The sequence below is a fragment of the Pullulanibacillus camelliae genome (assembly GCF_014642655.1).
Classification (GTDB): domain Bacteria; phylum Bacillota; class Bacilli; order Bacillales; family Sporolactobacillaceae; genus Pullulanibacillus; species Pullulanibacillus camelliae.
Map to the genome: position 1 here is coordinate 1 of NZ_BMIR01000016.1, position 57671 is coordinate 57671.

Here is a 57671-nt window from a genome sequence, read left to right on the forward strand (position 1 = left end):
TCTTTCATCACATCACCTACTTGATGAAGAATCGTCAACGTCGTTTTCCCTTATCGTATCAACGGTTTGCGACCATTGTAAAGATGTTTTGTCACGGATTCAGGTAATTCATGGCTAAGCAAAATTTACCTTTGCCAATTTATTGCCCGCAAAATTTTAGGGATGCAATGGGATGAAGCAGGAAAAGAAGCAGATGCTGCTCATGTTGGATGGTTAACCCATCCAGAACTCTCCGTCTGGAGCTGGAGTGATCAAATTATCTCTGGCGAAATTGCAGGAAGTAAGTATTATCCGCGTGGTGTGACAAGCATTCTTTGGTTAGAAGAATAAAGGATTTCTCTGGTTATCTAGGAGGCTAACTTTGTGTTGGTCTCTTATTTTCATTCAAAGGGAGCGGTACCTATTATTTTGAGTGAGGAGGGAGTAAAAGCATGCAATGTCGATTCAAGACGGGAGAGCAATAAGGCGGGATGAAAAACACATACAATCCTGTGTCCGGTACTATTTTTCGAAACACTTTATAAATTGGATTATATTCATTTCAAAAACAACGGGAACAGTGGTATGATACTATCATAAATATATTATATATAATAGGACTATTTGTTTAATTATAAAGGAGCTTAGACAGAGTGAAAAAAATAGCCTTTTCCCAAAAACTATCTTATAAAACAAAACAGGAATATGTGTACCATATATTAAGAGAAGCGATCATGGATGGAAGTTTGGCACCTGGCGAGAAGCTAACCATCAGCGATATTGCCAAACAGCTTGAGGTGAGTGCCATTCCAGTCAGAGAGGCCCTTCAGCTTTTGGTTTCAGAAGATCTCGTAAGCTACAATGCTCACATGGGAGCGATTGTTGCACCGATCACGAAGGAATCCGTTGAAGAGACCTTTGCTATTAAAGAAGGACTTGAGAGTATCGCGGCGCGTTATGCAACGAAAAATATGTCATCCCAGCATATCAAACGTCTGCAAGACATTTTAACAGAGATGGATGATTTATTAGAAAGTCAAAATTTTGATCAATGGGGACAGTTAAATGCTGAGTTTCACGGTATGATTGTCGATATTGCCACCATGCCTACTTTAAAGACGATGCATTCAAAAATTGTGGATAAATGGGATCGCATACACCATTACTTTTTTAATGAAATGCTTAATCATCGCCATGTACAGTCACAGGAGGAGCATTATCAGATCTTAACTGCTTTTAAAGCTGGGAAAAGTGATGAGGCGGAGCACCTGACTAAGACACACAATCAACATGCTCTTAAAGATTATATGGCAAATCTAGAGAGGGAATCATGAAAAAAGGAGCGTATTCCGTTAAAAAATTTATTATTGAATTAAAAACCACTCTCTTATCATTGGGAATAGAATGAGGAGTGGTTTTGTTTTCACTAAGGTTTTAGTTTTTAAAAGGAAGAAAAGTGTTCGAGCATTTTTGGATGTTTTTCTTTATAACGTCAAAAATGTATAGCTTTGTGGAAGAACTATAAATTCGGGCTTTGGCTTTCACCACCTGAGCCTTGGCGACGATCTTAGTGTGTGATTTGAAAAATCACATCAGGAGTACCGATATGGTGAAAAAAGATAAAAGAAAAGATCCTTTTAACAAAAGCCCTACGTAAAATAACAAAACGTCCATTCTTACAAGGCTTACCTGGGAAGAAGCCATTTTTTTGCTAGCCTGTCGTAAATAAAGATCAAGTTATACTCGGTGTACAAGAGATGGGGAATCTAGGTGTCACACGTATTCCATAAATCTTGTTTTGATTAATTTAAGGGTCTCTTCACAAGGCTCTTTCCATAATGCTTCATTAAGAATTTCCACTTCAATTGGTCCTGTATAACCTGTCAACTGTACGGCCTGTCGAATTTTTTTGATCTCGATTATGCCGTCACCCATCATGCCACGTGAAGTAAGTGGATTCGTTACTTTGATCCAATCATTGACATGAAAACCTAAGATATGACCTTCTGAACGTTTGATCTCATTGTAGAGCTGTGGGTCCCACCAAACATGATAGACATCAATAATCACGCCGACTTGTGAGGAAGCAAGGTGCTCGGTTAGGGTATTGGACTGACCAAGTGTTGAAATGACGGAACGATCACCTGCAAAGATGGGATGCAAAGGTTCAATGCCTAGCTTAACTCCTGCCTCTTGTGCATAAGGAATAAGGGCAGCAATCCCCTCCTCCACCATCTTTCGAGCCGCTTGAATATCACGATCGGGAGCTGGACCACAGACTAAGACCAGTGTATCGGTTCCAAGCTTGGCTGCTTCATCTATGGCACGGCGATTATCGTCAAGGCGTTGTTGTCTCTCCGTCGCTGTAGCGGCGGGAAACATTCCCCCTCGGCAAAGGCTAGACACCTTTAGACCGGCTTCCTTTATGATTTGTGCACTTTTTATAAGCCCTGTAGCCTGAATTTTGTGTCTCCATGGGGCAATCCAAGTAATGCCAGTTTTAACACAAGCCTCGACAACCTCCTCAAGCGTCTGTTCGTTCGTGGTTATTTGATTAAAGCTTAAATAGGATAAGTCCATTTTATATCACCCCGGAAATGTCGAGTATTTTGTTCATTCGATCAATAGCGCGATCAGGATCGCTAAAAAGCCCCGCTTGATCAGCTAAGACAAAAAGCTTTGAGAGATGGGGAAGTGAACGCATGCTTTCTAATCCACCGACCATTTTAAAGTGATCTTGATGCCCGTTAAGATAGGCAAGAAAAACAACCCCGGTTTTATAAAAACGGGTCGGGGTCTTGAAAATATGGCGACTGAGAGGAACGGTTGGTGCAAGAATTTCCTTATACTGTTGAACATTTTCTTCATCTAGGCTCTTAAGGGCGGCGGAGGCCAGTGGCGCGATGGCATCAAAAATGCCTAATAGCGCATGGCTATATCCGTGCTCATCACCAAGAATCAAGTCAGGATAATTAAAATCATCACCCGTATACATGCTGACATCAGCAGGCAGTGCACGGCGCATACGAACTTCCAGATTGGCATCAAGCAAAGAGAGCTTGATCCCCTTAATTTTACTGTGGTTCTCTTGAATAATTTGTAAACATAGTGTCATCGCTTCTTCGACGTCTGGACTTCCCCAATAGCCGGTTAATTTGGGGTCGAACATATCTCCTAACCAATGAAGAATCACTGGCTCTGAGACTTGAGAGAGGATGGTATTATAGACCTTGGCATAGTCCTCAGGATGCTGGGCAACCTTTACTAATGCCTGACTCGCCATTAGGATAATCTGTCCGCCAACACTTTCAATAAAGGCGCATTGTTCTAAATAAGCTGCAATGACATCCTGGATCGTGAGGGGAGTGGCAAGATCAAGTTGATCAGTCCCGGCGCCACAGGCAATTTCACCATTCACAGCTTTGGCTTCGGCGACGGAACGCCGGATCAGCTCCTGGGTAGCTAACCAATTGAGTCCCATGCCCCGCTGGGCGGTGTCCATCGCTTCGGCTACTGAAAAACCAAGTGACCATAGATAATGCCGGTAGGCCAGTGTTGCTTCCCAATCAAGTCGGGCTTCATTGATTATATCAATATCAGCAAGTGGATCTGTAACAACATGAGCTGCGGCATAGGCGGAACGGACATGTGCTGGCTGTTGTAAAGGAGCAGGCAAGCTTTTTTTTGTTGGCGTATAGTGGATGCGCTCCCCATTAGGGTGTGGCAATACGATGGAACTAGACATTGTCAAAGCTCCCTTCACCTTTTTCCTCCAATACTAATTCAGGAATATCCAACCAGCGTCGCTGCTTCCAAGAAGCCAGGCCAAGCTCAGCAAATTGTACGCCTTTGGCTCCTTCCAGAAGATCAAAGCGATAGGGCGTCTCACATACCACATGATTAAGGAACATCTCCCATTGCAGCTTAAATGCGTTGTCTTCAAGGCCATTCATTGGCACTGCTATCCATTGTTCCCGATAGGGGTTGCTATCGGGAATATCTGGATTCCATATCGCCTTTGGTGTGTTCACTCTATGCTGAATTTTACAATTTCTCAAGCCGGCGACAGCACTTCCTTCCGTTCCGTCGACCTGTAATTCAAACAGCTCATCGCGATTAACCCGGACATTCCAAGAAGAGTTAATATGGGCAATGATTCCACCCTCAATTTCAAACGTAGCGTAAGCCGCATCGTCTGCTGTCGTTTTATAAGGCTTACCATTTTCATCAAAGCGCGTGGGGATATGTGTAGCTCCAAGACATGAAAGGGATCGAACATTTCCAAAGAGATGGCTAAGAACATAGCGCCAGTGACAAAGCATATCAACAATGATGCCGCCACCATCCTCCTTACGATAATTCCAAGAAGGGCGCTGACTAGGCTGCCAATCGCCTTCAAATACCCAATAACCGAATTCACCACGCACTGATAAAATGTCACCAAAGAAACCGCTATCAATTAAGCGTTTAAGTTTTAATAAGCCAGGCAAAAATAATTTATCTTGAACAACGCCATTCTTTACACCTTTAAAATTTGCAAGACGGGCGAGTTCCAATGCTTCTTCAGATGTCACGGCTGTTGGTTTCTCACAATAAATATGTTTTCCGGCCTCTATCGCTTTTTTGACATCAGCTGCACGTCGTAAGGTGGTTTGAGAATCAAAATAGATTTCATTGTAGGGATCGGCCAGGCATTCTGCTAAATTTGTACTCCAGCGATCAATGCCGAATCGTTGAGCAAGGCTGCGTAGTTTTGCTTCATTTCTTCCGACTAATATCGGATCAGGCATTAGCTTTAGCCCATTTTTTAAAGTTAGCCCCCCTTGATTGCGAATGGCAACGATGGAGCGTTCCAAATGTTGGCGGCTCCCCATTCGGCCTGTAACGCCATTCATAATGATACCAATAGACTGCATAGAGAAGAACTCCTTCCTAGAAATGTTGAACACATCATATATTATATATTATTTTAATTTTATGTCAATATAAAGGTTTATTAAGGCTGGTGCGATAAGTAAAAAAGCAAATACATTCAAAAGAATTATTAGTGATAAATGCAAAAAATCAAAATGAAATAAAAGTAATCGTTTACAAATGGAATGTTTTAGTGTAGTATAAAACTGAATAAAATATATGATATATAATTTGATATTTTAAACTATTGTGCCGTGGTGGATTTGCAAGGTGGGTGATCTTTCTAAACCTTTTTAAATGGGAGGAGTAAAAAGTGAAAATGAAAAGACTGACAACACTAATTGTAAGCGCTTTATCTGTAGCTTTAATTCTTTCAGCCTGTGGATCCAAAGGAACGAGTAGCTCAAGTAATGGAGGAAATATCCAACTGATGTGGTGGGGGACACAAGATCGGACGAATATGACGACGAAGGTCATCAAGCAATTTGAAAAGGCCAACAAAGAGATTAAAGTGACACCACAATTTACTGGATGGGATGGCTATTGGTCAAAGCTTTCTACACAAACAGGTGGCGGAAATATTCCTGATGTCATTCAGATGGATAAGCAATATCTAAGAAATTATGTCAAACGTGGAACATTAATGGATTTAAGTAAAACCAATATTGACTTAAGTGTTTATGATAAAAGCAGTTTGAACACAGGCAAGGTGGATGGTAAATTATACGCTATTCCAACTGGCGTTAATGCGTTAGCCCTTTTTTATGATCCATCCATGCTTAAAAAAGCTGGAGTTAGCATTGATCCCAATAAGCCAATGAGTTGGGATGAGTATGCAAGCCTGGCAGAAACCATAACTAAAAAATTGCCTAATACTTATGGAACACAAAACTTTGCAGGGTCCATTGATGATCTAGAATTATATGCACGTTCTAAAGGAGAGGAATTCTTTAGCGAAGATGCAAAATCCCTTAAAATAAGCAAAAGCACATTAACAGATTGGTTCAATTATTGGCTGAAGCTTCAAGATGAAGGGGCGACACCGCCGGCGGAATACACTGCCTCACTTACGGATGGTGATATTGAGAAGAGCCCAATTGTAAAGAAAGATGCCCCCTTTGGCATGTTTTGGAGCAATCAGTTTGGCACGATGGAGCAGCTTGCCAACCGAAAGTTAAAGCTTGCATTACCTCCTGGGGGAAATGAAAATAAGCCTTATTTCTTAAAGCCTAGTATGTATTGGTCAATTGCCAAAAAGACCAAAAGTAAAAAGGCGAGTGAGAAGCTGGTGAGTTATTTATTGAACAGTAAGGATGCTGTTAAAGTCATGGGGACGGATAGAGGGGTTTCCATCAATAGCTCTGTGAGAGAAGCACAACAAAATAATGCAAATGATACAGATAAAGAGGTTATCTCTTACGTCAATAATGTCACAAAGCTTGCGGGCAGTGCATTGCCTGTTGATCCTACATCTGCCAATAACATCATTGATTTATTAACGACTACCGCTCAAGAGGTGTTATTTAAAAAGGTCACACCAGAAAAAGCGACAGATCAATTTTTCACAAAAGCAACAAGCTTATTAAAGAAAGGATAAAGGCTAGAGTGCAAAAAGGCATCAAAGAGTGAGTAAAGGAGTTGAGATGATGAGGGCAATGCGGCAAAGCCTGGCAGCTTATGGCTTCTTATTCCCGTGGCTGATTGGATTACTTGTTTTAACATTGGGATCGTTTATGTTCTCAATCTATTTGGCATTTACTAATTACGATTTGATTTCATCACCAACATGGGCAGGGGTTAGTAATTTTAAAAGTCTTTTTTCAGACCATCTTTTTTATACATCATTAAAAGTCACCCTTCTCTATGTGGTGGTGTCGGTCCCGCTAAGGCTCATCTTTTCATTACTTGTGGCGGCGCTTTTGAATCAAGAGATAGCAGGAATCGGAATTTATCGTGTGATCTTTTATATTCCTTCACTGATAGGAACGAGTGTCGGGGTAGCGATCATGTGGCAAAACATTTTCAGTCGGAATGGTTTATTTAATTTAATCTTGCAAAGCATTGGTATGGCTCATCCCCCGGCTTGGGTGTCTGACCCCCAGTATGCCATTTATGTACTGGTATTACTGAGCATTTGGCAGTTCGGATCAGAGATGATTATATTTTTAGCAGGATTAAAGCAAATTCCCGATTCATTATATGAGGCGGCGGCGATTGATGGGGCCAATCGTTTGAATCAATTTTTTCACGTGACGCTTCCGATGCTGACACCGATGATTTTCTTTAATCTTGTCATGGGAACCATTAATGCTTTTATGGTCTTTACACAGGGCTTTGTCATCACCCATGGTGGGCCGATTAATTCTACAATGTTCTATGTTCTCTATCTTTACAAACAAGGCTTTGAATATTTCCATATGGGCTATGCCGCTGCAATGTCTATTGTTCTCTTGGTTATTGTCGGTGTTTTTGCAGGCTTCCTATTTCTTACGTCGAAATTTTGGGTGCACTATGAAGGAGAGGAAGGTGGTAAATAATGAAGAGGCGGCCAAAGCCTATCAAATTATTAGTGATTCATGTCATCATGATTATCCTCAGTATTATTATCATTTATCCTATTTTGTGGATGTTGTTTGCATCCTTTAAACCAATGACAGAAATATTTTCCTCAGCCAGTCTCTTACCTAAGCATTGGACCCTTGAGCATTATACGGCCGGATGGCAGGGGGTGGGGGGATACACCTTTACCACTTTCTTTAGAAATTCATTAATCCTATCTGTTCTTGTTGTGATCGGCAGCTTATTTATTTCTACCCTCACTGGCTTTGCCTTTGCGCGATTGAAATTTAAACTGAGAAGTCTCTTATTTATGTTTATGTTAATGACAATGATGCTGCCCATGCAGATTACGTTGATTCCTCAATACATCATTTTTCATAAACTTGGCTGGGTGAATACCTTTTTACCACTTGTTGTTCCGAGCTTTGTTGGGGTAAGTATTACGCCCTTCTTTATTTTCTTAATGGTGCAATTTGTTAGGGGTCTACCAAAGGAATTAGATGAAGCTGCGACCATTGATGGGTGTAATACCCTTCAGCTCTTTTTGCGCATTATCTTACCATTATCAAAACCAGCTTTGATCACGGTTTCTATTTTCGCTTTCTATTGGACATGGGATGACTTTTTTAGTCAACTGATCTATTTAAATAATCCTGATAAATTTACCGTATCAACGGGATTGAATATGTTCCTTGATAATTCAGGGAATAGTCAATGGGGCGATTTATTTGCCATGTCCATTTTATCTATCTTACCCGTAATTATTCTCTTCCTCTTTTTACAAAAACACTTTGTCAAAGGCATCGCAACGACAGGAATGAAAGGATAATTGGTTGAAAGTGTTCAGAGGATAAGCCTTGGAATTACAGGGCTATTCCTACAGCTTTAGTGAAAAGGAGTGGTTAGATGTTCGCAATAGCAGACTTTAAGCAGCCCCCAACAGCATATCGACCTGTCCCTTTTTGGTTTTGGAATGGTGAAATGAAGACAGAAGAAATCGCCCATCAAATCGACGAAATGGCGAGTCAAGGTGTTGGCGGTTTCTTTATCTGCGCGCGCCAAGGGTTGAAAATCCTATATCTATCGAATGATTGGTTTGAAAAGGTACGTTTTGCTGTTGAAACAGCGAAAGAAAAGGGTCTTGATGTCTGGCTTTATGATGAATATCCCTATCCAAGCGGAATGGCAGGTGGAGAGGTGATTTTAGAGCATCCCGATGCCAAGCAACGCATTCTTGTCCACAAATCTTTTGTTACACAAAGTGAAGAGACAGTAGCCTATCCTTTGCCATGGGGAAGGGTGTTATTTGCTCAAGCCGTCCAGTTAGAAGAAGATGAAGAGGAAGAGAGAGTGTGGGACAATGCGATTGATATCAAAAGTTGGATCGGCAATGAACAAGTTCAGCCTGTTTATCAGAAAGCAGGCTTAACAGATTATAATAATAAAAGATTTTTTTCATATGATACGATGAAAAGGTTGGTCGGAAAGGCACCAAAAGGGACCTGGGAATTTCACATTGTTTTAGAAAGGGAAATTGAGGATTTCAAATATTATGGGACCTTTGTTGATCCTGGTCATGAAGAAGCAACAAAGACATTTATTCAGCTCACTCATGAGCGTTACGCGGAAGCGATTGGTGAGTATTTTGGCACCACGGTGAAAGGGATCTTTACTGATGAGATCGGTTTTTTAGGCCGTATGCCTTGGTCGCCACAGCTAGTTAAGGGAAAATCTGTGTCGGCGCTTAATGCATATTTTCACGCTCTTATTGATGCTCATTATAAGGACGCCCATAAAACAAGGTATGACTATTTTCAAACGTTACACCGGTTATTGCGTGAGGCTTATCATAAGCAAATTCACGATTGGTGTGAGCAGCACGGGCTTCAGTATGTGGCAGAGGTGCCTTCCATGCGGATGACGACGCAATTGTATAGTGATATTCCTGGTGGCGACAGTGCGCATGAAAAGCTGGGTAAGCCTTTGGATGACGTATTAACTAAAATATTGTCAAATTATCGAAGTAACCCTAAAATGGTGAGCTCACTGGCATCGCAGCTTGGACGGAAACGAGCATTAATTGAGTGCTTCCACAGTATTGGTTGGTCAATGACTTTACAAGATGCCAAGTGGATGATTGATCGATTAAGTGTCTTAGGTATAAACATGTTCAACCTTCATGCCTTTTTCTATACGATAAATGGGTTAACACAGCACGATGCGCCTCCCTCACAATTTTTACAAAATCCTTATTGGTGTTATTTTCATAAGTTTAGTGCTTATAGCGGTCGGTTAAGCTATGCCTTAAGTCAAGGCAAGCCAGCTCGTCCAATCGCTCTGCTTGACCCTGTGACATCATTATGGACACATCTGGGCAACCCGCTTCAGGGATTTACCTATGGTGGTGCTGATGACAAGGGAGAAGAAGCGCAGGCACTTGATGAACTGAAGCAGGTCTGGGTCCATCTCTCTAAAACATTTCTTTACCATCAGCGAGACTTTGAACATCTTGATCCCGAATTATTAATGATGGCTGAATTAAAGGGACAGGGCCTCCAGGTGGGTTTCTCGCAATTTCGTGTGCTCGTTTTACCCCCTATCACTAATATTGAACGAAAGGCCTGGGAAAAGATTAAGACCTTTATTAAAGCAGGTGGGATTGTAATTTCAATTGGCCGGCTTCCAACAACACTTATTGATGAAGGGGCAGCAGGGCTTTGTGAAGAGCTGACAGACATCTTTGGTCTGAATGAAAGGCAGATTGAAGAGGTTACTAAGGGATGGCAAACCTCTATAGATCGAGAGTGGGTGAAAGGCCGTCAGCACGCTTATTTCGTTCCAATGGCTAAGGGGGATATAAAGGAAGCGAGCCAGCGCTGTATTGCTTTACTTGACCAGCTCACGCCACCCTTCTATAAGCTTTTGTCTGAACAAGAGCATCAGAGTCTCTTAACTTGTCAAAGAATGCTTTCGGAAGAACAAGCATTAATTTTTGTAACAAATCAAGAAGGGCAGCCGATCGAAGTAAAGCTTTGGGTTCGTAGTGCCAAACCAATAAGGTTTACGGAGTGGGAGTTAGAAACGGGTGAATGTTGCCATCATGAATCTATTAGATCTGGGGATGGATGGGAAATGTCCCTGACCTTTTCACCCTACCAATCCCACCTTATTCAAGTGGATCAGGTGGAGGGAGTGGCTAATATTAGCAGTGGAGAGAAACACTCTTGCTATGTCATTGAAATAGATCCAGATCAACCTTTTGAGGTCAAAGCCGAGCAGGATAATGTAGTACGCTTGGATCGTTTTGAAATGAAGCTAAAAAAACCTGTGTCAGCATCCTGGCATGATGTAGAGGTCAAGCCTTTTATCAACCAATGCATGGAGCATTTTAACGGAGAGGAACTGCCCGTTAATTACCACCAGACCTTTGGCACTCCAGTGAGCATCGGACTAGATTATCCTATTGATAGTATATATAGGAGGACATTTAACGTTAAAGACAGGCCTGATTATTGTCACCTGCTCATGGATGATGGAGCACTGCTAGGTGAGTACACGATTAAAATCAATGGGCGTTCACTCAAGCGGGAGAACTTTACACCGGCGTTGATTTATGATCATGCCAATCGCTTATGTGATATTACGCCGTTACTTGTGAAGGGCTTGAACACCATTGAAATAGAGATGAGGATCAGTAAAGATTGGGAAGGTCTTCTTGATGCCTTATATTTGTTAGGGCCTTTCTCGGTGTCACTTAATACGGAGGGGCAAATCGAATTGGCTCGATCCATGACGTCCCTTCCACTCTCTAAGACTTTTAATAAGGGATACCCTTATTATGCTGGGACATTGCATTATTACAAAAAAATTATAGTGAAGGATCTACCTGTAGAACCGTATGTTGCGTTTAAATTAAAGGATGGAGCCCCTCCAGAGTATGCTTGTGCAGAACTCTTTATCAATGGACAGTCGTTAGGCGTTAGACCATGGATGCCATTTACATGGCAGGCGGATAGTGAGGCTTTAAGAAAAGGAACGAACACAATAGAAATCCGTTTAACCCATACCTTGTCTAGAATGCTAGAGGGGCGATACTTCGATGAGGCGACACATACGTTAAAAGCTGTTTTATAGGAGAAACCAAGTGGTCTTTTGCAGGGGAGGATGATGCTCAGGTGCCTCGTATCATCCTCTGCATGCCATAAGTAGTGCTAGGTCTGCACTTGCATCGCTTGTCCATATCATGATGTATGAGCATCAAGAGTGAAAAAGAGGATTATCCTTAAATAACAACGTTGTTATATAGTGGAGGTACAGGATTCATTGCTTAAAGATAGGAGAGGAGATTACAAATGAAGAGAAAAAGGTATGTACGAGTTGGAACGGGAGGGAGAGCAGCATTTTACTATAGTGCACTCGTGACGGCGTTTAAAGAAACAGCCGACTTAGTAGCGTTCTGTGACATTAACAAGCAACGCTTAAACTATGCAAATAAGTTATTAGAAAATAAATATCAAATGAATGGGTGAGGCCACCCGCTTGACAAGGTGGTCTCTTATGCCAGATCATCCGCTAGATTTTTTGATTAAACGGCAGCCAAGAATGATCTACAGCGATTGTTTTCCCTCTACGACTCCAAACCAGCCCACTTTCACTGGGGAGAATGCCTTGGCTATAGCATTCCATAAGCCCCTCACTCAAGCCTGTGACCCAAGTTAGTTTTGTGTCGCTATCAAATCTTTTAATCTGTTCTGGAAAGGCGATGGCTTCAGGGACGGATTGATGCATGGCATGGATAGCAAGCATATGGCTCGCTGCTGCTTCTGGCCCACATAAGACCTGATTAGAATGGGTGCGTACTGCCTCAATACAGGTCCATAGCTTACGAGGTCTTTCCTGTTCTGGATCTGCATAATACTTCTTGCTGCCATCATTAAAATGAGCAATGACCTGTCTTTCCTCTTCATCCATTGAATACGTCAGTGTTGCATTTTCGAATTCGAATACAAAATGGGGTCCCTGATAAGTCTCTACAGCATGAGAGGCATAAAAAAGAATTTCAATGTCATTCTCTGTTATGATGCGTGTCGCACAAGTATCAAAAGTTTCGATAGGATTCGCGCGATAGAGCTCTGCAGTAACGGTTTTTAAGGCAATACTTGTATGCATTTCTTTTCCTAAAATATAAAACATGTGATGCAGGAAATGTGCGGTGGCATTATTGGCAACGCTATCAAAGATAGGCTGACCATTGGAGCTGTAAGTCTTTCCTGCCCACGAGGAGCGCGTGTAATAGTCCCTGGTTCTTGGCCAAAGGGCTATCGTTTTCAAACGCAGAGGCTTGCCAAACACGCCATTGATCACATCGGCTTTCAATCGTTGTACAGCTGGAGTAAACGACCAGTTAAAGCCAATGGCAAGAAATGTGTTGGTCTCATTGCGCGCACCAATCATTTCTTTTGCTTCGGAAAGAGAAGCACACATCGGTTTTTCACAAAGAACATGACTGCCCTGACGCATGGCGAAGCAGCTATGCTGGGCATGTAGGTGAATAGGTGTTGAAATGATGGTAAGGTCTGCATACGCCTGTTCGAAAAAATCCTCTATTGTGGAATAAATGGGAATCCCTTGATCAACGATCCGTGAGTAATAATCTGAACGCTCTGGATGGATATCAACAACGCCAACAAGGATTGCCTGATGCGCAGCTCCTTCTTTAAACAAGAGGTCCAAATAAGTATTTCCATATCCACCGATCCCCACTAATAAAATAGTAACGGGTGTTTCAAAGACCATCCCTCCATATTAAACAGATATATAAGTATATTATATATCATATACTATTTAAATTTTATGAGAATATCAAGTGTTATCACAATCAAACCTTTAAAAAGGGACTTTTCCGAAACGCCAAGTTGTTGCAGTTCGAGCAAAGGTTGCCTTAGGAAGAAGGCCACACTTCCTAAGCGAGCCAATAATAGAAATAGATAAGTTGAAATTTTATATATTATATATTATCATAAAATTTGCAATTAATTCGTTTGTTCAGTATAAAATTTTAAGACGATGATTGGAGGAAAATAATGGTTAAAGGGTTATATATCATGGATCCAGAGGCGTTCGAAAGGGTATATCCATTGCATATTCAACGGCAAATTGAAAAGTATGTAGATATATCAGCAGAGCTCATGACTAAAGAAACGATTAAGGATCATATGGAGGTATTAAAAGATGTTGATGTCATCCTTTCAAGTTGGGGGGCACCACGATTGGATCAAACATTTTTGGCACATGCCCCACAATTAAAGGCCTTTTTCTATGCTGCTGGCTCTGTAAAGTATTTTGTCACAGATGCCGTATGGGAGAGGGGAGTGGTTATTTCTAGCGCTTATGCGGCCAATGCTATTCCTGTATCTGAATTCACCTTATCACAAATTCTATTTTCTTTAAAAAATGGCTGGCGCTATGTCATGAATATGAAGCGCACAGGTCAATATGTGAAAAAAGATTCAAATGCGATTCCAGGAGTCTATGATAAAACAGTAGGCATTATTTCTCTCGGAATGATCGGGAGAAGAGTTTGTGAATTGCTAAAGCCTTTTGACGTGAACGTGATTGCTTATGACCCCTTTATTTCCCAGGAAGTAGCCGCGGAGTTAAATGTACGGCTTTGTTCACTAGAGGAGATTTTTAGAGAATCAGATGTCGTGTCTTTACATACACCGTGGCTTGAAGAAACGGAAGGCATGATAAAAGACGCTCTTTTTGAAAGCATGAAGCCCAATGCCGTCTTTATTAATACAGCAAGGGGCGCCATTGTAAACGAAAAAGAGATGGTCAGCGTTTTACAACACCGGCAAGATGTGTTAGCAATTTTAGATGTCACGTATCCGGAGCCACCGGATATTCATTCCCCACTTTTAACCATGGAGAATGTCATTTTAACCCCTCATATTGCTGGTAGCGAAGGGGATGAGTGCCATCGATTAGCGGGCTACATGACTGAAGAACTCTTGCGCTACTTAAAAGGGGTCCCCTTAAAATGGCAGATTACACAAGAAAATATGAAGCATCTAGCCTAAGGGATTAGACGCACAATTAAATAATATTGTATTAAAGGAGGATTTTAATTTATAATGTAAGCGATTTCATTTTTGGGTATTAAGGAGGGATAAATGTCTATATAGTCTATATGAGGGGCGTGTAGTCAGGGGAGGTAGCCTGCTGATCAAGCGTATAAAGGCTGATTTGGAGGAGGATATGGTGGTTAAGAAGAAAAGTGTGTTCGTCACATTGAGTCTTTCATTTGTTCTTATTTTAATTGTCCCCTTATTTTCCGAAGGCTTTCAATATTGGAAAATGGAATCCATATTGGAGGAGAATAATAATCGTTCAAATATTGCTTTGTTGAATCAAATTGACAATGTGCTAGACGGTCAACTGTATAAGGCACATCAATTAGCCTATGACATTGGATTTAATCCCAATTTAAGTTTACTCCTTAGCTATAAAAGGCCACCTAATTTACAAAATAACTATGATTATATCAATTTCCTGCAGGATTTGAAAAATTACCATAACTTTGATCAAAGTATTGATTTTTACTATATCTACCTGCCGAGGCAGGATGTCGTTTTAACCTCTACCATAAAAACAACATCCGAATCTTTTTTTCATTACTTATATCCAGATGCTAAAACAGGTTATCGGACCTGGAAAAATAAGATTACTGGCTATAAAAAGGGGGAAGCGTTTCTTCCTTCAGAGAAGATCGTCAAGGCATCGCATTTATACAAAAAAGGCTTTACTTATATTCAACCGCTGCCATTTGGGAGCCCATCGCCCAAAGGTTACCTTGTCGAAATATTAGGGGGAGAACAGATTGGTGACATGATTAATAACATGGAATGGGCAAATCACAGTGATACCTTTGTATTAAATAAGGACAGGCTTCCAGTTATAAAAAATACCTTTCAAGGCACTCAGCCCTCTAACAAACTCTTTCAGGAACTTAAAGGCAATAGCGGTGTCACTGAGAAAACGATTAATGGCAAAAAGATGATGGTTTCCTTTGTAAAATCTTCAGATAGTGGTTGGTATGTGGTTTCTATTGTGTCAAAATCCTTCTTTCTACACAAGGCGAATGGGGTTAAAACAATGATTCTGGTCTCCATTATTGTCTGTCTCCTCATTGGTTGTGCCTTATCCTATTGGTTGGCTTATCGCCATTATCGCCCCTTAAGAGAATTGGTAGGCGCAATAGCTAAGAAGAAACAACAAGCCTGGGCAAAAGGGAATGAATTTCAGTTTTTAAAAGAAGCACTAACAGCAACTTGGAACAAGGAAGAACGGCTGGAGGAAGTCATTCATAAGCATATTCCAGAAATTCGAGGAAATTATTTTTCACGGCTATTAAGAGGTGTGGTGGACCTGACCGATTATTCTAATGACGCTTTACGATTTATGAATGTCAGCTTTTTATCCGATATCTTTGCTGTGTTAATCATTGATATTGATAAGGAGGATCCCATTGAGGTAGAGGAGTCAGAAAGGCAATGGGCGGCTGCGCGTCTTACCCTATCAAGTGTTGCTCGAGAAATGGCGCGACATCAGCAGCACGAAGGCTATTCAGTAGAGATGGATCAGAATCGCATTGCAGTGTTAGTGAATTTTAAAAGACACTCTCGCACGTCCCAAACGGATGAGTTAAGGAAGATGACGTTTGAGCTGAAAAAATTTCTCCAAAAAGAATTACAGCTTTACATTTCAGTAGGGGTTGGCAACATCCATCATGGCATGAATGAGATTAGACAGTCCTACCGAGAAGCACTGATGGCACTTGACTATCGAATGATTAAAGGATTAAATCATATCACCTTTTATAGTGAGATGGAGACTGCAGACCAATACTATTACTACCCTATTGAAATTGAAAATCAATTTATTAATGTTGTGAAGACAGGGGATTTTGAAGTGGCTGATCGTTTGCTGGATGAAGTGTTTCATTCAAACTTCGACTCCCGACATATTTCATTGGAGCTGGGCCAATGTCTCTTCTTTAATATCATGAGCACCTTTGTGAAAATATTGAATGATTTGAATGTCGATTATAAACAAGTCTTTCAGGATAAGCCTGAGCCCGTAAAAGTACTTGCGCATTGTTCCTCGATTAATGCTATGTATGAGAAGATAAAGGATTACTATCGTTTATTGTGTTATTACATTGCTGAGAACCAGAAGACTCGCAGCCAAACCTTGTTCGAGGAGATCATTGGTTATATACAGGAGCATTACAATGATCACTTTATCAGTCTAACAACCATAGCTGACCAATTTGATATTACCCCCCAATACTTATCCTCCTTTTTTAAAAAAAATCAAGGCGATCCTTTGAAGGTCTATATTGCCAGATTACGTTTGAAGCGCGCGAAGCAGTTGCTTAAAGATGACGATCTGACGTTGTCTAGGATAGCCGAAGAAGTGGGATTCACAAATGACATTGCTTTAATCAGGCTATTTAAAAAATACGAAGGTGTCACACCAGGAAAATATCGTATTAACATGGAAGCCTAAAAGCCTTCCATGTTTTTGGGTGAAGCCGGAACAAAACCCTTCAATCAAATGTGGCACCTGCTATACATTAGTGGATACCATTTTTTATTTAAAATAGTATAAGCCTTCTATGGAATGCGCACTTTCCCCGGTCATGGCTCCCAATTCTTAGCTAGCTATGAGCCTCGTTAGATTTCAAAAGAAATGGTAATGAATCCTCTAAATAATAGAGTCTTTTATCATTCATCTTAAATGATGATAGTGTTGTTTAAAAAATGATAGTGATGAATGCTGTAAAAATTATAATGGATCTTTAGAAATGGTAATGTTATTTTCCTATCCCTCCCGCTATTATTAAATCAAGGAGCTCCTTTAACAAATCAATAGTTAGAACGGGGGAAGAGACTTGATAAAAAGGAAGAAACAAAAGCTGGGACTATTAGTTTTAGTATTGAGCCTTTTTATTTTGACAGCGCTTACCGGATGTGATTCATCAAAAAAGTCATCGAGCTCCAGCTCTGGTGATCAAGGGGCAATCAGTTATTATGTACAGTTAAATGGGAACGCGGGAGCCATCATGAAGAATTACTCGAATATTGGCGCATATAAACAAATCGAAAAGGAAACCGGTGTAAAGGTTGACTTTCAGCACCCACCAACCGATTCCGATGATATGAATCAACAATTCAATTTAATGATGGCTTCTGGAGATTTACCCGATGTCATTGAGTGGTATTGGAATACGGTGCCAGGCGGTGCAGAGAAATATTTAAAAAGTGGACAGATTATCAAACTCAATGACTACATCAAAAAATATGCACCGAATTTAAGCAAGGTTTTGAAGGAACATCCAGAATGGAAGAAGGAGATTTCAACAGATAGCGGTGATATTTATGGTTTCCCGTTCTTGCGTGGTGACCCCAAGCTGTTGACCTTCTTTGGCCCGATGATTAGGAAGGACTGGCTGGATAAACTGGGTCTTAAGGTTCCGACCACAATTGATGAATGGCACACTGTTTTGAAAGCGTTTAAAACAGAGGATCCCAATGGCAATGGAAAGGCAGACGAAATTCCTTTATTGCCTGATTTAAATTCCAATGCTTTTATAGGGGCTTTTGGTATCACCCCCGGTTTTTATCAGGAGAATGGTACCGTCAAATATGGCCCGATGGAACCGGAATTTAAGGACTATCTCGCCTTAATGCATCAATGGTATAAAGAAGGATTAATCGATCCCAACTATGTCGCAACCGATACAAAATTAAGAGATGCGAATGTGACAGGAAATAAACTAGGTGCTTTTATCAGCTATGCGGGAAGTGGTATTGGCTATTACACAGGATTAATGAAGGATAAAGATCCTAAATTCAAATTAGCTGGAACACCCTATCCCACACTTAAAAAAGGTGAGACTCCGATTGTCAGCCAAGAAGATAATGTCTATACAGGTGTAGCAGCAGTTATCACGAGTAGCAATAAACATATCAAAGATACGATTAAATTTCTGGATTATGCTTACGGTGACAAGGGGCATATGCTGATGAACTTTGGTATAGAAGGTAAAAGCTATGACATGGATAACGGCTATCCAAAGTATACAAAAGAAATTACAAATAATTCCAAAGGATTGCCAATGGCACAGGCACTTGCACAGTATACACGCTCTTCATGGAATGGTCCTTTTGTTCAAGATAAACGTTATATTGAGCAATATATGCAAGATCCTGAACAAAAGGATGCGGTGAATCAATGGATGAAAGGTAAGAACGCAATCTTAATGCCACCCGTTACCCCTACTCCAGATGAGAGTACAAAATTGGCTTCCATTTTAAATGATGTCAATACGTATAAAGATACGATGATTAATAAGTTCATCATGGGGAAAGAACCTTTATCTCACTTCGATAAGTATGTTAAAACAATGCAAGGAATGGGCATTGACAAGGCAGTCAAGATCGAGCAAGCAGCGTTAGATCGTTATAACAAGCGTTAAAATTCTCCATTTCTCAGGCGTGCCTAAGGATGCGCACCTGAGAAATGCCCATGAACTTATGTATGAAGGGAGTCGATAGAAGGCATGGCGTTCTTACAACCCAAAACGAAGGCAGAGCACATCCCCTTCTTGAAAAAGAAAGAGCCGTTCAGAACACGAGTAAAAAAGGACTTTAAGCGCAATAAATATATCTATCTCATGCTTGCTCCTGTCGTTGCTTATTTTGCTATTTTTCAATTTGGTCCAATTTATGGCGTGCAAATTGCCTTTAAGAATTTTACCCCTGCGGATGGGATTTGGGGGAGCCAATGGATCGGGTTCGATCAATTTACTGCATTTTTTAAAAGCTATTACTTTTGGCGGCTCATTCGCAATACACTACTTATTAGCCTTTATGAATTGATTTTTGTCTTTCCAGCCCCCATTTTACTCGCATTACTATTAAATGAAATTCGTAATATGAAATTTAAAAGAGTCACTCAGACGTTAACCTATCTGCCCCACTTCATTTCATTAGTCGTTGTCGTTGGTTTGCTTGTAGACTTTTTGTCTCCAAATGGGTTAGTGAATCAAATCCTGCATGCCTTTGGGGGAAAGCAAATTAATTTTCTTCAAGAGTCTGGCTGGTTCCGAACCATTTATATCAGCTCAGAAATTTGGCAGACGGTGGGATGGGGTTCCATTATTTATTTAGCCGCGATCACTAATGTTGATCCACAGTTATACGAAGCGGCAACCATTGATGGGGCAGGGCGTTTTCGTAAAATCATTAGTGTGACGATTCCGAGTATCATGCCCACGATCATCATTTTATTCATTCTGCAGCTAGGATCATTAATGTCGGTGGGATATCAGAAAATTATCTTAATGTATAATCCGTTAACTTATGATACGGCCGATGTATTATCCACTTATGTTTACAGAAAAGGGATTTTGGATGCGAGCTATAGCTACAGCGCTGCTATCGGTCTCTTTGATGCTGTCATTAACTTTACCATCTTAATCATTGCCAATAGGCTGGCAAGAAAGGCGGGTGAGACAAGCTTATGGTAAAGAAAAGGTCTATTCATCAGGGGCCAGCGGATATTACTTTCAATATAACGAATACAATCATCATGCTCACTTTGATTATTGTCACGATCTATCCCCTTATTTACGTAGCATTTGCATCAGTGAGTGATCCGGCTCCGCTATTACAGCATCGCGGTATTCTATGGAAGCCATTTGGGTGGACATGGGATGCTTATAAGAGGGTATTTGCCAATCCTATGATTGTTATCGGCTATGGCAACACGATTTTCTACGTCGTTGTAGGTACGGCGCTTAATATGATTCTAACAATACTGGGAGCGTATGCGCTATCAAGGCGCAAGGTCATGTGGAGTCGTCCGATCATGCTGGGAATTGTATTTACGATGTTCTTTAGTGGCGGACTTGTTCCACGGTATTTATTAGTTCATGATTTAGGGCTTTTAGATACACGCTGGTCACTCATTTTGCCTTCCGCGATCAGTGCTTTTAACTTAATTATCATGCGGACCTCTTTTCAAGGTATTCCCCTTAGTCTAGAAGAATCAGCACGCATTGATGGGGCCAATGATTTTACGATTTTATTTCGAATCGTCTTGCCTTTGTCCCTGCCAGTTATTGCAGTCATGACCCTGTTTTATGCTGTCTATCATTGGAATTCATATTTTGATGCGTTGATTTTTATACGTGATCGCGATCTTTATCCTTTGCAGCTCGTCTTAAGGGAAATATTAGTGCAAAATGATACAAATAATTTTACAAACGGTGCCCTAGGTGGCGACCAGTATCGCATTGGGGAGACGGTCAAGTATGCCATTATAATGGTAGCCACACTTCCTATTTTATTCCTCTATCCATTCCTTCAGAAATATTTCGTGAAGGGTGTTCTGATTGGCTCTGTTAAGGAGTAGGCGACCTGAGAACATCTGCTACTATATTTAAGGGCTGAAAAGTTTTAGAGGGGGAACTCCTCCTTTTTTTAAAGATCAGAAAGTATAAAATTTCTGGTCATGAGGACGGTGCGGATTTCCGTTCCAGGCAGCTCGCTTTCCGCGGGGGAGTGGTAAGCCTCCTCGCGCTGCGCGCTGCTAAGGTCTTACCGATCTCCCACTGCCCACAGGATTCTAGTCTCCGCATCATGAGTCAACGGCGCTCGAGGAACATACGATTTTAGAGTGTTCCGAATCTCGCGCCTTGCGCTCCCATCCACTTGACCAGGCAATGAAGCCTCTTTCATATTGGACGATGCTCTATACTAAGGACAAGGACCGGGCATGTTTTTCGCCCGGTTTTTCTTATACTATCAGAATTTATAACCTCGCTGACGCTCTCAAAGGAAGATAGCATAAGTGTCACTTTGGCTTTCGCCTTCTAAGGCTTGCGGGCAACCTAAGTGTGTGATTTGCAAAAATCACATCAGGAGTCTCAGCGAAGTGGTGCAAGCCAAGTTTTCTAAGATGAGGTCTGCTTTGAGTCACTATAATTTAAAATTTAGGTCATGATAAAGAGCTTTAGGAGTATTTATATATTATATATCATTTAAATATTCAATTTAATGATCAAGCAATGTTCAGTGCAAAAAAGGTGTTCACCATTTCTTAACTAACCATAGGGATGTGATGAATGCAATGAATATTTGAAAGCGCTTAATAAAATTGGTAAAAGGGGGCGATAGAGGTTAAGGGAACACCATTTTGATTGGAAGGAGATTGTTATGCGAAGCAAACCAAATAGAACAAAAGCGCAAAGTGAAATAGCGCTGGGCACTCTGAGGCCAAAAAGGTCGTCTTTGATTTGGTATGTTTTCCTGGCTCCAGCGTTTTTAGGGATCTTATGCTTCATGGTTTATCCCATTTTAGAGTCTCTGCGTCTTAGCCTATTTAACTCTTCAGGAACAGGGGGGACATGGGCAGGGCTTGCAAACTATAAAACCGTTTTGAGCTCTAGTGAGTTTTGGCATTCCGTTTACAATACTTTCTATATTGGTTTTTTTCAAATGATTATTACCATTCCTCTTGGCTTTATATTTGCATCAATGATCAATTCAGTAGCCTTTGCTAAAAATTTTTTCAAAGTCATCTTCTTTTTACCTAATGTGACTGCGATTGTAGCTGCAGCGATGATCTTTACCTTTGTGTTGCACCCAGATATGGGGATATTAAATTATTTTTTAGATAAAGTGGGTCTGCCGACGCCATTGTGGCTATCTAATCCGGGAACAGCGAAGTGGGCGATTATTCTGCTTGGGGTTTGGCATTGGATTGGGTTTGTCATCATCATTTGTTTGGCCAACCTGCAAGCGATTTCTCCAGAGCTTTATGAGGCTTCAACGATTGATGGAGCAAGCGGGTTACAGCAATGGCTTTTTATCACGATTCCCAATATGATGGGGACATTTGCCTTTTTACTCATCACGGGCTGGATTGGTGCCCTACAAAGGTTCAATGAGGTCTACGTTATTGGCGGTCCAACAGGGAGTCCGAATCGTTCCATTCAGACGGTTGTGGCTTACATCTATGAACATGGTTTCACAGGCTTTCAATTTGGTATCGCCTCGGCGGCAACGTATGTCCTCTTTGTCATTATCCTTATTTTTACGATGTTTAATTTGAAGCTGACGAAGATGAAATTATAGGCTTGAAAGGAGGATAAATATTGGCAGCTCTCACACAAAAGAAGGCCTTTTATATAAGCAATGCTATTAAATTTATTCTTTTATTAGTTTGTGGATTTCTTTTAATGGTGCCCTTTATTTGGATGATTAGTGTGGGGTTTAGCAGAACGGCGAATGTTCAAATGCCTTTTCCCCCTAAGCTGATACCAAAAGATCCATCCTGGTTCAATTTCAATATTGTCTTTGAAAATGGGCAAATCTTTAGAGCTTATATAAACTCAGGGATCATTACCGTGTGTTCAGTTATTTTGGGAGTTACCTCGTCGCTTTTAGGTGGCTATGCTTTTTCAAAAGGAAAATTTAAGGGTAAAAAGGTTATGTTCTTGATTGTGTTAGGGACATTAATGATACCCATGGAGCCGCGTTTGATACCGATGTATGAGATGTTTAATAAACTCGGCATGTTAAATACCTTCTGGCCGCTCTTTCTACCTGCATTAGTGAATGGCTTTGGCATCTTTTTATGTAAACAATATTTCGATCGCCTCCCAGATAGTTTAAGAGAATCTGCACAAATGGATGGAGCCAGTGAGCTTGGCATCTTTTTCAAAATATATTTCCCTTTAACAGGACCTATTGCAGCGACGTTAGTGATCTTAACATTTATATGGAGCTGGAATGATTTCGTTTGGCCACTGGTTGTGCTTAATGATCCTAATTTACAGACGATTCCACTGTATTTAGCGAGCTTTTCACAAGAAAACGGCACGAGCTTAGGCGGTCTAACAATGGCTCTGGCAACGGTGAGTGTCGTTCCAATCATTATTTTATATCTGTTTTTACAGCGCTTTATTATTCAGAGCATTGCTTTGAGTGGTTTAAAAGAGTAGTGAGAGTTTGGAAGATCACATGCTCTAATTATTTGTATCTGAAATTAAGGAGGAAACAGTGATGAAAACGAGCAGGAAGGCATTAGCGTCGAGCTTGGTCATGCTTCTTGTTGCTTTATATCTCTTAACAGGATGCAGCTCTTCCGAAGGGGCGACAAGTAAGAAGACTGGAAAATGGGCAGGACAGACGCTGACCGTTCAGATGATTGGCACCTTTAAAATGCAAGATTCGACCGACCCAATTACCGGCCAAAAAGTGAAAGGACTGAATACTTTAAAGGAGGAGTTTGAAAAGCAACATCCTGGAGCCACATTGAAAATCGTGACCATGCCATGGGATGGTTATATTCAAAAGACAAAGACGATGGTCACTGGTAACCAAGCAGATGTTTATCAAATGCCGGGTCTTGATAGCGGGTATGCGCGTGAGGGCGATTTGGAGCCTTTACAGCCTTTTATAGATAAAGATCACTTTGATTTGAATAAGTATGTTGATAATCAAGTCGAAGGGTGGGAAACGATTGGGCCGGATGGAAAGAAAAGGATTTATGGATTGCCAGTTTTCGGTGATACCCGATTTATTCTTTATGATAAGAAGGTGTTTAAGGATTGGGGAGTAAAGGACCTATCTGCTCATCCGACAATGAATGAAATTTTGGAAAAAGCCAAGCAAATGACAGGAAAAAATCCAAAGACAGGGAAACAAAACTACGGGGTATATTTTAGCGGAAAGTCCCCGGAATGGTTGATTGTCAATGCAGCTGAGGCGCAAAATGGCTCATGGGGAAGTGGGCAAAAATTTGATGAAATGAAGTTTAACTTTGATTCCCCTGAAATGCTGAAGGGCTTGAATTGGTTACTCGATTTATCAAAGTATGCTCCAAAAGGCATTACAAGTGACCAAGGTTCTGAAAAATGGCTAACAAAAGATAACAATATTGCGATCATGTTAAATCAAGGTCCGGGATCATTGATTAGTAAAATAAATTCACAAGGCTTGCAGAAGCGAATAGGCATTGCTCAGGAATTTAATAATGATGAAGGGAAGGGTGGTTTATTTGCCGGCAGCCCATTTGTTATGGCGAAGAACAGTAAGCATAAGGATCTAGCCTGGGAATGGATTAAGTTTTCTTCAACGGACTTTTTCCAAAAATATTTATGGGAAGAATATAATAGTATTCCTGTTATTAAGGATGCAAAAAAATGGAAGAGTATAAAGGATGAGAGTCAATTTATGAACCCGATCTTTGATGCACTGAGTACACCATGGACACCGCACTACCCTTGGGTAAATGGTGAACCACGTCTTGAGCTGGAATCACAGGTTCAGGGGGCTCTAACTGGAAAAATAAGTCCTAAAGCAGCCTTAGAGAATGTCGAACAAAAGAGCAATGAGTGGGCCAAACAACAGCTTAACAATCAATGATAGGCGGGGAGAAGGCTTCTCCCCTTTATTTGAACATGTGAAGGTAAAAGAGAGATGGGAAGAAGGCGTCATGAAAAAGGGTGATGAAATATGACTGACACTAGAGGTTTGCAAAATCATGAGTACCGTGATTATTGGGTAAAAAATATGCTTAAGATTGTATGTCCAGTGATTGAGACACTGGCTAACAGACAATTAAAGAAGCAAATGCCTGTTATGGGAAGGCGTGATCGCTCCGCTGTCGCTCACTTAGAGGCTTTTGCGCGTTCGTTAGCTGGTATGGCCCCTTGGCTTGAAAGTACATCAATGAATCATGAGGAAAACCAGACACGTGATCGACTGGCAGAATTGACCCGGGAGGCTATTGATGCGGCGACAGATCCACATTCCCCTGATTTTATGAATTTTTCTATGGGCTTTCAACCGATCGTGGATGCCGCCTTTTTTGCCCATGCATTGCTCCGAGCCCCAGAAGAGCTGTATGTCAAGCTTGAGATGAGGGTGAAACGCAATGTGATTGCTGCATTAAAAGCGACGCGTTCTAGAAAGCCTGGCTTTAATAATTGGCTTTTATTTTCTGCTATGATAGAAACCTTTTTATATTCTATAGGAGAAGACTGGGACCCCATGCGCGTGGATTTTGCTTTGAAGCAGCATGAGCAATGGTATAAGGGAGATGGAGTATATGGGGATGGACCAGAATTCCATATGGATTACTATAATAGCTTTGTGATTCACCCCATGCTTGTGGATATTATTGACACCATTGGAGAAGAATATGAGGATTGGGAACGACTGCAAGAGAGGATTATTTTGCGCGCAAAAAGATATGCGGTCATTCAAGAAAGAAGTATTTCTCCAGAGGGGACCTTCCCGGTCTTTGGAAGATCACTTGCCTATCGCTTTGGTGTCTTCCAACATTTATCTCAGATGGCGCTGCAACATAGGCTGGAGAAGAGCATTGAACCTGCCCAAGTGCGCTGTGCTTTAACCGCCGTTATCCGTCGGATGATTGATGCACCTGGTACCTTCGATGAAAATGGCTGGTTGCGCGTGGGTTTTTGCGGTGATCAGCCTGAAATTGGTGAATTCTATATTTCTACGGGAAGTCTTTATTTATGTTCAACGGTTTTCGTAGCATTGGGCTTACATGACAGTGATCCTTTTTGGCAAGGAGAAGCGGAATGGACCGCGAAAAAGGCTTGGTCTGGACAATCCTTTTTGATTGATCAGGCATTAGCAAAAGCTTAAGAAACAGCAGAGAATCAAAAAGCATAGCAGCTTGTTCAGAATGTCTTACAACTGTAAAATAGAGAGTATTAAGAATATATTGTAACATGAAATATAGACTGTTATGAAAACGCTATCTTTGGTAGATTTTAAGAAACAGTGATAGAGACTATGGGGTTTTACACTCTTAAACTCTGCTTTTATCTTAAAGGAGGTTGCTTATGAAACTAGGATGTTGTGCGAGCATTGACCAAGCTGAACGCGTTAAGGCGGCTGGATTTGATTTTTTAGAGGGGACTGTTGCTTCATTAATACCAGGGGAAAGCGACAAAAAATTTAAGGAAGAGGTGTTAAAACCTTATGAGGAGAGTCCCATAGCAATAGAAGCCTTTAATGGTTTCATTCCTAGTCATCTCCCTTTGGTCGGGGAGAGGGCAGATCGTGAGGCGATTCATGCTTATCTTGAGAAGGCACTGGAACGGATGCAACTTATTGGAGCAAGGATTGTGGTGTTTGGAAGTGGAGGAGCGCGGCATATTCCGCAAGATATAGAGCGGGCAAAAGGTGAACAGCAAATCCTAGAGTTTTTGGAGGCTGCAGGACAAAAGGCTAAGCGAGCAGGTATTACAGTGGTCATCGAGCCGCTGAATCGTAAGGAGTGCAACGTGATTAATAGCGTGTCAGAGGCTGTGAGGTTTGCTAGACAAGTGAATCATCCAGCCGTTCAAGTACTGGCCGATTTTTATCATATGGACGAGGAGGATGAACCACTCGATCATTTGCTGTCCGCAGCAAAATATTTGAAGCATATTCACGTTGCTGATACTGGAAGAGGCGCACCTGGGACAGGGCATTATCCTTATAAGCAGTTTTCAAGCTATGTCCGTGAGGCTGGATATTCGGGCGGGATTTCCATTGAATGTCTTTGGGATGATTTTGCTCATCAAGTCGAGAAAGCGAGACATTTTTTGGCTGAACAATTTAGTGATCAATAGGCAGTTGGAAGCAAATGTCTCTATTTGCTTTGGGAGGTAAAGAGGATGTCGATTAAACTTTGGGAAGAAGCAGTGCCCCAGCATTTAGGAGAACCCGATGTTATCCCATCACTGACCCCTTTTCTTTTAGAATCGGATTCTTTAACAAGCGCGATGGTCATTTGTCCTGGTGGGGGCTATGGCATGAGAGCCGACCATGAAGGGGAACCAATCGCCAAATGGTTGAATGCATGTGGGATTTCAGCATTTGTTTTAAATTATAGGGTGGCACCACATAAACACCCAGCTCCATTATTGGATGCTCAGAGAGCGTTGCGGTATGTACGCTATCATGCTGAGGAATGGGGGATCAAAAAGAATAAGGTAGGGATTCTCGGCTTTTCTGCAGGTGGTCATTTAGCGGCCACTGTAGGAACACATGTGGATGAAGGAGATGCCTATGCAGAGGATCCTCTTGAGAAGGAGAGTGCACGTCCTGATGTGATGGTACTCTGTTATCCAGTTATTACTTTGCAGTCACCATACAGACATGAAGGCTCCATGATCAACCTGTTGGGAGAGCAGCCAGATGAAGGACTTTTGACCTCACTTTCAAATGAGTTGCAAGTCAGTCAGAAAACGCCGCCGACCTTTTTGTGGCATACCGCAGATGATGACAGTGTTCCCGTTGAAAATAGTTTGCTATTTGCAAGGGCGCTGAGCCAGGCGCATGTCCCCTTTGACTTACACATCTTTGAGCAAGGTCCTCATGGAATGGGATTAGCCACTGAGGATGAACATGTGCGGCAGTGGCAGGAGCAATGTGCATCTTGGCTAAAAATACATCAGTTTTAAGGAAAGGAAGAGGGAACTATGGGATAGGGCCAATGTATCCCAGACATGGTGTACAGAAGGCCTGTCTACCGAACAAATCCAAGGGGTGAACTTCCGAATCAAGGTGTGAGCGCGACAAAAGGCCGAGGCAAGCGAACGAATGCCAGCTTTAACGGAACAAAAGGGCAGCCCCTTTTAACAAAAGTCCCGATCAAAATAACAAATAGCTCAGCAGCTTAAACACAATAATTACTTCTTTTTTCGACGTCGTGGATTTCCCAGCTTTTTCTTAGGTGCATTTTAATCAGCACAACATTGTGCAATATCTCTTAAGCTTACGACAATAATGGTTAAGTACCTTTTCTAGCGATCTGTTAAAATGACGATATTAACATCACTCACATCTAAATGAATCTAATCCATTGTGCATGGAGGTGAGGAACATGCAGGACGTATTTCAAGAAAAATGTAAGCGGATACGCGGGTGGCTGAGCGAAAGAAGGTATGATGGCCTTCTGCTAACCAGTCAGACGAGCTTTTCATGGATAACGGGTGGTAGAGGCTTTATTGGTATTGCTAGTGAAGCGGCTTGCGCAAAAGTGCTGATCACACAGGAGCATTGCGTGCTGCTTGTTAATAATATTGAAGCGAATCGTTTGAGGGAAGAAGAAATTCGCTATGACCACTTACAATTAAAAATCACCCCATGGTTTGAGCATGAAAGCGATGTCACCCTTTTGGCTCAGGAATTCATTAAATCAGGTGCTGTCATTGTCCACGAAGAGGAAGTAGCCAATGAACTTATGCAATTGAGATATCCACTTACAGAATGTGAAAGACAACTATATCACGAGCTAGGAATGGATGCTGCACAGGCGTTGGAGCTCGTTTGTCGTACGCTGCAAAGAGGGGAGAGGGAGTATCATGTTGCGGGACAATTGGCCAAGGCTTGTTATGAACGGGGGATTGAACCAACATTAACCCTCGTCGCTGCGGATGAACGTGCGATGCGCTATCGGCACCCTTTACCAACACATCAGTGTATTGATCGCTATGTTCTCATTGCTCTGGGGGCGCGGAGACATGGCTTAGTTGCCTCGCTTAGTCGCTTGGTTCACTTTGGGACGCCGCCTGAAGAACTGGTGAGAAAGCATCAAGCAGTTACAGCGGTCGACGGTTTGTTTATTCATCTCACGCGGCCAGGCCGAGCGGTAGGGGATATCTTTGAAAAAGCTGCATTGTGCTATGAAGAGCATGGGTTTAAGGATGAGTGGAACTCTCATCATCAAGGGGGAATGACAGGCTATGCTGGCAGGGAGTACCGTGCAACGCTAAAATCCCAGGAAGTCGTTGGTGAACATCAAGCCTTCGCTTGGAATCCCTCCATCTCTGGAGTCAAATCAGAGGATACGATTGTGATAGGTACAGAAGAGAATCACATTTTGACACGAACAGGAGATTTTCCTGAGGTGACAATACACATCGATGGCATGCATTACCCACGACCGGCTATTCTGCAGCGCAATGATCATCGCTACCATGCACTCAAACGTCCACTCATTAGTTTATAAAGGAGGCGGAAGACGAGATGTCTGTCCAATCAAAAGAATTGCTTACAGTAGTTGAAGAAATTGTCAATCACACCACCATTACCGATGTGCATACCCATTTGTTCGCTCCTGAATTTGGCGATCAGCTTTTATATGGTATTGATGAATTATTGACATACCATTATTTAATCGCAGAAACGATGCGGGTATCAGATATAGATTATGATACATATTGGAAGATGTCGAGACAGGAGCAAGCAGAAACCATTTGGGAAGCACTTTTTATTCATCACACACCTTATAGTGAAGCTTGTCGCGGTGTGATTACAGTTTTGCAGAAACTTGGAATGGATGTATCGACGAGAGATTTAGAGAGTTATCGGGAAGCGCTGGGACGCTATCCTCTTGAAGAATACATTGCATTGATTTTTGAAAAAGCCAATGTAAGCAGTGTTGTAATGACCAACGATCCCTTTGATGAACAGGAAAGAAAGGTTTGGCTCTCACAAACAACGAGGGATGAACGCTTTCATGCCGCTCTCAGAATTGATCCTCTGATTAATGACTATGACACGGTCTACAAAGACCTGCAAGCATGGGGGTATCAAGTGGATGCCGACCTTACCGAATCGACCATTCAAGAATTACGCCGCTTTGTATCAGAATGGATTGAGCGTATGCAGGCACTGTACGTTGCTGTCTCGCTCCCAGATACCTTTGTTTACCCGGAACACTCTGTGAGAAGTACCTTGATTGAAAAGGTAATCCTTCCTGTCTGTCGTGAGCATCAGCTGCCTTTTGCCTTGATGATTGGGGTTAAAAGATTGGTAAATGAAAGTCTTAGAAGTGCTGGTGACAGTGTAGGCAAGGCGGATATCCAGGCAGTTGAAGCGTTATGTAAGAGCTTTCCGACAAATAAATTTATGGTCACGATGTTATCGAGAGAAAATCAACATGAGCTCGCCGTGACTGCACGTAAATTTCGCAATTTAATGGTCTTCGGCTGCTGGTGGTTTCTTAACAACCCAACACTCATTGAAGAGATGACAGCAATGCGCTTTGAATTGTTAGGTACATCTGTGATTCCCCAGCATTCTGACGCTCGGATTCTTGATCAGCTTGTTTATAAATGGTCACACTCTCGAGAGGTGATTGCCAAAGTGTTGACGGAACAATATGAAAGGCTGATAGAAGCAGGATGGAATCTTACAGAGGAAGAAATCAGGCGTGATGTCGGTCAATTATTTAATGATAACTTCTGGGATTTCATCAATCTAAAATTATCCTAAATCATGGAAGGGAATAGTTGTGATGGTTACTTTAACAGCTTTTGCAGATGAAATCTCAGCGGATTTCGATTTACAGCTAGATACCCTTGAACAAGAGGGCATCAAACATATTGAATTTCGTGGGGCATGGGATAAAGGCGTCCTACAGCTTGATGATGAAGCATTGGATCACATTGAACAGAAAATGGCTGAACGCGGCTTCAAGATCTCTTCGATTGGCTCGCCAATAGGTAAAATCAAGATCACAGATGATTTTAAGGCGCACCTTTCAGACTTTGAAAGAGCGATTGCGGTTGCAAAAAAGTTTAAGGCGCCTTTTATTCGGATTTTTTCCTTTTTTATTCCTGAAGGAGAGCAGCCTGAGGCTTATCGAGATGAAGTGATGCAGCGGATGCAGGTACTGGTGACTCGGGCGGAAGAGGCAGGGATCACTTTATTACATGAGAATGAAAAGCATATCTATGGAGATACAGCGGAAAGGTGTTTGGAGCTACTCGAAACTTGTCATTCTTCACGCTTTCGATGTGCCTTTGATCCTGCTAATTTTGTTCAATGTGGTGTTAAGCCTTTTGCTGAAGCCTTTCCTTTACTCAGCCCCTATATTGATTATCTGCATATTAAAGATGCGCGCTTTGCAGATCAAAGTGTGACTCCAGCAGGTGAAGGAGATGGGGATGTCAAAGCAGTACTGCAGGCCATGAAGGATAAGGGGTACAGTGGGTTTCAATCGCTTGAGCCGCATTTGGCGCAGGCCGGACCTTATTCAGGATTCACAGGTCCCAAACTCTTTAAGGTTGCTGCAGATGCATTAAAAAAATTGTTAAAGGATATCGGTGAGGACTGGCAATGATCCGTGAGGGAAAAAAGAGGTGTGGAAATGGATAAAGTAAGAGTAGGCGTTGTTGGACTCGGAAATATGGGGAGTACCCACGCAAAGTATCTAGCTGCCGGTGTGGTTCAAGGGGCAGAGCTTACGGCGGTTTGTGATATCAATCCTGATCGTTTGTCTTGGGCTGAAACAGCGCTTGGGAGTCATATTACTACCTTTGACACCATTGAGTGCTTCCTTAGCTTTCCTGATCTTGATGCTGTGATCATATGTACCTTGCATTATACCCATCCTGATGTAGCCATCAAAGCCTTTGCTCATGGTTTGCATGTATTAATCGAAAAGCCGGCAGGTGTCTACACCAAACAAGTACGGGAAATGAATGAGGCAGCTAAGCAGAGTGGCCGTGCCTTTGGCATTATGTATAATCAGCGCACGAATCCGCTTTATGTAAAAGTAAAGGCGCTTATAGAGACGGGCGAGCTTGGGGAAATCAGACGGACGAATTGGACGATTACCGATTGGTATCGCTCACAGGCTTACTATGATTCTGGCAGCTGGCGGGCGACCTGGTCAGGAGAAGGTGGTGGGGTACTGCTCAACCAATGTCCCCACCAGCTTGATTTGTGGCAATGGATGCTGGGCATGCTCCCTTATCGGGTGAGAGCGTTTTGTTCCTTTGGAAAGTATCGTCAGATCGAAGTCGAAGATGAGGTCACTGCTTATGTGGAATATACCAATGGTGCTACAGGGGTTTTTATGACAACAACAGCTGAAGCACCGGGGACGAATCGATTGGAAATAGTGGGTGATAAAGGAAAGGTCGTCATTGAAGAAGAGAAGCTCCATTTTTGGCAATTGCAAACGCCCGAAACAAAGTTTAACCAAACCAATACTGAACCTTTTGCCCAACCAGAAAGCTGGCAGTGTCATGTCCCGATTCATTATAAGCCTAATGAGAATGGACACCAAAAAATAACCCAAAATTGGGTGGAACACATTTTAAAAGGTGTTCCATTACTCGCTCCAGGTGTGGAAGGGATTCGTGGACTTGAGCTCTCCAATGCGATGTATCTCTCGTCATGGAGAGCAGATTGGGTCGAGCTTCCTATTGATGAGCAAGCTTATTATGAGGCATTGCAGAAAAGAATTGCCTCATCTCATTCAAGACAGGTTTAGGGAACAAGAAGGGGACCGATGATGTTTAATTTAACAGGTAAGACAGCTGTTATAGTTGGAGGAACAAGTACATTGGGGTCTGCAATGGCAAAAGGGTTAGCAGAATATGGCGCTAATATTGCTTTAACAGGTAGGAATATTGCTAAGTTAAGAGATTTGGAAAAAGAAATCGAAGCCTTCGGAGTGAAGGTCGCCGCTTTTCAAACGGATGTAACAGATGAGTTATCAATGCAGCAAACGGCTACGGATATTGAGCGTTGGGCTGATGGGATCGACATTGTGCTTAATGCACCAGGAGTGAATAGCACGACACCGTTTTCAGAATTAAGTATGGAGGAATGGGATCACATTATGAATGTGAATCTAAGAGGTGTTGTATTAAGCTGTCAGATTTTCTCAGATTATATGATGAAACGAGGCAAGGGCGGCAGCATTATTAATATCTCATCGGTTTCATCCACGCTTCCGCTTTCAAAGGTCTTTACGTATTCAGCCTCCAAGGCGGGGATCAACAGTATCACACAGTATTTGGCAAGAGAGCTCGCCCCACATCATATTCGTGTCAATGCGATCATTCCTGGATTTTTTCCTGCAGAGCAAAATCGCAACATTTTAAGCGAGGAGCGTGTGAATGCCATTATGGCACATACGCCGATGCAGCGTTTTGGAGAGCCTGAAGAATTGCAGGGTGTTGCTATATGGCTAGCATCCGAAAAGGCCTCTGGCTTTGTTACTGGAGAGTTAATACGTGTGGATGGTGGGTTTGGTGCAATGACGATTTAAATCATCTAACTTCAAGGAGGAAGAAGTATGCAAGAAAAATTTGCAGCACAATTATTTACTTTAAGAGAAGAATTAAAGCGTGGCATTGCTCCAGTATTTAAGGAATTGAAACAAATGGGCTGGGCAGGTGTACAAATTTCTGCGCTTCCTGAGGGCTACGATCCTGATGAGGTAGCTGCCGCATTGAAGGAAAATCAATTAGGGACAGCAGGAATGCATATTTCATTGCAACGTATGGAAGAGGACCTTTCAGGGGTTTTGCAGGAAGCGGATCTGTATAACACCAAAGATATTGTTTGTCCCTTTTTACCGGAATCCCTTCGGACAGTCAAGGGTTATAAGGAGGTCAGAAGTCGACTGAATCGCATAGCAGAGGATGCCTTTGGCTACCGCATTAGCTATCACAATCATAATTTTGAATTAGCCACGACCATGGATGGCAAAACCGCTTTAGAATATCTCCTCGAACCATCTGAAGACAATAGGGTTTTGGCAGAAGTCGACCTCTACTGGGTAAAAAAAGGAGGTGGAGATCCTCTAGCCTTTATCCAGCCGTATAAAAACAGGATGCCGATCATCCATCTTAAAGATATGACAGATGATGAAGAAGAAACCTTTGCGGAGGTTGGAACAGGGAAGATTGACTTCGCGCCGATTTTGAGGTGGTGTGAACGATCGGGTGTGGAATGGTATGCAGTTGAGCAGGATAAATGTCCGGGAGATCCTATGCAAAGCCTAGAAATCAGCTTGAAAAACCTCAATCAACTTGCTTTACAGATGCAATGAAAGTTTTAAAATACGTATTGGTGGTGTTGATAAGATGGGTAAAGTAAGGATTGGTATTATTGGTGTTGGTAACATGGGGAGTTCACATGCTGTATATCTCAATAATAATGAGGTACCAGAAGCTGAGCTCGTCGCAGTATGTGATACGAACCAAGCTAGATTAGATTGGGCAAAGGCACATTTAAAGGAGACTGTAGCGCTTTATGATGATGCTAACCACCTTCTAGCTGCTGACGATGTGGATGCCGTTATCATTGCGACCCCCCATTATGAGCATTCACCTCTGGCGATTAAAGCCTTTGAGAAAGGCAAGCATGTGATGAGTGAGAAACCCGCCGGGGTTTATACGAAGCAAGTGCGGGAAATGAACCAAGCCGCTGCGAAAAGCGGTAAAGTCTTTGGCATCATGTATAATCAGCGCACGAATCCCCTTTATCAAAAACTGCGCGAGCTTGTTCAAGCAGGGGAACTCGGGGAAATTAAGCGGACCAACTGGATAATCACCAATTGGTATCGCTCACAGAGTTATTATGATTCCGGTGGCTGGCGGGCTACTTGGGCTGGAGAAGGTGGCGGTGTTCTTCTTAACCAAGACCCTCATCAGTTGGATTTATGGCAATGGACAGCAGGGATGATGCCCCAACGCGTTCGTGCCTTTTGTGGATTTGGAAAGTTCCATGATATTGAGGTAGAAGACGATGTGACTGCTTATGTTGAATATGAAAATGGTGCAACAGGCGTATTTGTGACGTCAACGGGCGATAGCCCTGGAACAAACCGTTATGAAATTTCAGGGGATCGCGGGAAACTCGTTGTCGAAGAGGGGCAGCTTACATTTTGGCGCCTCAGGCAATCTGAGCGGGAATTTAATCGCAAGTATAAAGGGGGTTTTGGGGAGCCAGAATGTTGGAAGATAGATGTTCCTGTTCATGGTAAAGCCACCGATCATAGAGGGATTACAACAAATTGGGTGCAAGCGATCTTACATGGCACAGCGCTTCTCGCTCCGGGTGAAGAAGGCATCAAAGGTTTGGAAATCTCTAATGCCATGCACTTGTCAGCTTGGACAGATAATTGGGTAGACCTGCCGGTTGATGAAGATCTCTATTATGAAAAATTGCAGGAACGCATTCAGCAGTCCACATTTAAAAAGAAAGCGACAGGTGCGCGTACATTAAATGTTGATGGCACACACTAACGATTTAAAACTATGGATCATAGATGAATAGACAAGGCGTGATCAATGCAAGTATTCGTAGAAGAGCAAGCACACGAATAGTTGCATTCTTTTTTCTTATATGATTCAAAAGTACGACATCCCAAGTGTTAAGGAGATTAAAAAGCATATCAAGAGCGGATACTTTTCAATCAAGTGCGCGTGCAATTAAAGGCCGAAGCCCCTAATAAATGCAGATTTAAAGCAATAGAAGACATCCCCTATTTATAAAGGCTGTCAACGGAATGACGTTAAAGCTCTGATTTAGTGGGTGCTTCGAAAAATCACATCAGGAGTATCGATACGGTACAAGGCGTTAACGAAAGAAATTTTTCATAGGAGGATGATGTATGAAGTTTGCCTTTACAACGTTAGGGTGTCCAACATGGGATATGGATATGATTATCAACAAAGCGGTCGAATATGGGTATCAAGGTGTTGACTTCCGAGGGTATCTTGAGACATTAGATATCTACAAGACAGAAGCCTTTACTACACATCTTGAACAAACAAAAAAACATTTTGCTGAGGCGGGATTAGAGATCCCCTGCTTCTCCAGCTCTATTCGATTATTCTCAACCTCGAAGGAGGAAAGAGAGGATTTTGCCGAAGAGCTAGAGCAATATGGCCAGCTCTGTCAGCATTTTAATACGCCTTATGTCAGAGTGTTTGGCGGCTCAATCGGTGATCTTGACCGGGAGATGGCCTTGGAGATTGTCGCGCAACATGCCTGGAAACTATTGACTATTGCTGAGCGATATGGCATCACCCTTTTATTAGAAACCCATGATGACTGGACGGATAGCCGGACAGTGCAAGCGGTCATAGAGCGTGTAGGAAATGCGCATTTACAAGTATTGTGGGACGTACATCATCCTTATCGAACAAAGGAGGAAGCACCTGAAGATACCGTTGCACGTTTAGGTGAGGCGATCAAATATACCCATTGGAAGGACTCCTATAAGACCCAAAGTAATGACAGGGGGTACCAATTGTGCCTTATGGGTGAGGGTGATTGTCCCTTTCAAAGAATGGTTGATCAATTAAAGCGGATGAATTATAGCGGATACTATACCTTAGAATGGGAGAAGAAATGGTGGCCTAATATTGAGGAACCTGAGATTGCTTTTAAAAGTTTTCCTATTTTCATGAAAGCCCTTCAATAATCGAGTGAAGTTCGTTAAAATAAAGGTGATGACACCTGTCATCAAGATCAAACAGCTTGTATAGTCGTTTTATAGCTTGCTCAAAAGCGCTATGGGATAGAGGAGTAATAGCTGTGATTACATCGTTTTTAAAGAACGACCAAACCATCGGTGTCGATTATCACCAAAAAACCATCGGTCATGCTGGTTATGAGTCTGATTTTCATTCACATTTGGAATTTGAAATCTACTTTTTTCATAGTGGCACTTGTAATTATTTTATTAATGACCGCATTTATCAGCTTGTGCCTGGGGACATGATTGTCATGCACGGCCTAACATTACACCGTCCCCATCCTGATCTGAATATCCCCTATGAGCGCACGAAAATTCATTTTAAGCCAGATCTTCTGGAGAACTTGATTCATGAATTTAGTGGTGTAGATCTCTATCTTCCTTTTAGAAAATTGCAAAACATGCGGATTAATCTTCAGCACCGCCGTGATCAATTAGAACGCTTATTTAAAGAAATATATATTAGCTACCGTAAGAAGGCGCAGCCGCTTTACATGGCCAAGCTTCAAATCCATTTGTTAGAGCTTTTAACACTGATTTATCAATCTTGTGAGGAAAAGCTTTTAGAGCAAAGCTATGAAAAGAACTCTAATATAAAAGTGGAGAATGTGCAAAAAATAATGGATTTTATTGAAGCCCATTATCAAGAAGAAACATTAACATTAGATGATATTGCTCATCAGACTTATTTGAGTAAATTTTATGTTTCACGCATTTTTAAAGAAGTGACAGGTGCAGGATTGTCTGATTACATTACGACTAAGAAGGTTAATAAAGCCAAGCAGTTGCTTTTAAGTGGCAAGACAGTGACTGAGGCGAGTTTGGAGGTCGGGTATAAGCATCCTGCCTATTTCAGCCGTATATTTAAACAAAAGGTAGGTGTCACCGCGGATCACTTCCGAAAAATGACAGAATGAGGCGTGCTTGAGTCACGCTTTTTGATGGGATGAGTAAAATAAAAAGAAGGATTGAGGAAAGCCCCTTTAAGACAAGCATATTTGATTGAAAGTTTGAAAAAGTAACAAAGATAATCGGAAGTATGTTAGACTTGATATAAACGTTTGTGATGTATTTAAAAATGAAAGCGTTCTTTTGATTATAAAGTGGAGGAGAGGTCTTATGCAGCTAGGTGGATTAACAGGGGGAATCTATAGACTATGCGATTGGATCATGAAATTCGCTTATGTCAATCTGTTATGGCTCCTGTTCACAATTGTAGGTTTGGGATTATTCGGGATTGTACCAGCAACAGCTTCACTTTTCTCGGTAGTGCGTAAATGGGTCATGGGTGAAACGGATGTCCCTGTTTTCAAGACTTTTTGGAAGAACTATCGCACTTATTTCATTAAAGTCAATATCATGGGGCTGATTTATTTTATCATTGGTCTTGTTCTTTATTTTGACATAGCCTTCTTCAGGCATCACACTGGAACAGGGGCGACTGTGCTATTAGTTGTCCTGCTTATGATTACGGTGCTATACTTGATAACTCTCATGTACTTTTTCCCAACCTTTGCTCACTTCGACCTTTCCTACGGGCGCTACTTTAAATATACATTGCTGTTCGGGATATCTAGCCCAGTGTCCACCTTTATCATGGTTGCGGGCATCGTGGCTAACTATTTTCTTATGAATCTTATACCGGGACTCTTGCCCTTCTTTGGCATAAGCGGGATGAGCTTCGTCATTATGTGGGCTGCTTACCGGACCTTTACTAAAATTGAGCAACGTAAAGAAGCGTATCGACAAAAAAGTACGAATACACTAAAGGATACAACAGAGAGCTAAAAAAGTGGAGGCCCGTGGCCTTCTTTTTTTTGGGGGAAAGTGGTACTGTACCGGAGCGATTAAAAATGAGAAACTTATAGAGACTTATTAGAGAGTATAGGTAAAAAGTGAAGCAAGGAGCTCCAAATCCCTTTTTTACTCTCCAAACATATGGATGGAATTGTTGTTTTGATCAGTGGAAGAACCCTTGATTTCTGACTTGTATAGTGAATATAATGGAGAAAGTCTTATAAGTGTAAGAGAGTTCTAAATTTTTCTTTTAAAAGATTGATAATTCCGAATAAAGAGAGTGGTTATGGTGGAACAGCTTGACATTGATTTGCTAGATTTATTAGAGAAAAATGGAAGAATGTCCCTAGATATGATCGCGAAAACTTTAGATATAAGTGAAGATGAAGCGAGTCAGCGCATTAAGAAGCTCGAACAAAAAAATGCTATTTTAGGCTATTCGGCGATTGCCAATTGGTCAAAAGTACTCGATTATGAAGGCGTAACTGCAATGATAGATGTTAAGGTGACACCCACACGTGGGGCGGGGTTTGATAAGATTGCTGAACGCATTTATCGCTTCCCAGAGGTTAAGGCTGTTTATCTTATGTCAGGTGCTTATGATCTGTCCGTTTCTATACAGGGGAAAACCATGTCTGATATTGGACGGTTTGTCTCAGAAAAGCTTTCAACATTGGAGTCTGTTATCTCGACCACAACGCATTTTATTTTGAAAAAATATAAGCATGATGGTGTGATTTTTGACCCGGATGATGATGATAAAAGGATTGTGGTGTCACCTTGAGAACTTCTCTTTCCTATCTATCAAAGAAGGTAGCTGAGCTTCAGCCTTCGGGCATCCGTCGTTTTTTTGATCTCGCCTCCACAATGGAGGATGTCATCTCTTTAGGTGTGGGCGAGCCCGATTTTGTGACACCATGGAATGTAATCGAAGCCAGCTATCATTCATTAGAAAAAGGCTATACTGCTTATACAGCTAATGCAGGAATGATTGAACTCCGGCGCTTGATTGAGGAGTATTTAGCTGAGCAGTTTAACGTGAGGTATAATGCTGAAGATCAAATTCTTGTGACCGTTGGAGCGAGTCAAGCCATTGATTTATCGATTCGTGCTTTAATTGATCCTGGCGATGAAGTGATCATTGCTGAGCCTTGTTTTGTGGCCTATGCCCCGATTGTAAGCTTGGCCGGTGGCATCCCTGTGCCTGTCGATGCCCACGCGGAGAATGCCTTTCGCCTGCAGCCAGAGCAGCTTGAGGCGGCTGTGACCAATCGGACGAAGGCGGTGCTGATATGCAGCCCAAACAATCCCACTGGTGCGGTTTTGCGTACAGAGGAGCTTATCGGGATTGCCGCTGTTGTTGAAAACCATGATTTGATTGTGATATCAGATGAAATTTATGCGGAATTGACTTATGATGAAGGCTACACGAGTTTGGCTTCATTAGAGCAGTTAAAGGAGCGTACGCTCTTAGTTTCAGGATTTTCAAAGGCCTTTGCGATGACAGGGTGGCGTCTGGGCTATGTGGCGGGCCCTTCTGAATGGATTCAAGCGATGCTAAAAATTCATCAATACACAATGATGTGTGCCTCTACGATGGCGCAGCATGGAGCCATCGAGGCGCTCAAAAACGGTAGAGAGAGTATGCTGGCGATGAAAAAAAGCTATAAACAACGTCGCAATTTCATTGTCAACAGCTTAAATGATCTCGGGCTTGAGTGTCATCGACCAGGCGGTGCTTTTTATGTCTTTCCATCGGTGAAAAGCACCGGATTGACATCTGAAGCATTTGCCGAAAAACTCTTGCAAGAAGAGCATGTTGCAGTGGTTCCAGGTCATGTTTTTGGAAAAAGCGGTGAGGGCTATATCCGCTGCTCTTATGCGACTTCCTTAAAACAATTAGACGAAGCTATTAAACGCATTCAACGCTTCTTACAGCGTTTATAAGTCGCGGCCCTCCTACATAATATCTCCCTTTTAGGTAAAGCTATCCAAAAAGGAGTAAGGAGGGCTTTTTTTGACGGAAACAACACTGCAAGGTAAAGTGGCACTTGTAACTGGCGCCGGCTCAGGCATCGGTAAAGCCAGTGCTATTCGTTTAGCGCAAGCAGGCGCCAAGGTTGGCTTAGTGGATTTGAAAGAACATCATAGTGAAAAAGTCAAACAAGAAATTGAGTCCTTAGGTGGGGAAGCGGTGGTGAGTGATACCGATGTCTCAGATCCAACTCGTGTAGAGGAAAGTGTTAAAAAAGTGGTCGAGCAGTGGGGACGCCTGGATATTGTTTATGCAAACGCAGGGATTAATGGCAAAGTAGCCCCCATCGAGGACCTTGCTCCCGAAGAATGGGACCAAACCTTAACCACAAATTTAAAGAGTACCTTTTTAGCTGTAAAATATGCCATTCCCCATATGAAAAAGGCTGGAGGAAGCATTATTATAACAAGTTCAATTAATGGCAATCGCACGTTTTCGGGCTTTGGCATGTCGGCTTATAGTGCGTCAAAGGCCGGGCAAATGGCTTTCGGTAAAATGGCTGCGCTAGAACTTGCAAGATATCACATTCGTGTCAACATCATTTGCCCAGGTGCGATTGAAACCAACATTAGTCAAAATACCTTTAAAGATAAGAAGGACCTTGAGAAGATCAAAATTCCTGTTAAATATCCAGAGGGGAGTCAGCCGCTTGAACATAAAGCTGGTCAACCTGAGCAGGTAGCAGAGCTTGTCCATTTTCTTTCCAGCGATGCATCAAGTCATATCACCGGAACAGAAGTGTTTATCGACGGCGCAGAATCATTATTATGAGAAGATGTCAAAGCCCCTACTGTTAGCAGAGGCTTTGACATAAACCTTCTTTCTTATTTATATGCTTTTGCTTGTGGGGAGTCTGGATCGAGCTGCATGAATTCAATACGGTTGCCATCGGGGTCTTTTACCCAGCATTGGTAATTGAGATCCTTCCCTTGCTGCGGCTTGATCAAAAGCGGCCAGCCCTTTTCTGTGAGGTGATCTGCGACAGTCTGGATATCATCGACCTCTAAGCAAAGGTGATCATAGCCAATCAAATGGTCCACCTCAGGCTTCTTATGGACACCGCCATAAAAAAGCTCAATAAATTGTCCGCCACCTACTTTGATATAAATAATCCAAGGCTGGTCGTTATCATCATGAATTTCAAATGCTTTTTCAAATCCCAGAACATCATAATAAAAATGTAGTGAAGCCTGCATATCTGCAACGGTCAGCGCCGCATGCCCAATGCCCTTGATCATCTCATTCACTCTCCTCAGCACATCTATTTATAATCATAGTATAATCGGAAAAAACGATTTTGTAATCCTTTTCACTCCAGTCGAGTAGAGATTTAAAAAATGCACACCTCCACCAGACAGTTTTTGCTAAATTTAAAAAGGCCCCTCATAAAGACTGTCAGTGAAGGGTCCTTGAGCTTTATCCAATTATTCAACAGTTACGCGGTTTTTGGCAAAAAATTTGTCGATGGCAAAAGCCGCTGATCCGAGCGCACAGGAGTAGACGCCGAGACTGGAAAATTTAAAGGTAACGTTTTGAAAGGGGAATAACCGCTGTTCCAATTCCTGTTCAATAGCGGCGCCGACCCAATTCTTAAGCATTGAAAGGCGATTGCCGAGTATAATGGCATTAGGGTTAAAGGTGTTGGCAATATTGACCATGCCGATGCCAAGGTATTCCCCGATTTTATAAAAGAGCTCACAGACCTCATGATTCCCTTCATTCGCTTGTTGAATTAAATCCTCAAGATGAATATCTGTTTTACTTTGAAGGCTTGGTAAAGTCGCTGCCTCTTCTAAAAGTGCCTTTTCTGAAGCATAAAGCTCCCAACAGCCGCAATTTCCACAGCGACAAAGCTTGCCATTTGCATCAATAGTCATGTGCCCCATTTCTCCAGAACTCCCAAAGGCGCCTTTGAATAATTCATCATTGATAACGATGCCTGTACCGATACCGATGCCGGCACTAACATATATGAGATTCGCAATGTCCTTGCCTGCACCGTAGAGCTTTTCTCCATGTGCACCAGCGTTTGCTTCATTATTGACAGTGACAGGGATTTGGAAGCTGTTCTCAAGCTCCGTTTTCAAATCAATATGCTGCCAGCTGAGATGCGGGGCATATAAAATGCTTTCGGTATTATCGGTAATCCCTGGGACACCAATACCAATGCCGATAATACCATAGGGGCTATCTGGAGTCTGCGCTTTTAAATCGGCAATCAACTCTTCAAGCAATTGAATCACGTCTTTTTCCTCAGATGTCGTCAATTCAATCTGTTTTTCGATAACAACATGACCATTTAAGTCAGTTAATACGGCTAAAATGTAATTCACACCAAGGTCAATGCCAATAGCGTACCCTGCGTTTTGATTAAAATAGAGGATGACCGGCCGTCTCCCACCTTTGGACTTTCCAGGTCCAGTTTCTCCGATCAAATGGTCTTTAATTAATTCAGCAACAAGCGATGATACTGTTGCTTTATTTAACCCAGTTTGTTCCGAAATCTCTGCTCTTGAGATCGGTGCATGTTTCTGAATCGTCGTTAATACTATAGATTTATTGATTTTTTTTACTAAATTAAGATCGCCAGTTTTCAATAGGTTTCACCTGATATTCTGTATAAAATAAGACAAGTAGACACTGTCGTTTGCTGATTCATGATGTCAAAATGTGTGGATTTTTAATTATTGAAAATATTATGAACGTTTGTTATTGTTTGTTTAAACACTAAACAAACCTTGTATTCTTTTATTTATAAACGATTTTTATCTTTTTTGCAAATTTGTAAGCGCTACCAAAAAGGAGGTGAGTCATTCATTTGATGAACTGAAGGGCGGTGATGAAGCAGTTTAGGCTCCAGGCTATCGTTTGCTTTTCAAATTTTTCAAAAGGTGGTGCAAACAGAAAGATGATAAAAAAAGGGATAAGTGCATTAACGATTGTTCTTTTAGGACTTTCTCTTATTCTATCAGGTTGCTCGTCTTCTACAAGTGCTAAAAATCAAAAAGTGCTTACCATTTGGACCTTTACTGATGAAGCAAAGTACGCGGTAAAAGAGTTTAAGAAAAGATACCCTGACATCAAAGTGAATCTTTTATTTATAACAAATGATAACTATGTACAAAAGCTTATTTCAGTTCTTCAAGCAGGGAAAAAAGTACCTGACGTATTTTTCGTTGAAAATACGTATTGGCCACAAATCAAGCAAATTCCTCTACTAGAAAATCTATCAAAAGCACCCTTTAATGCCACACAAATTACTGATCAACAGTTTCAATATATCCAAGATATCGAAAAAGATGAGAAGGGAAATGTAAAGGGCTTAGGCTATCAAGGGACACCAGGCGCTTTCTATTACCGCCGCGATTTGGCGAAGAAATATCTTGGGACGGATGATCCCGATGAAGTCAGCCAGAAGATTTCAAGCTGGGATAAAATCATGGCGATTGGTGAAAAGGTCGTGAAGGAAAGTGGCGGCAAGGTCCATGCCTTATCCAGCTGGAGTGATATTGATATCGTTCAAAGCTCCAACATTAAAAAGCCGTGGGTTGTTGATGGAAAGCTCGTCATCGATCAAGCGCGACGGGATGAACTGGATTTGACGAAAAAGGCTCGGGAAAAGAATGTCGAAGCAAAATATGAGTCATGGGGATCAGCGTGGACAGCATCCATGCAGGAGGGGACAGTCATGTTTTACGCGGAACCGACCTGGGGACTTCCTTATATTTTTGAATCCAATGCCCCTAAGACCTCTGGAAAATGGGGGTTGGCTAATGGTCCTAAAGCCTTTAGTAATGGCGGGACATTTATAGCCATGTATAGCAAAAGCCACCATAAAGACCTCGCTTGGAAGTTTATGAAATTTTATACCTCTGATCCAACATTTTCTAAAAAATTAGCAAAAAGTCAACAGTATTTTCTAAGCAATAAAAAAATTGATGCGGAATTGGCGTCAGAGTTAACCTCTGACTTTTTAGCGGGGCAGAAGTACTTTGACTTTTTTGAAAAAGCTGGGGAAGCTGTTCCGTCTGCACCACAAACAAAATATGACAATGATATTAATAGCATTTGGAATTCTAAGATGAATGACTATTTGAATGGTCGAATCAAAACGAAGGCAAAGATGCTGAAGGAATTCCGAACAGAAGTCGGTCATGATTTTCCAGAAATAGACGCGAATGAATAGGAAAGCATAGCTCATGATAGTGAGTGATTCAAAAGGAGGCAGAAAGATGTTCTCAAAGACACTTCGTAAAGATCATTATGGGTACTTATTTATTGCTCCGTTCTTTATCATCTTCGTCATTTTTGGATTATATCCGATTGTTTATTCCTTTTACTTGAGCTTGTGTAATTGGGATGGCTTTGGCAATCCTGTCATCATAGGCTTTGAGAATTACCAAAGGCTTTTAGGAGATTATATGTTTTATAAATCCCTCTTCAATACGCTGTTTATTTGGGGGATATCGGTGATTCCACAATTAACTGTGAGCCTGATTATAGCGGTGATTTTGCATGAAAAATTTATAAAAGGAAAAAGCATCTTTCGGGCGGTTTTTTTCTTTCCCAATATTGTTACAGCGGCATCGCTGGGATTACTGGTTGCTTTAATCTTCAGCTGGCAGACAGGCAGCTTTAATAATCTACTGATGAGTCTTGGCTTTATTCATGATCCAGTGAATTGGCCGAGTAGACCGTATTTTATGCGCTTGCTCGTATCTGGCATTCTCTTTTGGCAGTATTTTGGCTACTCCATGATCATTTATATTGCTGGATTACAAGGGATTTCTCGGGATATTTTAGAGGCAGCTGAAATTGATGGGGCCTCCAAAACGCAAGTCTTTTTTAGAATTACTCTTCCTCTTTTAAGACCCATCATGATCTTCCAAGTGGTGACGTCTATTATTGGTGGCATGCAAATTTTTGATCAACCTTATACACTAACCAATGGAACAGGTGACCCCAACAACTCCACACTGACAACCGTGATGTATCTCTATAAAATTGCCTTCACTCGCTATCAATATGGTTACGGATCGGCAGTGGCTTTTGGTTTATTCATTATCATCGTGATCTTCTCAATCATTTCCTTTGTGCTAATGAATCGAAGAAGTAAGAGTGCGACTAGTCTATAAGAAGGGAGCAAGACCTATGGCGAATAATACGAGTGTAACCCCACTAACAGAAAAGACACTCACTCCAAGATCAAGGGTTAAATGGAGTCATGTGATTATCTACGTTTTGCTAATTGTGCTGGCGATTATCTGTGTCGTCCCATTCTATATTATGATCATTTATGGCACACATACAAATGCAGAAATTGCTTCAAAATTTATCTTTCTTCCAGGCCGTTCTCTGGTAGAAAACTATCAGTCGATGATGGAGAACGTTAATATATGGAGAGGCTTTATGAATAGCTTGATTATTTCCTGTTGTTCAACAGCCTTAACACTTTACTTCGGGGCGCTTAATGCTTATGGCTTTGCCAAATTTAATTTCAAGGGAAATAAAATCTTATTCTGGTTTGTCTTAGCGACAATGATGGTGCCCCAGCAACTCGGACTTGTAGGGACCTTTAGAATCATGTACCTCTTGCATCTTTTAGACACCTATGCCTCCCTTATCCTTCCTGCTGCGGCAAATGCCTTTGCAGTGTTTTTTGTCAAACAGTTTATCGATGGCACCATTCCCAATGAAATCATTGAATCGGCTCGTGTCGATGGTGCAGGAGAATTTAAAACCTTTAACCGCATTATCCTGCCAATGCTTGTACCTGCCCTTGCTGCTCTTGGAATCTTTTCATTCATTGGTTCATGGAATAACTTTATGGGGCCGCTTGTGTTGCTCTTTTCTAATGAAAAATATCCTCTCCCATTATTGGTACAGTTGCTACAAGGCTATTATGGCACCAACTATGGCGTTCAGTACCTTGGGGTGGCACTCTCTGTCCTGCCGATTATCATTGTATTTGCGATTTTTTCTAAACGAATCATTGGCAGTGTGGCTATTGGTGCCGTGAAGGGATAGAGGTTAAAAAGGGAGGAACGTGCTGTGCAATTGAATGGCTTGATGAATGGTTTCTATCGTGCAGGAGAATGGGTGATCCGACTCGTCTACGCCAATTGTCTATGGCTGATATTTACTTTGTTAGGACTAGGACTCTTTGGCTTGATGCCGGCAACCATTGCGCTCTTTAGCTTGTTAAGAAGGTGGATTATGGGTCATGAGGATGTCGCCCCCTTTCATCTCTTTAAACAGTGTTTTCGTCAGGAATTCTTTAAGGCAAACGGCATAGGTCTCCTATTTCTAGCTATAGGTTATATGCTTAGGATGGATATTCTTTATTTTAAATCATCTTCAGACGTTCTCTTCCAGCTCTTTCTTGTGCTCATGCTTGGTTTGGGGATTGTTTATTTTATCGTTTTACTTCACTTTTTTCCTGTCTATGTTCATTTTGATGTCCCCTTCCTTCACTACTTTAAATATGCCCTTATTATCGGTGTGACTCAATTATCGTCGACCTTGATGATGGTGATCGGTTCAATTGCTCTGTTCTGCCTGTATTGGTATTTTTCTGGGCTGATTCCACTTTTTTGTGTAAGCTTAGTGGCGTTAAATCTTATGTGGTTTAACCACCGTGCGGTAAAAAAAATCGAGTATGAACAAGCTGCCCGCGCCATAAATATTAAAAATGAATAAATTTTGGTGAAATGATTGACAACGATTGAAAGATTAGTTAGACTTAGTTTAATTAATAAACTAATAGAAGGTGGTAGTCTAAAGGTAACTAGTTTGAAGGGCCAGGACGGTAAATGTCAAGGAATGAGAATCCCGCAATGATAGAAAATGTAACCGCTTTTCTAATTTAGAAAACAAGGGTGGGGCAATGATGAAAAAAGTGAAGGTTGGAATCGTTGGCTGTGGAAATATTAGCTCGATTTATTTTCAAGCCGGCAAGACGTTTGACGTTTTTGATGTGGTGGCTTGCGCGGATTTAGATAGTGATCGAGCTAGAGGGCGTGCTGAAGAATATGGCATTCCGAAAGCCTGTACAGTAGAACAGCTTCTTGAGGATCCTGAAATAGACATTGTTGTGAATTTGACCATTCCAAAAGCCCATGCCAAGGTTGCTTGTGCTGCACTGGAGGCAGGTAAGCATGTCTATGGGGAAAAACCCCTGTCAGTATCACGTGAAGATGGGTTAAGAATGCTAGCGTTGGCAGAGGAAAAAGGATTGCGGGTGGGCAACGCTCCTGACACTTTTTTAGGTGGAGGATTACAAACCTCTCGTAAACTCATCGATGACGGCTGGATTGGGGAACCCGTTGCTGCCACTGCCTTCATGATGGGGCATGGACATGAAAGCTGGCATCCTGACCCTGCCTTTTACTATCAAACAGGTGGAGGCCCCATGTTTGATATGGGTCCTTACTATATTACAGCATTGATCTCATTAATCGGAAATGTCAAGCGTGTGACAGGGTCCGCACGGATCACCTTCCCTGAACGGACCGTTACCAGTGAACCTAAGTATGGGGAAACCATTCAGGTCGAGACACCCACACATATCGCAGGTATTCTGGATTTTAACAATGGTGCGGTTGGAACAATGATCACAAGCTTTGATGTGTGGCATCATCAGTTACCCTTCATTGAAGTCTATGGGACAGAGGGCAGCATGCGGGTCCCTGATCCAAACACCTTTGGTGGGCCGGTGCAAGTGCGCAGGCATGATGCTAAGGAATGGTCCGAGGTACCTCTCACACATGGGTTTACTGAAAATAGTCGAGGCTTAGGTCTTGCTGACATGGCCTATGCCATACAGACAGGACGTCAGCATCGGGCCAATGGTCGGCTATCTTACCATGTATTAGATATAATGCACGGTTTCCATGATGCCTCTGAACAAGGGCAGCATGTTCTCTTGGAAAGTCAATGTGACAGACCGGAACCGCTACCGATGGGCATCAATGTGCATACCATCGATCGTTTATTAAAGGGTGAATAACGCTTATTTTTTACTATCAGAATTTATAACTTCGCTAACGCTCATGAAGGAAGAGAGTATAAGTGTAACTTTGACTTTCGTTCGCCACCTGAGGCTTGCGGGCAACCTAAGTGTGTGATTTGCAAAAATCACATCAGGAGTACCGGCGAAGTGGTGCAAGTCAAGTTTTCTAACCAATATCACCATGATTAACTTCAGTGTTCAGAAAATGAATAGAGGAGTGAACTGTAATGAAATTGGGTGTATTTGCAGTATTATTTGGTGATCGTTCATTGGAAGAAGCCTTGGACATCATTGCGGAGCAAGGATTGGAAACGGTAGAAATTGGGACAGGGGGCTATCCTGGAGATGGCCATTGCCGTCCTGCAGAACTCTTGGGGAATGAGGCCAAGCTTCATGCCTTTAAGGAAGCAGTGAGCAGTCGTGGTTTAGAAATCAGTGCACTTAGCTGTCATGGCAACCCATTGCATCCAAATTCGGAGACAGCATCACGTCACCATCAACAATTCCAGGATACTGTGAGACTGGCAGAAAAATTAGGTGTCGATACGGTCATCACTTTTTCAGGCTGCCCAGGTGAATCGGAGTTCTCTCAGTTTCCGGCATGGGTTACCTGTCCTTGGCCAGAGGATCATCTTGAAGTATTGAAGTGGCAGTGGGAAGAAAAAGTCATTCCTTATTGGAAAGAGCAAAGTGAATTTTTACGTCAGCATGGGGTTAGAGTAGCGATTGAGCCGCATCCTGGATTTGTGGTTTATAATACCGAAACGGCTCTGCGCCTACGCGCGGCATGTGGGGATAATATCGGTGTGAATTTTGATCCAAGTCATTTGTTTTGGCAAAATATGGACCCAATTGTTGGCATAAAAGAAATAGCCAAACATGGCGCTCTCTATCATTTTCATGCGAAGGATACCAATATAGATGATCAGAATACAGCTGCTAACGGTGTCCTAGATACCAAGCCTTATAGTGACGAGCTCCACCGTTCTTGGATATTTCGCTCCATTGGCTATGGACACGGTGAAGAAACCTGGAGAAAGATTATCAGTGCGCTTCAACTTGTGGGTTATGAAGGCGCTATTAGCATAGAACATGAGGATAGCCTGATGTCTGTAGAGGAGGGCTTTCAAAAAGGCGTTGCTTTACTCCAAAATGCACTTATTAAGGATAAAGTAGGTGAGATGTGGTGGGCGTAAAGCAAAAGGAAGTAAGAATTGGTATGATTGGCTATCAATTCATGGGCAAGATGCATAGTCATGCCTACAGAGATCTCCCTTTCTTTTTTGATACAGAAGCCCGGCCCGTCCTTCAAGCGGTTGCCGGACGAAATGAAGCAGCGGTGAAGCAGGCGGCTGAGAAAATGGGCTGGGCATCCTATGAAACGGATTGGCGCCGGTTAATCGAACGCGACGATATCGATGTCATTGATATCGTCACGCCAAATCATACCCATGCTGACATGGCGATTGCTGCGGCTGAAGCGGGCAAGCATATCATCATAGAAAAACCGCTTGCTTTGACCGTTGAACAGGCAGAGAGAATGGCTGAAGCCGTTAAAAGGAACAATGTCGTTCATATGATCTGCCATAATTATCGCTTTGCACCAGCTGTTCAATATGCGAAAAAGCTTATACAGGATGGTGTACTCGGACGGCTCTATCATTTTCGCGGGAATTACTTGCAAGATTTTATTATTGATCCTGCCTTTCCTCTGGTTTGGCGCTTAAAAAAGGAGGTGTCAGGATCTGGGGCACTTGGCGATATCGCAGCCCATAGCATTGATTTAGCGCGTTTTCTTGTTGGCGATATCCACGAGGTGGTGGGCACAATGGAAACCTTTATAAAGAAAAGACCCATCGGTGAAATGGTTGGGGGCTTGAGTGCCAAGGTCGATAGTGATCAAATGGGCGAGGTGACAGTAGATGATGCAGTTGCTTTTCTAGCACGCTTCGAGAATGGAACGGTCGCTACCTTTGAAGCCACGCGATTTGCCGCTGGAAATCGCAATAAAAATACATTTGAAATCAATGGAGAAAAAGGCTCGATTCGCTGGGACATGGAGAATATGAACAACTTAGAGGTTTACTTGACTGAAGATGCCCCAGGACTTCAAGGCTTTCGTTTAATTAATTGTACAGAAGACATTCATCCTTATGCCGGGGCCTATTGGCCTCCAGGACACATCATTGGCTATGAGCATACCTTTATTCATTTAATCTATGAATTTATGAAAGGTGTGACAAGTGGAGAAAGCCCACGCCCCAATTTTGAGGATGGAGTCAAAAATCAAAAGATACTGGCTGCAGTTGAGACATCTGCCCAAACCAAACAATGGGTTACTATCGATTATTAAAGAACAGTCAGCTTATAAAAGGAGGGAAATAATGAAAAAAGCACTGATTTTTCAAGGGGGCTGGGATGGTCATGAGCCAGAGCAGGTTGCCGAGATATTAAGAGGTGTCCTTGTTGAGGAACAGTTTGAGGTAAAAGTGACAGATACTTTAGACACGCTAGCTCAAGACGACCTCAGTCAGTATGATCTTATTGTTCCGAATTGGACTCAGGGAACGATTACAAAGGATCAGCTTCAGCCATTATTAAATGCTGTAGAAAGTGGCACAGGTCTTGCGGGCTTGCATGGCGGAATGGGCGATTCCTTCCGCATGGAAACGGAGTACCAATTCATGGTCGGTGGTCAGTGGGTAGCTCATCCTGGCAACGATGGAGTGACTTATACGGTGCATATTTTAGACGAGGATCATCCTTTAACTCAAGGAATGAAAGATTTTAAAGTCACATCCGAGCAATATTATATGCACGTAGATCCTGCGGTGAAAGTCCATGCCACCACACGCTTTCCTGTAGCTGATGGTCCACATGCGCCGAATGGTGAAGTGGAGATGCCTGTCGTTTGGTCCAAAAGATGGGGCAAGGGTAGGGTGTATTACTGCTCATTAGGCCATGTTGCCAATATTGTCAGCATGCCAGAAGTCATCTCACTCATGCGTAAAGGCATGGTATGGGCTGCAAGGTAATCGACATCTCAGAAAATATTAAAACTAGGAGTTGTTACAGATGGGATATTTCGACACAGTAGAAAAAATTAAATTTGAAGGTAAAGAATCCACTAATCCATTAGCATTTAAGTTTTATAATCCAGATGAAGTCGTCGGTGGCAAAACCATGAAGGACTGGCTGCGCTTCTCAGTTGCCTATTGGCATACGTTTACGATGGATGGTTCTGATCCATTCGGTGTGGGAACGATGAATCGCCCTTTCAATGAATTCAGTGATCCATTGGATGCAGCCAAAGCGCGTGCTGATGCAGCATTTGAGTTATTTGAAAAATTAGGTGCGCCTTTCTATGCTTTTCACGATGTTGATATTGCTCCCGAAGGTGAAACATTACGAGAATCCAATAAAAATATTGATACAATCGTTGCTATTCTCAAAGACAAAATGCAAACCTCTGATATTAAATTGCTGTGGAATACGGCCAATATGTTTACTAATCCACGTTTCATGCATGGGGCAGCGACATCAAGTAATGCTGATGTTTACGCTTACTCTGCCGCTAAAGTGAAAAAGGGCTTGGAGGTTGCAAAAGAATTAGGTGCTGAGAACTATGTCTTCTGGGGTGGTCGCGAAGGGTACGAAAGCCTCTTAAACACAAATATGGCACTTGAATTAGACAATCTTGCCCGCTTTTATCATATGGCGATCGATTATGCCAAGGAAATCGGCTATGAAGGTCAATTCTTGATTGAACCAAAGCCAAAAGAACCAACCAAACATCAATATGATTATGATACAGCAACAGCCTATGCCTTCTTACAAAAATACGGCCTACAAGACCACTTTAAAATTAATATTGAAGCTAACCATGCGACGCTCGCTGGGCATTCCTTTGAGCATGAATTGCATTATGCACGAATCAACGGCATTTTAGGCTCAGTAGATGCTAACCAAGGTGACTATTTGCTTGGGTGGGATACTGATGAATTCCCAACAGATCTTCAGATGACTACCCTGGCCATGGTGGAGATCATTAAAAATGGTGGGCTTGGTAAAGGCGGATTGAATTTTGATGCTAAAGTACGCCGAACATCCTTTGAGCCCATTGACCTTTTCTATGCGCATATTGTTGGGATGGATAGCTTTGCGTTAGGCTTAAAAACCGCGCATCGTTTGATTGAGGATAAAGTCTTCGATACGTTTATTGAGGAGCGCTATCAAAGCTTTAACAAAGGGATTGGCTTAGATATCGTTAACGGCAATACGGATTTCCACAAGCTTGAGCAACATGCCTTGAGTGCGCATATCGAAAATAAATCGAGCCATCATGAGCTGATTCGTGGACTATTTAATCAATATCTTTTAACAAATAAGTAAGTGGCATAAAGGATGGGCGGGTACAAATGAGCACCTTGTACCCGCCCTTTTATAAGAAATGAGGGTGCTTCTATAATAATAGGAATGTTTGAAATGGAGATTGAAGGGGAGTAATGATATGAACTATGTGATTGGTATCGATCTAGGCACAAGTGCTGTCAAGGCCCTGCTTGTTGATCAAAAAGGGCATGTGGCTGCTGAAGCTTCTGAGGATTTTCCTTTATACCATGATCAACCCGGCTACAGCGAACAAGATCCGGATGACTGGGTGAGACAAACGAAGAAGGCGATCCGATCCCTGATTCAACACTCTAAGGTGGCACCGCAAGCTATAAAGGGCCTTAGCTTTTCTGGTCAAATGCATGGATTGGTTTTACTTGATAAGAACATGCGCCCCTTGCGCCGAGCTATTCTTTGGAATGATACAAGGACCACGCAAGAATGTCATGAAATTGAAGCGCAAGTGGGTCTCAAAGACCTGCTAGCCATTGCTAAAAATAGAGCGCTTGAAGGTTTTACATTGCCTAAGCTCTTGTGGGTGAAGAAGCATGAACCTGAGCAGTTTCAACATGCGACAACATTCTTATTACCAAAGGATTACGTGCGCTATCATCTCACAGGGCAAGTCGGCATGGATCTATCGGATGCTGCAGGCACCTTGCTATTAGATATTACAAATCGAAGATGGAGTGCAAAAATTGCTGAAAGGCTAGGCGTTGATCTCACGCTTTGCCCACCTATTGTTGAAGCGGAAGCTTGTGTTGGACACCTTACAAGGGGAGCTGCCAGTGAAACGGGTCTAACAGAAGAAACCATGGTTTTTGCTGGTGGAGCTGATAATGCCTGTGGGGCCATAGGATCGGGTATTTTATCTGAAGGAAAAACAATGTGCAGTATCGGTACTTCTGGCGTGGTGTTATCCTACGAGCCTTCTGGTAATCAAGATTTTTCGGGAAAGGTACATTACTTTAATCATGCGAAAAAGGGGAGCTTCTATACGATGGGAGTGACTTTAGCGGCGGGCTATAGCCTTGACTGGTTCAAAAAGACTTTTGTGAAGGCAGAATCGTTTGAAGCGCTCTTTCAACATATTAAAGAGGTTCCTGTTGGCTCGAAGGGGTTGCTGTTCACCCCTTATATCGTTGGTGAACGTACGCCACATGCTGACAGTAGCATTCGCGGGTCCTTCATCGGAGTGGATGCCACCCATACAAAATGGGATTTTGCCCGAGCGGTTGTCGAAGGGATTACGTTCTCTCTGAATGAGTCCATTAATATATTAAAAGAGAGCGGCAAAACGATTGATTCAGTGATCTCCATAGGTGGTGGAGCAAAGAGTGAAGAATGGCTACAAATTCAAGCCGATGTGTTTGACGCGCCAATCATCAAATTAAAAAATGAACAAGGTCCTGGGATGGGTGCTGCTATGCTAGCGGCAGTTGGCTGTGGCTTTTTTCCGAGTTTAGAGGCCTGCTCAGACGTCTTTATTGAAGTTGAGAGACAGATTTCACCTATTCCGGAAAATGTTCAAGCTTATAAAGCATTGTTTAAGCTCTATCAGACGGTCTATGGGCAGACACAGACGCTTTCAGAACACCTGCAAGCATTGAAATAAGCTTTTTTAAAAGAAAAGAAAGTATAAAATTTCTGGTCATGAGGACGGTGCGATTTCCGCTCCAGGCCGCTCGCTTTCCGCGAGGGAGTGGTAAGCCTCTTCGCGCTGTTAAGGTCTTACCGATCTCCCACTTCCCGCAGGAGTCTAGTCTCCGCATCATGAGTCAGCGGCGCTCGAGGAACATACGATTTTAGAGTGTTCCGAATCTCGCGCCTTGCGCTCCCATCCACTTGACCAGACAATGAAGACCCTTTTATATTGGATGATGCATAATACTAAGGACAAGGACCGGGCATGTTTTTCGCCCAGTTTTTCTTATACTATCAGAATTTATAACCTCGCTGCCGCTCATAAAAGAAGAGAGTATAAGTGTAACTTTGACTTTCGCCATTAAATCTAAAGCTTGGCGACAACCTAAGTGTGTGATTTACAAAAATCACATCAGGAGTACCAGCGAAGTGGTGCAAGCTAAGTTTTCTAAATTGTAATAAAGATGTAATAAAAAAAGACGGCAAATGATTTGAAGATCTTGATCAACCTCTCTATGATTAGACTATGATAAGAAAAAGCTTTCGCCAAGGTGATGGTGGACGAGAGTGCAGGCGTTCTGTCATATTTGGCATTACAGGCTTTTTAAAGTGTTGATCAAAATGTGGGAGCGGGGCAGGCGTAACCCGAGCTTTATAAAACCATAGCGTTTATCATTTGTGACTGGAGATCATGATGCTTCCTTTTAGGAAGCTGTTCCATTCCTTTGTAATGTAAGCGTTATACTTATCGGGAGGTTATGACGTGGGGAAAATCGGACTGCAGCTTTATTCGGTACGGGACAAGACGAGTGAAGATTTTTTCGGTACGATTCGTAAAGTTGGTGAGATGGGCTATGACGGCATTCAATTTGCAGGGTTTTTTAACAGTACAGCTCGTGAGCTTAAAGCGGTGATGGATGAGGCGGGCGTTGTGGCCGCAGGCAGTCACATGGGGCTTGATGCCCTCAAGGGTGAGCAATTGGAACAGACCCTTATGTTTAATAGAGAGATCGGTAATACTCTCATCATTTGTCCCGCCTTGCCCCAGGATTATCAGGAAAGTGCAGAAGGCTATGAAAGGGCGGCGGAACTCCTCAATCGAGTGGGGGAGACCTGTCAAAAGCAGGGATTTACATTTGGGTATCATAATCATGCCTTTGAATTTACTGATTTAGGTGAGGGTGTCCGAGGCTTTGATATCCTTTTTGAAAATACGGACCCAGAGCTCGTCAAGATGGAGCTTGATTGTTATTGGGTAACTCATGGCGGCTTAGATCCTGAAGCAGTCATTCGCCGCTATCAAGAGCGTTGCGTCTCATTGCATATTAAAGATATGAAAATAAAAGATGGGGAAAAGGTGAGCACAGAAGTCGGGAACGGCACACTTGATATTAAGCGCCTTCTTGATGTTGGTGATCAATATGGTGTGAAGTGGTTTACTGTTGAGCAGGAGGATTTTGAAGGAGATACGCTTGAAAGCGCCGCAGTTAATGTAAAAAATTTAAAAGGGATAAGGGGAGAATAAGCATGATTAAAGTAGCTATGTTAAGCAAATGGCATGTCCATGCTCAGGATTATGCCAAGCAAGCGATGGAACATCCAGATTTACAAATCGTTCGCATTTGGGATGAAAACCCAGAACGCGGTGAAGCGTGGGCCAAGGATCTTGGTGTAGCTTTTGAAGCGGATTTGGATAAAGTCTTATCAGATTCAGAGATTGATGCGGTGATTGTGGATACCCCGACTAATTTACATAAAGAGGTCATCTTAAAAGCGGTGAAGAATGGGAAACATATTTTCACAGAAAAGGTATTGGCCTTTACTGTAGCGGATGTGGAGGACATTCTAGCCGCTGTCGAGGAGGCTGGCGTCCAACTCATGGTATCATTGCCAAGACTGACTGAGTCGCATTATATTTATGCACAACAGATTCTTGATCAAGGTACTTTAGGAGAGCTGACGACCATCCGCTGTCGGTTAGCCCATGACGGTGCTGTCCCGCGTGACGGACAATCCGAGGGCTGGTTGCCAGCACATTTCTTCGATCCAGAGACATGTGGAGGCGGGGCGCTCATTGATCTAGGTGCTCATCCGATTTATTTAACGAATCGACTGGCGGGGAATGCGACCGCGCTTTCAGCTCATTTTTCCTCTTATCTTGGACATCAAGTAGAGGATAATGCCATCGTTATTGTCGATTATGAGTCAGGGGCGCAAGGGATTATTGAAGCAGGATTTGTGGCAAAGGGCAGTCCTTTTTCTTTGGAGCTTTATGGAACGAAGGGATCACTCCTCATTGCTGACGATGTCATTCGCTTGCGAACCAATGAAGTGAAGCAATTTACACCAGATGAGTTACCAGCACCTATCTCCATGCCAATGGTGCAATGGGTGGATGCTATTCTTCGCCATCAAGAACCTTCAATCACAGCAACAGATATCAGAAAGTTAACCGAAATCAATCAAGCGGCTGCACGCTCGCATCGTGAAGGTCAGCGTGTAACACTTTAATGTAAGGAGGTGTACGTCATTATGATAAAGCCATTACGCGTCGGTATTATTGGAGCGGGTGGGATCGCCAGAGGCGCACATTTGCTGAACGTATTTCCATTAACTCATTGACGTGACTCCTGCTTATCTTTTAAAAAAAAGGCGGTCATGAGGTAGAAGTCAAACGTTTTGTTGAGTGCTGTTTGAATGGAACGGAGCCTCTGAGCACCCCTCAGCAGAGGATAGCTTTACAAAAAATTGTAAATGGCATCTATCACTCAGCCGAAACGGGTGAGCTGGTGAGGTTTTGATATACATCATCGACTAAGCGCTTCTCCTATATTGGGAGGGCGCTTTTGGTTTGTGAAACTTAGAAGCTGGCCCCAATACCTCTCGAGGTGATGTTAATAGTGCAAAAAAACATTCTTCAAAAGAAATTATAAATATAAAGAGTAA

General features: G+C 42.3%; 48 protein-coding genes and 1 pseudogene. 43 read left to right on the top strand and 6 right to left on the bottom strand.

Annotated features, from left to right (window positions below):
- Positions 1-99 precede the first annotated feature (99 nt).
- Positions 100-330, top strand: a pseudogene (locus IEW82_RS14615) (glycoside hydrolase family 52 protein); the annotation flags it as partial.
- A 302-nt stretch (positions 331-632) separates the two neighbouring features.
- Positions 633-1313, top strand: coding sequence for a GntR family transcriptional regulator (locus IEW82_RS14620; protein WP_188695919.1), 681 nt, complete (start codon positions 633-635; stop codon positions 1311-1313).
- 439 nt (positions 1314-1752) lie between these two features.
- Here the strand turns inward: IEW82_RS14620 and IEW82_RS14625 are convergent, their stop codons facing one another.
- The 3 genes from IEW82_RS14625 to IEW82_RS14635 are packed head-to-tail and all read right to left on the bottom strand — an operon-like array spanning position 1753 to position 4895.
- A complete protein-coding gene (locus IEW82_RS14625; protein ID WP_188695922.1) occupies positions 1753-2559 on the bottom strand; it encodes a sugar phosphate isomerase/epimerase family protein in 807 nt (268 codons plus the stop codon).
- 1 nt (position 2560) lies between these two features.
- Entirely contained in the window at positions 2561-3724 is a 1164-nt protein-coding gene (locus IEW82_RS14630; protein WP_188695924.1) for a dihydrodipicolinate synthase family protein, read from the bottom strand.
- Entirely contained in the window at positions 3717-4895 is a 1179-nt protein-coding gene (locus tag IEW82_RS14635; RefSeq protein ID WP_188695926.1) for a Gfo/Idh/MocA family protein, read from the bottom strand. The genes IEW82_RS14630 and IEW82_RS14635 overlap by 8 nt, the downstream gene beginning before the upstream one ends.
- 317 nt (positions 4896-5212) lie before the next feature.
- Here IEW82_RS14635 and IEW82_RS14640 point away from each other — a divergent pair, with 317 nt between their 5' ends.
- The 5 genes from IEW82_RS14640 to IEW82_RS14660 all read left to right on the top strand — a co-directional run bounded on the left by IEW82_RS14640 (position 5213) and on the right by IEW82_RS14660 (position 11981).
- A complete protein-coding gene (locus IEW82_RS14640; RefSeq protein WP_229672650.1) occupies positions 5213-6490 on the top strand; it encodes an ABC transporter substrate-binding protein in 1278 nt (425 codons plus the stop codon).
- A 46-nt stretch (positions 6491-6536) separates the two neighbouring features.
- The gene (locus IEW82_RS14645) at positions 6537-7430 is read left to right on the top strand and encodes a carbohydrate ABC transporter permease (RefSeq protein WP_188695932.1); all 894 of its coding nucleotides are present in this window, start codon (positions 6537-6539) and stop codon (positions 7428-7430) included.
- Complete coding sequence (locus IEW82_RS14650; RefSeq protein ID WP_188695935.1) at positions 7430-8281, top strand: carbohydrate ABC transporter permease; 852 nt, start codon at positions 7430-7432, stop codon at positions 8279-8281. Before IEW82_RS14645 ends, IEW82_RS14650 begins: the two co-directional genes overlap by 1 nt.
- 77 nt (positions 8282-8358) lie before the next feature.
- Positions 8359-11586, top strand: coding sequence for a hypothetical protein (locus tag IEW82_RS14655; protein ID WP_188695937.1), 3228 nt, complete (start codon positions 8359-8361; stop codon positions 11584-11586).
- Between the two features lie 218 nt (positions 11587-11804).
- Positions 11805-11981, top strand: coding sequence for a hypothetical protein (locus IEW82_RS14660; RefSeq protein ID WP_188695940.1), 177 nt, complete (start codon positions 11805-11807; stop codon positions 11979-11981).
- Between the two features lie 43 nt (positions 11982-12024).
- Here the strand turns inward: IEW82_RS14660 and IEW82_RS14665 are convergent, their stop codons facing one another.
- The gene (locus IEW82_RS14665; protein WP_188695943.1) at positions 12025-13248 is read right to left on the bottom strand and encodes a Gfo/Idh/MocA family protein; all 1224 of its coding nucleotides are present in this window, start codon (positions 13246-13248) and stop codon (positions 12025-12027) included.
- 287 nt (positions 13249-13535) lie between these two features.
- On the opposite strand from IEW82_RS14665, the gene IEW82_RS14670 reads away from it, so the two are divergent.
- From IEW82_RS14670 to IEW82_RS14785, 24 genes are all read left to right on the top strand, one after another.
- Complete coding sequence (locus IEW82_RS14670; protein WP_188695946.1) at positions 13536-14534, top strand: hydroxyacid dehydrogenase; 999 nt, start codon at positions 13536-13538, stop codon at positions 14532-14534.
- Positions 14535-14712: 178 nt separating this feature from the next.
- Positions 14713-17025 (top strand): helix-turn-helix domain-containing protein, encoded by a 2313-nt coding sequence (locus tag IEW82_RS14675; protein WP_188695949.1) that lies wholly within the window; start codon positions 14713-14715, stop codon positions 17023-17025.
- Positions 17026-17413: 388 nt separating this feature from the next.
- Entirely contained in the window at positions 17414-18997 is a 1584-nt protein-coding gene (locus tag IEW82_RS14680; protein WP_188696115.1) for an extracellular solute-binding protein, read from the top strand.
- A gap of 84 nt (positions 18998-19081) precedes the next feature.
- Positions 19082-20050, top strand: a complete 969-nt coding sequence (locus IEW82_RS14685) for an ABC transporter permease (RefSeq protein ID WP_188695953.1) — start codon at positions 19082-19084, stop codon at positions 20048-20050.
- Positions 20044-20937, top strand: a complete 894-nt coding sequence (locus IEW82_RS14690; RefSeq protein WP_188695955.1) for a carbohydrate ABC transporter permease — start codon at positions 20044-20046, stop codon at positions 20935-20937. The genes IEW82_RS14685 and IEW82_RS14690 overlap by 7 nt, the downstream gene beginning before the upstream one ends.
- 929 nt (positions 20938-21866) lie before the next feature.
- Complete coding sequence (locus tag IEW82_RS14695; protein ID WP_229672642.1) at positions 21867-22661, top strand: carbohydrate ABC transporter permease; 795 nt, start codon at positions 21867-21869, stop codon at positions 22659-22661.
- Positions 22662-22681: 20 nt separating this feature from the next.
- Positions 22682-23530 (top strand): carbohydrate ABC transporter permease, encoded by an 849-nt coding sequence (locus IEW82_RS14700; RefSeq protein WP_308422166.1) that lies wholly within the window; start codon positions 22682-22684, stop codon positions 23528-23530.
- A 61-nt stretch (positions 23531-23591) separates the two neighbouring features.
- Positions 23592-24956 carry an ABC transporter substrate-binding protein gene (locus IEW82_RS14705; protein WP_188695960.1) on the top strand — a complete coding sequence of 455 codons (1365 nt, stop codon included), beginning with the start codon at positions 23592-23594 and terminating at the stop codon, positions 24954-24956.
- 90 nt (positions 24957-25046) lie between these two features.
- Complete coding sequence (locus IEW82_RS14710) at positions 25047-26207, top strand: DUF2264 domain-containing protein (protein ID WP_188695963.1); 1161 nt, start codon at positions 25047-25049, stop codon at positions 26205-26207.
- Positions 26208-26407: 200 nt separating this feature from the next.
- A complete protein-coding gene (locus IEW82_RS14715) occupies positions 26408-27181 on the top strand; it encodes a sugar phosphate isomerase/epimerase family protein (protein WP_188695966.1) in 774 nt (257 codons plus the stop codon).
- A 45-nt stretch (positions 27182-27226) separates the two neighbouring features.
- Positions 27227-28015, top strand: a complete 789-nt coding sequence (locus tag IEW82_RS14720) for an alpha/beta hydrolase (protein WP_188695969.1) — start codon at positions 27227-27229, stop codon at positions 28013-28015.
- Between the two features lie 422 nt (positions 28016-28437).
- A complete protein-coding gene (locus tag IEW82_RS14725; RefSeq protein WP_188695972.1) occupies positions 28438-29565 on the top strand; it encodes a M24 family metallopeptidase in 1128 nt (375 codons plus the stop codon).
- 17 nt (positions 29566-29582) lie between these two features.
- Complete coding sequence (locus IEW82_RS14730; RefSeq protein ID WP_188695975.1) at positions 29583-30833, top strand: glucuronate isomerase; 1251 nt, start codon at positions 29583-29585, stop codon at positions 30831-30833.
- Positions 30834-30855: 22 nt separating this feature from the next.
- Positions 30856-31683 (top strand): sugar phosphate isomerase/epimerase family protein, encoded by an 828-nt coding sequence (locus tag IEW82_RS14735; RefSeq protein ID WP_188696122.1) that lies wholly within the window; start codon positions 30856-30858, stop codon positions 31681-31683.
- A gap of 27 nt (positions 31684-31710) precedes the next feature.
- A complete protein-coding gene (locus tag IEW82_RS14740) occupies positions 31711-32841 on the top strand; it encodes a Gfo/Idh/MocA family protein (RefSeq protein WP_188695977.1) in 1131 nt (376 codons plus the stop codon).
- 18 nt (positions 32842-32859) lie between these two features.
- Complete coding sequence (locus tag IEW82_RS14745) at positions 32860-33624, top strand: SDR family oxidoreductase (protein WP_188695981.1); 765 nt, start codon at positions 32860-32862, stop codon at positions 33622-33624.
- A gap of 27 nt (positions 33625-33651) precedes the next feature.
- A complete protein-coding gene (locus tag IEW82_RS14750) occupies positions 33652-34410 on the top strand; it encodes a sugar phosphate isomerase/epimerase family protein (protein WP_188695984.1) in 759 nt (252 codons plus the stop codon).
- A 34-nt stretch (positions 34411-34444) separates the two neighbouring features.
- A complete protein-coding gene (locus IEW82_RS14755; protein WP_188695987.1) occupies positions 34445-35608 on the top strand; it encodes a Gfo/Idh/MocA family protein in 1164 nt (387 codons plus the stop codon).
- Positions 35609-35976: 368 nt separating this feature from the next.
- On the top strand, positions 35977-36792 hold the full coding sequence (locus IEW82_RS14760; protein ID WP_188695990.1) for a sugar phosphate isomerase/epimerase family protein: 816 nt from the start codon (positions 35977-35979) through the stop codon (positions 36790-36792).
- Between the two features lie 113 nt (positions 36793-36905).
- On the top strand, positions 36906-37763 hold the full coding sequence (locus IEW82_RS14765) for an AraC family transcriptional regulator (RefSeq protein WP_188695994.1): 858 nt from the start codon (positions 36906-36908) through the stop codon (positions 37761-37763).
- Between the two features lie 202 nt (positions 37764-37965).
- Entirely contained in the window at positions 37966-38634 is a 669-nt protein-coding gene (locus tag IEW82_RS14770) for a YesL family protein (RefSeq protein WP_188695997.1), read from the top strand.
- A gap of 298 nt (positions 38635-38932) precedes the next feature.
- On the top strand, positions 38933-39427 hold the full coding sequence (locus IEW82_RS14775; protein WP_188696125.1) for an Lrp/AsnC family transcriptional regulator: 495 nt from the start codon (positions 38933-38935) through the stop codon (positions 39425-39427).
- Positions 39424-40590, top strand: a complete 1167-nt coding sequence (locus tag IEW82_RS14780) for an aminotransferase (protein ID WP_188696000.1) — start codon at positions 39424-39426, stop codon at positions 40588-40590. Before IEW82_RS14775 ends, IEW82_RS14780 begins: the two co-directional genes overlap by 4 nt.
- A gap of 70 nt (positions 40591-40660) precedes the next feature.
- Positions 40661-41449: an SDR family oxidoreductase gene (locus IEW82_RS14785; RefSeq protein WP_188696003.1), complete on the top strand. Its 789-nt coding sequence runs from the start codon at positions 40661-40663 to the stop codon at positions 41447-41449.
- 53 nt (positions 41450-41502) lie between these two features.
- Here IEW82_RS14785 and IEW82_RS14790 read toward each other — a convergent pair whose 3' ends face one another.
- Positions 41503-41916 carry a VOC family protein gene (locus IEW82_RS14790; RefSeq protein ID WP_188696006.1) on the bottom strand — a complete coding sequence of 138 codons (414 nt, stop codon included), beginning with the start codon at positions 41914-41916 and terminating at the stop codon, positions 41503-41505.
- Positions 41917-42102: 186 nt separating this feature from the next.
- A complete protein-coding gene (locus tag IEW82_RS14795; RefSeq protein WP_188696009.1) occupies positions 42103-43275 on the bottom strand; it encodes an ROK family transcriptional regulator in 1173 nt (390 codons plus the stop codon).
- A gap of 242 nt (positions 43276-43517) precedes the next feature.
- Here IEW82_RS14795 and IEW82_RS14800 point away from each other — a divergent pair, with 242 nt between their 5' ends.
- The 12 genes from IEW82_RS14800 to IEW82_RS14855 all read left to right on the top strand — a co-directional run bounded on the left by IEW82_RS14800 (position 43518) and on the right by IEW82_RS14855 (position 57236).
- Positions 43518-44864, top strand: coding sequence for an ABC transporter substrate-binding protein (locus IEW82_RS14800; RefSeq protein ID WP_229672644.1), 1347 nt, complete (start codon positions 43518-43520; stop codon positions 44862-44864).
- Between the two features lie 46 nt (positions 44865-44910).
- On the top strand, positions 44911-45813 hold the full coding sequence (locus tag IEW82_RS14805; protein WP_188696014.1) for a carbohydrate ABC transporter permease: 903 nt from the start codon (positions 44911-44913) through the stop codon (positions 45811-45813).
- A gap of 16 nt (positions 45814-45829) precedes the next feature.
- Entirely contained in the window at positions 45830-46705 is an 876-nt protein-coding gene (locus IEW82_RS14810; RefSeq protein ID WP_188696017.1) for a carbohydrate ABC transporter permease, read from the top strand.
- A 24-nt stretch (positions 46706-46729) separates the two neighbouring features.
- Positions 46730-47377 carry a YesL family protein gene (locus IEW82_RS14815; RefSeq protein WP_188696020.1) on the top strand — a complete coding sequence of 216 codons (648 nt, stop codon included), beginning with the start codon at positions 46730-46732 and terminating at the stop codon, positions 47375-47377.
- Positions 47378-47567: 190 nt separating this feature from the next.
- Complete coding sequence (locus tag IEW82_RS14820) at positions 47568-48686, top strand: Gfo/Idh/MocA family protein (protein ID WP_188696133.1); 1119 nt, start codon at positions 47568-47570, stop codon at positions 48684-48686.
- A 230-nt stretch (positions 48687-48916) separates the two neighbouring features.
- Positions 48917-49885 carry a sugar phosphate isomerase/epimerase family protein gene (locus IEW82_RS14825; protein ID WP_188696024.1) on the top strand — a complete coding sequence of 323 codons (969 nt, stop codon included), beginning with the start codon at positions 48917-48919 and terminating at the stop codon, positions 49883-49885.
- Positions 49886-49908: 23 nt separating this feature from the next.
- Positions 49909-51042 (top strand): Gfo/Idh/MocA family protein, encoded by a 1134-nt coding sequence (locus tag IEW82_RS14830; protein WP_188696137.1) that lies wholly within the window; start codon positions 49909-49911, stop codon positions 51040-51042.
- Between the two features lie 31 nt (positions 51043-51073).
- A complete protein-coding gene (locus IEW82_RS14835) occupies positions 51074-51724 on the top strand; it encodes a ThuA domain-containing protein (RefSeq protein ID WP_188696027.1) in 651 nt (216 codons plus the stop codon).
- A gap of 40 nt (positions 51725-51764) precedes the next feature.
- On the top strand, positions 51765-53081 hold the full coding sequence (xylA, locus tag IEW82_RS14840) for a xylose isomerase (protein WP_188696030.1): 1317 nt from the start codon (positions 51765-51767) through the stop codon (positions 53079-53081).
- A 118-nt stretch (positions 53082-53199) separates the two neighbouring features.
- Positions 53200-54696, top strand: coding sequence for a xylulokinase (xylB, locus tag IEW82_RS14845; protein ID WP_188696033.1), 1497 nt, complete (start codon positions 53200-53202; stop codon positions 54694-54696).
- A 792-nt stretch (positions 54697-55488) separates the two neighbouring features.
- Positions 55489-56250: a sugar phosphate isomerase/epimerase family protein gene (locus tag IEW82_RS14850; protein WP_188696039.1), complete on the top strand. Its 762-nt coding sequence runs from the start codon at positions 55489-55491 to the stop codon at positions 56248-56250.
- A gap of 2 nt (positions 56251-56252) precedes the next feature.
- Complete coding sequence (locus IEW82_RS14855; protein WP_188696042.1) at positions 56253-57236, top strand: Gfo/Idh/MocA family protein; 984 nt, start codon at positions 56253-56255, stop codon at positions 57234-57236.
- Positions 57237-57671 lie beyond the last annotated feature (435 nt).

Bases quoted from the DNA above. Each gene is read 5' to 3' on its own strand.
- IEW82_RS14625 (WP_188695922.1), bottom strand. From the start codon at position 2,559: ATGGACTTATCCTATTTAAGCTTTAATCAAATAACCACGAACGAACAG.
- IEW82_RS14730 (WP_188695975.1), top strand. From the start codon at position 29,583: ATGTCTGTCCAATCAAAAGAATTGCTTACAGTAGTTGAAGAAATTGTC.
- IEW82_RS14675 (WP_188695949.1), top strand. From the start codon at position 14,713: ATGGTGGTTAAGAAGAAAAGTGTGTTCGTCACATTGAGTCTTTCATTT.
- IEW82_RS14640 (WP_229672650.1), top strand. From the start codon at position 5,213: ATGAAAAGACTGACAACACTAATTGTAAGCGCTTTATCTGTAGCTTTA.
- IEW82_RS14800 (WP_229672644.1), top strand. From the start codon at position 43,518: ATGAAGCAGTTTAGGCTCCAGGCTATCGTTTGCTTTTCAAATTTTTCA.
- IEW82_RS14665 (WP_188695943.1), bottom strand. From the start codon at position 13,248: ATGGTCTTTGAAACACCCGTTACTATTTTATTAGTGGGGATCGGTGGA.
- IEW82_RS14735 (WP_188696122.1), top strand. From the start codon at position 30,856: ATGGTTACTTTAACAGCTTTTGCAGATGAAATCTCAGCGGATTTCGAT.
- IEW82_RS14760 (WP_188695990.1), top strand. From the start codon at position 35,977: ATGAAGTTTGCCTTTACAACGTTAGGGTGTCCAACATGGGATATGGAT.
- IEW82_RS14630 (WP_188695924.1), bottom strand. From the start codon at position 3,724: ATGTCTAGTTCCATCGTATTGCCACACCCTAATGGGGAGCGCATCCAC.
- IEW82_RS14720 (WP_188695969.1), top strand. From the start codon at position 27,227: ATGTCGATTAAACTTTGGGAAGAAGCAGTGCCCCAGCATTTAGGAGAA.
- IEW82_RS14710 (WP_188695963.1), top strand. From the start codon at position 25,047: ATGACTGACACTAGAGGTTTGCAAAATCATGAGTACCGTGATTATTGG.
- IEW82_RS14660 (WP_188695940.1), top strand. From the start codon at position 11,805: ATGAAGAGAAAAAGGTATGTACGAGTTGGAACGGGAGGGAGAGCAGCA.
- IEW82_RS14805 (WP_188696014.1), top strand. From the start codon at position 44,911: ATGTTCTCAAAGACACTTCGTAAAGATCATTATGGGTACTTATTTATT.
- IEW82_RS14825 (WP_188696024.1), top strand. From the start codon at position 48,917: ATGAAATTGGGTGTATTTGCAGTATTATTTGGTGATCGTTCATTGGAA.
- IEW82_RS14725 (WP_188695972.1), top strand. From the start codon at position 28,438: ATGCAGGACGTATTTCAAGAAAAATGTAAGCGGATACGCGGGTGGCTG.
- IEW82_RS14810 (WP_188696017.1), top strand. From the start codon at position 45,830: ATGGCGAATAATACGAGTGTAACCCCACTAACAGAAAAGACACTCACT.
- IEW82_RS14790 (WP_188696006.1), bottom strand. From the start codon at position 41,916: ATGATCAAGGGCATTGGGCATGCGGCGCTGACCGTTGCAGATATGCAG.
- IEW82_RS14820 (WP_188696133.1), top strand. From the start codon at position 47,568: ATGAAAAAAGTGAAGGTTGGAATCGTTGGCTGTGGAAATATTAGCTCG.
- IEW82_RS14685 (WP_188695953.1), top strand. From the start codon at position 19,082: ATGGCGTTCTTACAACCCAAAACGAAGGCAGAGCACATCCCCTTCTTG.
- IEW82_RS14670 (WP_188695946.1), top strand. From the start codon at position 13,536: ATGGTTAAAGGGTTATATATCATGGATCCAGAGGCGTTCGAAAGGGTA.
- IEW82_RS14755 (WP_188695987.1), top strand. From the start codon at position 34,445: ATGGGTAAAGTAAGGATTGGTATTATTGGTGTTGGTAACATGGGGAGT.
- IEW82_RS14650 (WP_188695935.1), top strand. From the start codon at position 7,430: ATGAAGAGGCGGCCAAAGCCTATCAAATTATTAGTGATTCATGTCATC.
- IEW82_RS14695 (WP_229672642.1), top strand. From the start codon at position 21,867: ATGGTTTATCCCATTTTAGAGTCTCTGCGTCTTAGCCTATTTAACTCT.
- IEW82_RS14655 (WP_188695937.1), top strand. From the start codon at position 8,359: ATGTTCGCAATAGCAGACTTTAAGCAGCCCCCAACAGCATATCGACCT.
- IEW82_RS14690 (WP_188695955.1), top strand. From the start codon at position 20,044: ATGGTAAAGAAAAGGTCTATTCATCAGGGGCCAGCGGATATTACTTTC.
- IEW82_RS14645 (WP_188695932.1), top strand. From the start codon at position 6,537: ATGATGAGGGCAATGCGGCAAAGCCTGGCAGCTTATGGCTTCTTATTC.
- xylA (WP_188696030.1), top strand. From the start codon at position 51,765: ATGGGATATTTCGACACAGTAGAAAAAATTAAATTTGAAGGTAAAGAA.
- IEW82_RS14635 (WP_188695926.1), bottom strand. From the start codon at position 4,895: ATGCAGTCTATTGGTATCATTATGAATGGCGTTACAGGCCGAATGGGG.
- IEW82_RS14835 (WP_188696027.1), top strand. From the start codon at position 51,074: ATGAAAAAAGCACTGATTTTTCAAGGGGGCTGGGATGGTCATGAGCCA.
- IEW82_RS14705 (WP_188695960.1), top strand. From the start codon at position 23,592: ATGAAAACGAGCAGGAAGGCATTAGCGTCGAGCTTGGTCATGCTTCTT.
- IEW82_RS14715 (WP_188695966.1), top strand. From the start codon at position 26,408: ATGAAACTAGGATGTTGTGCGAGCATTGACCAAGCTGAACGCGTTAAG.
- IEW82_RS14855 (WP_188696042.1), top strand. From the start codon at position 56,253: ATGATTAAAGTAGCTATGTTAAGCAAATGGCATGTCCATGCTCAGGAT.
- IEW82_RS14770 (WP_188695997.1), top strand. From the start codon at position 37,966: ATGCAGCTAGGTGGATTAACAGGGGGAATCTATAGACTATGCGATTGG.
- IEW82_RS14740 (WP_188695977.1), top strand. From the start codon at position 31,711: ATGGATAAAGTAAGAGTAGGCGTTGTTGGACTCGGAAATATGGGGAGT.
- IEW82_RS14745 (WP_188695981.1), top strand. From the start codon at position 32,860: ATGATGTTTAATTTAACAGGTAAGACAGCTGTTATAGTTGGAGGAACA.
- IEW82_RS14750 (WP_188695984.1), top strand. From the start codon at position 33,652: ATGCAAGAAAAATTTGCAGCACAATTATTTACTTTAAGAGAAGAATTA.
- xylB (WP_188696033.1), top strand. From the start codon at position 53,200: ATGAACTATGTGATTGGTATCGATCTAGGCACAAGTGCTGTCAAGGCC.
- IEW82_RS14830 (WP_188696137.1), top strand. From the start codon at position 49,909: ATGATTGGCTATCAATTCATGGGCAAGATGCATAGTCATGCCTACAGA.